The sequence below is a fragment of the Catenovulum agarivorans DS-2 genome, from assembly GCF_000568405.1.
Taxonomy (GTDB): domain Bacteria; phylum Pseudomonadota; class Gammaproteobacteria; order Enterobacterales; family Alteromonadaceae; genus Catenovulum; species Catenovulum agarivorans_A.
This window is the reverse complement of record NZ_ARZY01000006.1, coordinates 57,672-115,342: the sequence shown is the minus strand read 5'-3', so window position 1 is coordinate 115,342 and position 57,671 is coordinate 57,672. Positions and strand designations below refer to the sequence as shown.

General features: G+C 41.8%; 51 protein-coding genes (1 of these 51 only partly in view). 12 read left to right on the top strand and 39 right to left on the bottom strand.

Annotated elements, in window-relative coordinates:
- Nucleotides 1–418: the 3' end of a malate dehydrogenase gene (gene mdh, locus DS2_RS05140; protein ID WP_035013579.1), read on the top strand. Its footprint begins 521 nt before the window's first position; only the last 418 of its 939 coding nucleotides appear in the window; its start codon lies off the left edge, out of view; its stop codon occupies nt 416–418.
- Nucleotides 419–528: 110 nt separating this feature from the next.
- Complete coding sequence (locus tag DS2_RS05135) at nt 529–1,260, top strand: 16S rRNA (uracil(1498)-N(3))-methyltransferase (RefSeq protein WP_035013578.1); 732 nt, start codon at nt 529–531, stop codon at nt 1,258–1,260.
- Nucleotides 1,261–1,268: 8 nt separating this feature from the next.
- Here DS2_RS05135 and DS2_RS05130 read toward each other — a convergent pair whose 3' ends face one another.
- From DS2_RS05130 to DS2_RS05105, 6 genes are all read right to left on the bottom strand, one after another.
- A complete protein-coding gene (locus tag DS2_RS05130) occupies nt 1,269–3,032 on the bottom strand; it encodes a TIGR03545 family protein (protein WP_035013577.1) in 1,764 nt (587 codons plus the stop codon).
- Nucleotides 3,029–3,544, bottom strand: a complete 516-nt coding sequence (locus DS2_RS05125) for a TIGR03546 family protein (RefSeq protein WP_035013576.1) — start codon at nt 3,542–3,544, stop codon at nt 3,029–3,031. The genes DS2_RS05130 and DS2_RS05125 overlap by 4 nt, the downstream gene beginning before the upstream one ends.
- 33 nt (nt 3,545–3,577) lie before the next feature.
- Nucleotides 3,578–4,651, bottom strand: coding sequence for a diguanylate cyclase (locus DS2_RS05120; RefSeq protein WP_081754195.1), 1,074 nt, complete (start codon nt 4,649–4,651; stop codon nt 3,578–3,580).
- Between the two features lie 111 nt (nt 4,652–4,762).
- Nucleotides 4,763–5,170 (bottom strand): 8-oxo-dGTP diphosphatase MutT, encoded by a 408-nt coding sequence (mutT, locus tag DS2_RS05115; RefSeq protein WP_035013574.1) that lies wholly within the window; start codon nt 5,168–5,170, stop codon nt 4,763–4,765.
- Nucleotides 5,170–7,869 carry a preprotein translocase subunit SecA gene (gene secA / locus DS2_RS05110; RefSeq protein WP_035013573.1) on the bottom strand — a complete coding sequence of 900 codons (2,700 nt, stop codon included), beginning with the start codon at nt 7,867–7,869 and terminating at the stop codon, nt 5,170–5,172. Before secA ends, mutT begins: the two co-directional genes overlap by 1 nt.
- 76 nt (nt 7,870–7,945) lie before the next feature.
- Nucleotides 7,946–8,875 (bottom strand): M23 family metallopeptidase, encoded by a 930-nt coding sequence (locus DS2_RS05105; RefSeq protein WP_035013572.1) that lies wholly within the window; start codon nt 8,873–8,875, stop codon nt 7,946–7,948.
- Nucleotides 8,876–8,888: 13 nt separating this feature from the next.
- On the opposite strand from DS2_RS05105, the gene DS2_RS05100 reads away from it, so the two are divergent.
- Nucleotides 8,889–9,356 carry a DciA family protein gene (locus tag DS2_RS05100; protein ID WP_035013570.1) on the top strand — a complete coding sequence of 156 codons (468 nt, stop codon included), beginning with the start codon at nt 8,889–8,891 and terminating at the stop codon, nt 9,354–9,356.
- A 141-nt stretch (nt 9,357–9,497) separates the two neighbouring features.
- On the opposite strand, the gene arfB is transcribed toward DS2_RS05100, so the two are convergent.
- From arfB to gmhB, 17 genes are all read right to left on the bottom strand, one after another.
- Complete coding sequence (gene arfB / locus DS2_RS05095; protein ID WP_035013569.1) at nt 9,498–9,911, bottom strand: alternative ribosome rescue aminoacyl-tRNA hydrolase ArfB; 414 nt, start codon at nt 9,909–9,911, stop codon at nt 9,498–9,500.
- 72 nt (nt 9,912–9,983) lie between these two features.
- Nucleotides 9,984–10,895 carry a UDP-3-O-acyl-N-acetylglucosamine deacetylase gene (lpxC, locus tag DS2_RS05090; RefSeq protein ID WP_035013568.1) on the bottom strand — a complete coding sequence of 304 codons (912 nt, stop codon included), beginning with the start codon at nt 10,893–10,895 and terminating at the stop codon, nt 9,984–9,986.
- A gap of 200 nt (nt 10,896–11,095) precedes the next feature.
- Nucleotides 11,096–12,268 (bottom strand): cell division protein FtsZ, encoded by a 1,173-nt coding sequence (gene ftsZ / locus DS2_RS05085; RefSeq protein ID WP_035013567.1) that lies wholly within the window; start codon nt 12,266–12,268, stop codon nt 11,096–11,098.
- Nucleotides 12,269–12,301: 33 nt separating this feature from the next.
- Nucleotides 12,302–13,537 (bottom strand): cell division protein FtsA, encoded by a 1,236-nt coding sequence (gene ftsA / locus DS2_RS05080; protein WP_035013566.1) that lies wholly within the window; start codon nt 13,535–13,537, stop codon nt 12,302–12,304.
- A 14-nt stretch (nt 13,538–13,551) separates the two neighbouring features.
- On the bottom strand, nt 13,552–14,301 hold the full coding sequence (locus DS2_RS05075; protein WP_035013565.1) for a cell division protein FtsQ/DivIB: 750 nt from the start codon (nt 14,299–14,301) through the stop codon (nt 13,552–13,554).
- Nucleotides 14,301–15,221, bottom strand: coding sequence for a D-alanine--D-alanine ligase (locus tag DS2_RS05070; RefSeq protein WP_035013564.1), 921 nt, complete (start codon nt 15,219–15,221; stop codon nt 14,301–14,303). The genes DS2_RS05075 and DS2_RS05070 overlap by 1 nt, the downstream gene beginning before the upstream one ends.
- On the bottom strand, nt 15,218–16,699 hold the full coding sequence (murC, locus tag DS2_RS05065) for a UDP-N-acetylmuramate--L-alanine ligase (RefSeq protein ID WP_035013563.1): 1,482 nt from the start codon (nt 16,697–16,699) through the stop codon (nt 15,218–15,220). The genes DS2_RS05070 and murC overlap by 4 nt, the downstream gene beginning before the upstream one ends.
- On the bottom strand, nt 16,696–17,799 hold the full coding sequence (gene murG, locus DS2_RS05060) for an undecaprenyldiphospho-muramoylpentapeptide beta-N-acetylglucosaminyltransferase (RefSeq protein WP_035013562.1): 1,104 nt from the start codon (nt 17,797–17,799) through the stop codon (nt 16,696–16,698). The genes murC and murG overlap by 4 nt, the downstream gene beginning before the upstream one ends.
- A complete protein-coding gene (ftsW, locus tag DS2_RS05055; RefSeq protein WP_235188545.1) occupies nt 17,792–19,060 on the bottom strand; it encodes a cell division protein FtsW in 1,269 nt (422 codons plus the stop codon). Before ftsW ends, murG begins: the two co-directional genes overlap by 8 nt.
- 1 nt (nt 19,061) lies before the next feature.
- Nucleotides 19,062–20,147, bottom strand: a complete 1,086-nt coding sequence (gene mraY, locus DS2_RS05050) for a phospho-N-acetylmuramoyl-pentapeptide-transferase (protein WP_035013561.1) — start codon at nt 20,145–20,147, stop codon at nt 19,062–19,064.
- The gene (locus tag DS2_RS05045; protein WP_035013560.1) at nt 20,141–21,565 is read right to left on the bottom strand and encodes a UDP-N-acetylmuramoyl-tripeptide--D-alanyl-D-alanine ligase; all 1,425 of its coding nucleotides are present in this window, start codon (nt 21,563–21,565) and stop codon (nt 20,141–20,143) included. Before DS2_RS05045 ends, mraY begins: the two co-directional genes overlap by 7 nt.
- A complete protein-coding gene (locus DS2_RS05040) occupies nt 21,562–23,115 on the bottom strand; it encodes a UDP-N-acetylmuramoyl-L-alanyl-D-glutamate--2,6-diaminopimelate ligase (RefSeq protein ID WP_051479637.1) in 1,554 nt (517 codons plus the stop codon). The genes DS2_RS05045 and DS2_RS05040 overlap by 4 nt, the downstream gene beginning before the upstream one ends.
- Entirely contained in the window at nt 23,108–24,841 is a 1,734-nt protein-coding gene (locus tag DS2_RS05035) for a penicillin-binding transpeptidase domain-containing protein (RefSeq protein ID WP_035013559.1), read from the bottom strand. The genes DS2_RS05040 and DS2_RS05035 overlap by 8 nt, the downstream gene beginning before the upstream one ends.
- Nucleotides 24,838–25,161, bottom strand: a complete 324-nt coding sequence (gene ftsL / locus DS2_RS05030) for a cell division protein FtsL (protein ID WP_035013558.1) — start codon at nt 25,159–25,161, stop codon at nt 24,838–24,840. The genes DS2_RS05035 and ftsL overlap by 4 nt, the downstream gene beginning before the upstream one ends.
- Nucleotides 25,148–26,089, bottom strand: coding sequence for a 16S rRNA (cytosine(1402)-N(4))-methyltransferase RsmH (gene rsmH, locus DS2_RS05025; RefSeq protein ID WP_035013557.1), 942 nt, complete (start codon nt 26,087–26,089; stop codon nt 25,148–25,150). Before rsmH ends, ftsL begins: the two co-directional genes overlap by 14 nt.
- A gap of 14 nt (nt 26,090–26,103) precedes the next feature.
- The gene (gene mraZ, locus DS2_RS05020; protein ID WP_035013556.1) at nt 26,104–26,562 is read right to left on the bottom strand and encodes a division/cell wall cluster transcriptional repressor MraZ; all 459 of its coding nucleotides are present in this window, start codon (nt 26,560–26,562) and stop codon (nt 26,104–26,106) included.
- Nucleotides 26,563–27,013: 451 nt separating this feature from the next.
- On the bottom strand, nt 27,014–27,550 hold the full coding sequence (gene gmhB, locus DS2_RS05015) for a D-glycero-beta-D-manno-heptose 1,7-bisphosphate 7-phosphatase (RefSeq protein WP_035013555.1): 537 nt from the start codon (nt 27,548–27,550) through the stop codon (nt 27,014–27,016).
- Between the two features lie 88 nt (nt 27,551–27,638).
- Here gmhB and DS2_RS05010 point away from each other — a divergent pair, with 88 nt between their 5' ends.
- On the top strand, nt 27,639–28,382 hold the full coding sequence (locus DS2_RS05010; RefSeq protein ID WP_035013554.1) for a 3-deoxy-D-manno-octulosonic acid kinase: 744 nt from the start codon (nt 27,639–27,641) through the stop codon (nt 28,380–28,382).
- An 18-nt stretch (nt 28,383–28,400) separates the two neighbouring features.
- Here the strand turns inward: DS2_RS05010 and DS2_RS05005 are convergent, their stop codons facing one another.
- From DS2_RS05005 to DS2_RS04995, 3 genes are all read right to left on the bottom strand, one after another.
- Nucleotides 28,401–29,669 carry a 3-deoxy-D-manno-octulosonic acid transferase gene (locus DS2_RS05005; protein ID WP_035013553.1) on the bottom strand — a complete coding sequence of 423 codons (1,269 nt, stop codon included), beginning with the start codon at nt 29,667–29,669 and terminating at the stop codon, nt 28,401–28,403.
- Nucleotides 29,670–29,696: 27 nt separating this feature from the next.
- Nucleotides 29,697–30,605 carry a glycosyltransferase family 2 protein gene (locus DS2_RS05000; protein ID WP_035013552.1) on the bottom strand — a complete coding sequence of 303 codons (909 nt, stop codon included), beginning with the start codon at nt 30,603–30,605 and terminating at the stop codon, nt 29,697–29,699.
- 82 nt (nt 30,606–30,687) lie between these two features.
- Nucleotides 30,688–31,794, bottom strand: coding sequence for a glycosyltransferase family 4 protein (locus DS2_RS04995; protein ID WP_200870120.1), 1,107 nt, complete (start codon nt 31,792–31,794; stop codon nt 30,688–30,690).
- 191 nt (nt 31,795–31,985) lie between these two features.
- Between DS2_RS04995 and DS2_RS04990 the strand changes: the two genes are divergently transcribed.
- A complete protein-coding gene (locus tag DS2_RS04990; RefSeq protein ID WP_035013550.1) occupies nt 31,986–33,041 on the top strand; it encodes a glycosyltransferase in 1,056 nt (351 codons plus the stop codon).
- 37 nt (nt 33,042–33,078) lie between these two features.
- Here the strand turns inward: DS2_RS04990 and DS2_RS04985 are convergent, their stop codons facing one another.
- The gene (locus DS2_RS04985) at nt 33,079–33,930 is read right to left on the bottom strand and encodes an ATP-grasp fold amidoligase family protein (RefSeq protein ID WP_235188544.1); all 852 of its coding nucleotides are present in this window, start codon (nt 33,928–33,930) and stop codon (nt 33,079–33,081) included.
- A gap of 295 nt (nt 33,931–34,225) precedes the next feature.
- Between DS2_RS04985 and waaA the strand changes: the two genes are divergently transcribed.
- From waaA to DS2_RS04955, 6 genes are all read left to right on the top strand, one after another.
- Nucleotides 34,226–35,569, top strand: coding sequence for a lipid IV(A) 3-deoxy-D-manno-octulosonic acid transferase (gene waaA / locus DS2_RS04980; RefSeq protein ID WP_235188543.1), 1,344 nt, complete (start codon nt 34,226–34,228; stop codon nt 35,567–35,569).
- Between the two features lie 81 nt (nt 35,570–35,650).
- Nucleotides 35,651–37,414: a thiamine pyrophosphate-binding protein gene (locus DS2_RS04975; RefSeq protein ID WP_035013548.1), complete on the top strand. Its 1,764-nt coding sequence runs from the start codon at nt 35,651–35,653 to the stop codon at nt 37,412–37,414.
- Nucleotides 37,415–37,471: 57 nt separating this feature from the next.
- Nucleotides 37,472–38,662, top strand: a complete 1,191-nt coding sequence (locus DS2_RS19670; RefSeq protein WP_051479636.1) for an MFS transporter — start codon at nt 37,472–37,474, stop codon at nt 38,660–38,662.
- Entirely contained in the window at nt 38,640–39,416 is a 777-nt protein-coding gene (locus DS2_RS04965) for an SDR family oxidoreductase (protein WP_051479635.1), read from the top strand. Before DS2_RS19670 ends, DS2_RS04965 begins: the two co-directional genes overlap by 23 nt.
- A 10-nt stretch (nt 39,417–39,426) precedes the next feature.
- The gene (locus DS2_RS04960) at nt 39,427–40,212 is read left to right on the top strand and encodes a hypothetical protein (protein WP_035013547.1); all 786 of its coding nucleotides are present in this window, start codon (nt 39,427–39,429) and stop codon (nt 40,210–40,212) included.
- A gap of 2 nt (nt 40,213–40,214) precedes the next feature.
- Nucleotides 40,215–41,024, top strand: coding sequence for a hypothetical protein (locus DS2_RS04955; protein WP_035013546.1), 810 nt, complete (start codon nt 40,215–40,217; stop codon nt 41,022–41,024).
- Between the two features lie 33 nt (nt 41,025–41,057).
- Here the strand turns inward: DS2_RS04955 and DS2_RS04950 are convergent, their stop codons facing one another.
- The 3 genes from DS2_RS04950 to DS2_RS19665 all read right to left on the bottom strand — a co-directional run bounded on the left by DS2_RS04950 (nt 41,058) and on the right by DS2_RS19665 (nt 45,748).
- Nucleotides 41,058–43,148, bottom strand: a complete 2,091-nt coding sequence (locus DS2_RS04950) for a TonB-dependent receptor plug domain-containing protein (protein ID WP_035013545.1) — start codon at nt 43,146–43,148, stop codon at nt 41,058–41,060.
- Nucleotides 43,149–43,286: 138 nt separating this feature from the next.
- Nucleotides 43,287–44,837: a sensor histidine kinase gene (locus tag DS2_RS04945; protein WP_035013544.1), complete on the bottom strand. Its 1,551-nt coding sequence runs from the start codon at nt 44,835–44,837 to the stop codon at nt 43,287–43,289.
- Entirely contained in the window at nt 44,834–45,748 is a 915-nt protein-coding gene (locus DS2_RS19665; protein WP_051479634.1) for an ABC transporter substrate binding protein, read from the bottom strand. Before DS2_RS19665 ends, DS2_RS04945 begins: the two co-directional genes overlap by 4 nt.
- Nucleotides 45,749–45,894: 146 nt before the next feature.
- Between DS2_RS19665 and rep the strand changes: the two genes are divergently transcribed.
- The gene (gene rep / locus DS2_RS04935) at nt 45,895–47,904 is read left to right on the top strand and encodes a DNA helicase Rep (RefSeq protein ID WP_035013637.1); all 2,010 of its coding nucleotides are present in this window, start codon (nt 45,895–45,897) and stop codon (nt 47,902–47,904) included.
- On the opposite strand, the gene DS2_RS04930 is transcribed toward rep, so the two are convergent.
- The 9 genes from DS2_RS04930 to tatA all read right to left on the bottom strand — a co-directional run bounded on the left by DS2_RS04930 (nt 47,879) and on the right by tatA (nt 57,599).
- Nucleotides 47,879–50,494, bottom strand: a complete 2,616-nt coding sequence (locus DS2_RS04930) for an EAL domain-containing protein (RefSeq protein WP_035013543.1) — start codon at nt 50,492–50,494, stop codon at nt 47,879–47,881. The two genes, rep and DS2_RS04930, sit on opposite strands and share 26 nt — an antisense overlap.
- A 347-nt stretch (nt 50,495–50,841) precedes the next feature.
- The gene (locus DS2_RS04925) at nt 50,842–51,240 is read right to left on the bottom strand and encodes a c-type cytochrome (RefSeq protein ID WP_035013542.1); all 399 of its coding nucleotides are present in this window, start codon (nt 51,238–51,240) and stop codon (nt 50,842–50,844) included.
- 188 nt (nt 51,241–51,428) lie between these two features.
- The gene (locus DS2_RS04920) at nt 51,429–52,820 is read right to left on the bottom strand and encodes a hypothetical protein (protein ID WP_035013541.1); all 1,392 of its coding nucleotides are present in this window, start codon (nt 52,818–52,820) and stop codon (nt 51,429–51,431) included.
- A 245-nt stretch (nt 52,821–53,065) separates the two neighbouring features.
- A complete protein-coding gene (hemB, locus tag DS2_RS04915; protein ID WP_035013540.1) occupies nt 53,066–54,064 on the bottom strand; it encodes a porphobilinogen synthase in 999 nt (332 codons plus the stop codon).
- Nucleotides 54,065–54,079: 15 nt separating this feature from the next.
- The gene (locus tag DS2_RS19660) at nt 54,080–55,411 is read right to left on the bottom strand and encodes a GGDEF domain-containing protein (RefSeq protein WP_051479633.1); all 1,332 of its coding nucleotides are present in this window, start codon (nt 55,409–55,411) and stop codon (nt 54,080–54,082) included.
- Nucleotides 55,411–56,235, bottom strand: coding sequence for a TatD family hydrolase (locus DS2_RS04905; RefSeq protein WP_035013539.1), 825 nt, complete (start codon nt 56,233–56,235; stop codon nt 55,411–55,413). Before DS2_RS04905 ends, DS2_RS19660 begins: the two co-directional genes overlap by 1 nt.
- Nucleotides 56,236–56,237: 2 nt before the next feature.
- The gene (tatC, locus tag DS2_RS04900) at nt 56,238–56,984 is read right to left on the bottom strand and encodes a twin-arginine translocase subunit TatC (protein ID WP_035013538.1); all 747 of its coding nucleotides are present in this window, start codon (nt 56,982–56,984) and stop codon (nt 56,238–56,240) included.
- Nucleotides 56,981–57,334 carry a Sec-independent protein translocase protein TatB gene (gene tatB, locus DS2_RS04895; protein WP_035013537.1) on the bottom strand — a complete coding sequence of 118 codons (354 nt, stop codon included), beginning with the start codon at nt 57,332–57,334 and terminating at the stop codon, nt 56,981–56,983. Before tatB ends, tatC begins: the two co-directional genes overlap by 4 nt.
- A 1-nt stretch (nt 57,335) precedes the next feature.
- Complete coding sequence (gene tatA, locus DS2_RS04890; protein WP_035013536.1) at nt 57,336–57,599, bottom strand: Sec-independent protein translocase subunit TatA; 264 nt, start codon at nt 57,597–57,599, stop codon at nt 57,336–57,338.
- Nucleotides 57,600–57,671 lie beyond the last annotated feature (72 nt).

Sequence of the window (57,671 nt, the reverse complement as noted above, 5' to 3'; positions counted from 1 at the left end):
TGGTGGCCACTCAGGTGTAACTATTTTACCTTTATTGTCTCAAGTTGAAGGTGTTTCTTTCACTGATGAAGAAATCGCAAGCTTAACAACACGTATCCAAAACGCTGGTACTGAAGTTGTTGAAGCTAAAGCTGGCGGTGGCTCTGCAACCTTGTCTATGGGTCAAGCAGCGGCACGTTTTGGTTTATCTTTAATTAAAGGTTTACAAGGCGAAGATGTGATTGAATGTGCATACGTTCAAGGTAGTGGTGACAATGCACCTTTCTTCGCTCAACCAGTTAAACTAGGTAAAGACGGCGTTGAAGCTATTTTAGACTATGGTTCAATCAGTGCTTTTGAACAAAAAGCATTAGATGACATGTTACCAACATTACAAGGTGACATTGAAAAAGGCGTAGAATTCGGCCAAGCTGAATAATCAGCTTTCCAATATATACCCTATCTAGCCGAAACAGAGTTAATAACTATGTTTCGGCTTTTTTGTATTATACTCCCCCATCTGAACACCACTACAAACAACGAATCCCTATGAGAATTAGCCGAATATATCATCCAACCAGTCTTAAAATTGGTGAAACTGTCCAGCTATCTGATGATGCAGCTAACCATGTTGGTAGAGTTTTGCGTCAACAGCCTGGCCACCCTCTGGTGTTGTTTAATGGCGATGGTTATGATTATTCCGCCGTGATCAGTGAAAGTACTCGTAAACGTGTCACTGTTGATATCCATTCAGCTGAGAAAAACCTAACTGAATCACCGCTAAAAATCGAGCTTCTACAAGTGATCTCGCGTGGAGATAAGATGGATCTAACTATTCAAAAGGCGGTCGAACTTGGTGTTAGTAGCATTACACCTATTATTAGCGAACGTTGCGGGGTAAAACTCAACGCTGAACGGTTTGCTAAAAAAATAGAGCAATGGCAAAAAATTGTTTATTCCGCCTGCGAGCAATGTGGTCGTGCTGTGGTACCAAAAGTTAAAGAGATTCAAGACATCAAACCTGCATTAGCAAGCACCTTTTCTGGCCTAAGGCTAAATTTACATCCACAAGCGCCGATTGGTATTCGCCAGCTCAACCACAGCGAAACCAATATTCAGTTGCTTATAGGCCCTGAGGGTGGATTAAGTGACGAAGAGATAGAGTTAGCGCGCGAGCATGGTTTTACCGACATTTTGATGGGACCTAGGGTACTTAGAACTGAAACCGCCGGCTTAGCTGCAATCAGTATGCTGCAATGTACCCTAGGTGATATGGGATAACTTATCCGTTAAAAGAATTTGCTAAGTTTGTCTTTAACCTTATCTTTGAGTTTGTCTTTCTGTTTTTCTTTAAACGAGTCAATCTTAGCATCCAACAACTTTTGTAAACTACCTTCGGTATCATCTATCCAATCCGATAAGTCACCAATTTGCGCTAGCTGCTGCTCTGACATATCCAATTTGTCAGCCATTTTCGCATTGAGCTGACTTTGGTACTCTGCTTTTAACTTATCTAGCTCGGCATTTGCCGACGCTTTGACGCTATCTTTAACTATATTGTCTAGCGCTGAATTAATGTTAAAGCTTGGTGAACTGACAGGGCCGGTTAAATTAATCTCAGCTGGAATCGCCTCTTGTTGATTTAAAGCAGCAATTACCTGCTTCATCCAACGAGAAGAGGAGCTAGTGGAAAACTCAGGCTGAATTAAATCAAGTACCGTATTAGCGTCAAGCGAGCCTGCCTGATATGCCATCTCACCTTTACCCGTTAAGACAGTTTGTTGTAGGCTAAATTTAGCATTTGAACTTGTGTCTTTAGCAACCTTTAGCTGGTCAAATTGCCAATCAGCTTCACTGGTTATACTCGAATCTTCTGCTACCCAATAGTCAACTTTGCCTTGCAGGCTGCCTTGCGCAAATGAGTCGGAATAAGCGGTCAATCGGCTTGCACCTGTTTTTTTCCAATGTTGTACATGAATATCTTCAAGGGTTAACCAAATGGTTCCTTTGGCATTAAGCAGTTCTATTTTACCTTGTTCAATTATCCAATCTGGTATTGGATTTTCTTCGTCAAAATGAATAAACTGGCCAACACTTTCTACGGTCGACTCTGCACTGTCTTGACCTTTGTTAATAAAAGGTTTTAGCACCTGATAAGCTTTTTCTGCATACTGATAATAACTTCTAGCTGACTCACCAAACAAAATGTGTGCTAAGTCTTCCGCTTCAAATGTTTCTAACTGGTAAGTTTCTTTTACTTGCTGCCAATCTTGCGCTGGCGCATCTTTCAACGCTTTGCTTGCATGCTTGAGTTTTGCATTGCTATCACTCAGCTGGTCTTTAGCGGCTTTTAATATCGCTTTATCTTGTTTGATCTCAGCTTTAAGTTCATCTAGCTGCTGCTTTAACTGGGCTAAATCTTCAATATTGCTAACTTCTGCGTCCGTCAATCGTTTAATTTTAGCTTCGTATTGTTTTAATTTAGTTTTATCTGGTAGTTGAGCTTGAATCGCTTTAATTTTCGATTTTTCTTCGTCTACTGCGAGCTGCAGCGCCTTGGCTTTTTCAACTGTAATCAGCTCACTATTATTCAGCAGTGTTTTTACATCAGGAATAGATGCTTTGACCTCATCGATTTTGCTCGGCTGATCATCTTGTACTTGTTCACTCGCTTGCTCATCCGCTAGATAAATCTCGCCCACTTGTGCACGTTGGCTATCAAACTGTAACTGGGTAACTTGCAGGTCAGTAATTAAGGTTTTCCCTAACAAATATTGCCACAGGTCAATCGCTGCAATTGCGTTAGCAAATTCCACCACATTATTATTTGGGTTTTGCTTGTCGGTTACTTGAAGACCAACAATTTCCATGCTCACAGGAGACCAATTTATATTCACCTCGGCAACATTGATTTCTGCGCCATAATAATGTTTACCTGCCTGCTCAATTGCAAACTTAATCAGCGTACCCGCGAATACATAAACACAGGCAGCTAACAGGGCAATAACCGCAATAAAACCAACAAAACCTTGCCATCTTAGATACTTTTTCATGCACCACCGCCCTGAACTTTTAGGTAAAACTGATAGAATCTTGAACCTTTAAGCATTTGCACTATTTTTAATTTCATCACGAATGCCATAACATGCTCTCGGTATTTAACCACCAGCACTTGAGTCAACATTGCAATCGGCACAAACAAGATACCAGCAATAATAAAAGCGCCTAAAGTTAAAGTATGATGAAAATGAGCCAGTTTAAATAAAGTGATTTGGTATGCGCTATGCCACAAGCCATGCAAGGCGTTTTCTGTGAGTAACGCTTGTCCTAATGCAGCAAACAGTGGCGCAGTTAAAGCTCCAATTAAAGCAAAAACACCCCAGCTGACAAAAAAACTACCTAAATGCACTCGAATTAAAAATGCCAGCAATAAAACAATAAGATTATGTAAACTGAATAAAGGCGTTAAACCTATTACCATCCCTAATGCAATCGCATAAGCGATTTGCCTCGGGGAGCTTTCTGAGTTGAGTGCAATAAACACTTTGATGATTTGAGTGAGCATAATGCGTTTTTCCCTACGTATTAAATAGCCATATTAAATCGTTAGTTTTGGAACATACTGTTGCTGCGCTAAACAGACTTGGTTACGTCCATTTGCTTTAGCATCGTACAAAGCCTGGTCGGCAATATCAATCCACTGCGAAAAATCTTTAATGTCACTGGTTAACACTGCAATACCTGCGCTAACCGTCAAACTGATATTTAATTGTTTGCAGGTTTGCAAACTCTCTTTTTGTAAAAAAATCCTAAATGCATTTGCGATATCTTCGCTTGAGTGTGGATCGGCATTTGGTATTAAAACACCAAATTCTTCACCACCATACCGTCCTAATATGGCATTTGTACCGTTAAAAAACGATTTTAAAGCATCAGAAAAAGCAATTAGTACTTTATCACCGACCAAATGGCCATGGTTGTCGTTTATCGCTTTAAAATGGTCGATATCAATCATAACTAACGCTGGGGTTTCAGCATAAGTTTTCCCATGTTCGAATGTTTCTCGAACTTTAGCTTCCCAAAATCCGCGATTCGGCAGCTGCGACAATGAATCGGTTTGACTCATCAACAGCGCCATCTTTCGCTCTTCTGAGAGTTTTTTTGACAGCCGATAGGTCACGAACCCAACCAACAATGGATAAAACAGCGCCAACGGTGCACAAATCATCATGGTCAGTTCCGTCGAAGTTAAATTCAGATAAGGAGGGGCAATAAGAAAATGAGCAGCAATTCCAAGTGCAACGGCCCCCCAACCAATACAATAAAACTTCACGCCACCAGCTGACATATTGTTTAAACCACTGGCTGATAACAACAAAATGCTCGGGACTATGTTAAATCCCATTGCGGCCGCCCAAAAACCTACGATTACGGAATCAAAAAATAGGCTGTTAAATTCAGATTTGAAGTGATGTTTGGCACGCATGCCTAACCAAAAGGCCAACTGGGGCCAAATAAACGCAGAAAAAATTACGCCTATCCAGTACAAATTGGATAAGTCTTGCTGGTATATCACGGCGCCAACAGGTAACGCGCCTAAACCGAAACCAATCACTCTAGGAAAGTAGACTCGTTTTACAAAACTCTTTCCACGACCAGGTTGTTGCGTCAAGGTATCTATCCCTATTTGTGTGTGATGATGCTCCCACAGTCCAAACTTTAGTGTGTTGGGGGTGTGCTACAAGTATTTGTGACTGCAACAAGTTTAGTTGAGAGTATAACTTTAGGCAAAGTAGCTATTTATGGCATCGATAATCGGCTGATTTGCCTCAGGGAAGGTATAGTCGGCTAATTGAGAGACATCTAACCATAAAATTTGTTGCCCTTCGTTGCCGCGAGCTTGGCCAGAATATTGGGTAACGATAAAAGTATCTAAAACAACTTTTTTGTCACCATAATCATGTTCAATTTTGATTAATGGCTCAGCAGCCTCTACTACTAAACCACACTCTTCGGCGATTTCACGGCGCAAAGCGTCGTCAACTTGTTCGTTTTTCTCTACTTTACCACCTGGGAATTCCCATTTACCTCCCTGGTGTTGGTGTTGAGCCCGTTTAGCGATCAACACCTGAGTTTGTTGTGCGTTTTGCTGCACAATCACAGCAACCGCAACATGAACCTCTTTGCTCATCAGCTTAACTTACCATGACAGTTTTTGTATTTTTCACCTGATCCGCACGGGCATGGATCATTACGGCCAACTTTTACCCCTTCACGAATAAAAGCTTTTGGCTTTTTGTTTTCAGCAAGTGCTTCGTCGTTTTCATGCTGGTATTGTTTTGGTGCTGATTCAGCTTGACGGCGTTTCGCTTCAACGGCTTCAACATCGGATTCTTCTCTGACTTTTACTTTTGAAAGTACACCGACCACTTCAACTTTTAGCGCTTCCAACATTTGCGAGAACAACTCAAAAGATTCACGCTTATACTCTTGCTTTGGATTCTTTTGCGCATAACCACGCAAGTGAATACCTTGGCGCAAGTGATCCATAGCGGCTAAATGCTCTTTCCAATGCGAATCGAGTGTTTGCAGCATAATGGCTTTTTCGAAGTGGCGTAAAACAGGAGCACCCACTTGCTTTTCTTTTTCAGCATAAGCTTCGTCTAAAGCAGCAGCAATGCGTTCACGCAACTTCTCTTCATCTAATTTATTGTCTTCGTCCAACCATTTCTGCAACGGTAGCTCTAGGGTAAAATCTGCTCTTAAACGTTCAGTTAACCCAGCAATATCCCACATTTCTTCCACAGATTGAGGTGGAATATATGCGTCTATAGTCGAACTTAAGACATCAGCCCGAATCACATTAATAGTGTCGCTAATGTCATTTTCATTCATTAATTCGTTTCGTTGCTGATAGACAACTTTACGCTGATCATTGGCAACATCATCGTATTCAAGCAATTGTTTACGAATATCAAAGTTACGCGCTTCAACTTTACGTTGGGCATTTTCAATTGCTTTTGTAACCCATGGATGTTCAATAGCTTCACCACGCTCCATGCCAAGTTTTTTCATTAGCCCTGACACACGGTCGCTGGCAAAAATTCGCATCAACGCATCTTCCATAGATAAGTAGAAACGTGACGAACCAGGGTCACCTTGTCGACCGGCTCGACCGCGTAACTGGTTATCGATTCGGCGAGATTCGTGGCGCTCGGTCCCTATAATGTGCAAACCACCAGCCGCAACAACTGCATCATGGCGAGATTTCCAATCTTGTTTGATTTTATCAACTTGTTCTTCGCTTGGACTATTGAGTTTTTCAATTTCAATATCAGGGTTGCCACCCAATACAATATCAGTACCACGACCCGCCATGTTGGTTGCAATAGTTACCGCACCAGGACGACCAGCAAGCGCAACAATTTCAGCTTCTTTAGCATGATATTTAGCATTTAACACTTGGTGCTTAATCTTGGCTTTTTTCAGAACACGAGATAATAATTCTGAGTTTTCGATAGAAATAGTACCCACCAACACTGGACGGCCTTCATCGACACATTGTTTGATATCTTCAACAATCGCTTCGTATTTTTCTTCTGCTGTCAGATAAACCAAATCAGGATAATCTTTACGGATCATCGGGCGATTGGTTGGCAAAATAATGGTTTCTAAACCGTATATATAGTTGAATTCAAACGCTTCAGTGTCCGCCGTACCCGTCATCCCCGATAACTTGCTGTACAAACGGAAGTAATTCTGGAAGGTAATAGATGCCAAAGTTTGGTTTTCGTTTTGAATTTGCACACCTTCTTTTGCTTCAATCGCTTGGTGTAATCCTTCTGACCAACGACGACCTTCCATTGTACGACCAGTATGCTCATCAACAATGACTATTTGTTGATCTTTCACTAAATAATCAACGTCTTTGTGGTAGAGCTTGTGCGCACGCAATGCAGCATTAACATGGGCTAATAAACCAATGTTAGCCGCGTTGTATAATGAATCACCTTCATCTAATACTTTGTTGGCAATTAATATTTCTTCAACGGCGATTTGGCCTTTTTCCGTTAGATGAACCTGCTTAGACTTTTCGTCGATAGTGAAATGCCCTTCACTTTCTTCTTCTTCAGAATCTTCTTTATCCGCTTCAATTAATTGTGGAACAATTTGATTAATTTGTTGATATAAAACTGAACTATCTTCTGCAGGGCCAGAAATGACTAATGGCGTTCGAGCTTCATCAATTAAAATTGAGTCGACTTCATCGACCACTGCAAATTTCAATTCGCTTTGAACACGCTCTTCGGCACTAAATGCCATATTGTCACGTAAATAATCAAAGCCAAATTCGTTATTGGTCCCATAGGTTACATCAGCTTCATATGCCTGACGCTTTTCAACAGGCCCCATACCCGGGATATTGCAGCCAACGGTTAATCCTAGAAATTCGAATAATGGACGGCTCCAGTTAGAATCACGGTAAGCTAAGTAATCATTTACCGTTACCACATGTACGTGGCCTGACAAACCATTTAGATATGTCGGTAAAGTCGCAGTTAAAGTTTTACCTTCACCTGTACGCATTTCAGCGATTTTACCTTGGTGCAGCACCATGCCACCTAATAACTGAACATCAAAATGACGCATGCCTAGCACACGCTTTGAAGCTTCTCGACAAACAGCAAAAGCCTCTGGCAGTAAACTATCTAAAGTTTCACCCTCAGCTAAACGCTTACGAAATTCTTCCGTTTTAGCTTTTAATTCATCATCGCTTAGTGCTTCTAAGCTTGCTTCCAACCCATTAATTTGGGTGACAACTTTATTTAATTTTTTAATAAAACGATCGTTTCTGCTACCAAATATCGATGTCAGTATTTTTGTAATCATTAATCTATCCTGACCTGCTGCTTCCAGCTAAGTGCTCTCTATTTATTAAAAGGTAAATCCCCGAATGGGAAGAATGCTATTTTGCACGACGATAAACGTATTTTAAAGGGTCTATCTGTTTGCCGTTTTTTAAAATTTCATAATGAACATGTGGTCCGGTCGAGCGACCGGTAGAGCCCATAACCGCTATTTGAGCGCCCTTGCTCACTACATCTCCAACTGAAACTAATAATTCTTTATTATGGCCATAGCGAGTTTTTAAACCTTGACCATGGTCAACTTCTACTAATTTTCCATATCCATATCTTTCATCTGCCCAAGTAACAACACCAGCACCGGTTGCAATCACAGTGTTGCCTTCTTTACCAGCAAAGTCGATTCCTTTGTGCATAGCGGGCAGACCACTAAATGGGTCTTTTCGCATGCCGTAGTAAGAGGACAACCAACCTGCTTTTATCGGTCGCCCTGAAACATAAACTTGATCACTTATATGGTGATTCATGATAACAGATTCAAGTAAACTCAATTGCTGTTCTTGTTTATTGTAAAAATCCAATAGTTTTGACATTTCGGTCAACAACTCATGTTCAACCACAACATTTTCAAGTATATTTGGCTGCTCATCTAATGGCCCGCCAGTAGCTGGCTCATCGGCAAAGTTAAATTCGTCCATGTGCAAACTAGCGTTTTCCGCTAAACGTGCACCCAAGGCATTCATTCGTAATGCGTAACTTTGTAATTCGGACAATTTGAGTTTGACAGCGGCTAGTTCAACTTCGGTTCGTGCCTTTAGTGCATGCAGCGCTTCTTTTTGTTCGGCCAACTCGATACGAGATTGATTCACCGGCGCAATTGGTTGCTCGGTTTGTGATGTGTTTCGGTATATACTACTGACGATTAGCACGGCTAAACAAACTATCAATACGCAAAAAGCAATTGCGTGAGCAAAGCTCAATTGCCATTCTAATTGGCGACCGTTTTTTGTGTATTGTATTGAAAGCGACATAGTGATTTAAATAATGCGACCTAGACCGAAAAACTTATCGCAGATTCTGGCTGAAAAATGGCCAGAACAGCATAAAAAAAATATTAAGCCTGAGTATACCAGCGAGATTTCAAAGGAGCTAGCGCTTAATTTGCCCAATACCCTGCGAAAATGCATAAAAGTAGTGCAATTTGAACGTGGTATTTTGACTGTGAGTCTACCAAACGCCAGTTACCAGATGCAATATAATGCTTGTCGTAGTCAGTTAATCAGTCAACTTAGGGTTAAATATCCCAATTTAATTAGCATTAAGTGCCAAGTTGACCCAAATATGTCGACATCTTCCAACTTAGTTAAAGAAAATTCTGCTTCTTATTCTACGTCAGCTAACAAAGCGGCAAAAACCTTGTCTGATAAAGCTAAGCAAGACTTAACCGCGACCATGCAGGACTTACCGGAGAATATTCAAGCTGCGTTGTCGCGACTGATAAATTTGAAGTAAAGCTTTTGTATTGGTGCAAGGTCGTATAGATGCCTTTTGCGTGCGGCCAAGGACTGGCGAACAGCGTTTTTAGAAAATTATGCTGCGAATGGCCTCTAATGCCACAGATCAAGTAGCGATCTGCGCAAAAGCTAAAACAAACTAAAAACTAACCTTCCCCCGTAAGTTTTTCACCGAACCTTTTTTCTTCTTCGCATCAATACGCTTTCGTTGTGAACTTTTAGTCGGCTTAGTCGCTTTACGTACCTTATGCACAACAGTCGCAGCTTTAATCAACTGCAACAAACGCTCTAATGCATCTTGTTTATTTTGCTCTTGAGTCCTAAACGACTGCGCTTTAATAATAATTACACCATCTTTATTAATGCGACTATCGGAAAACGACAACAAACGTTGCTTATAAAAATCTGGTAAAGAAGATTGCTGAATATCAAAACGTAAATGAATGGCACTCGAGACCTTGTTTACATTTTGCCCACCCGCTCCCATAGCGCGAATTGCAGAAAACTCGATTTCAGACTCAGCGATAGTAACTGAATTGGAAATTTTTAACATAGGTGATAAGACCAATCGTTACAAAGTTACTAAAAGAAAAAGCTGCCTCGCGAGGCAGCTTTACGGGTTAATTTATGCGGGTGATGGCGCCATAAAATTAAGTGGCGATGTGTGGGTTTGCTCAAACTCCACTAGTGTCCAACTATCTGTTTGTTTTAAGATTTCACGTAACAAAATATTATTTAACGCATGCCCAGTTTTAAACGAACGGAAATGACCAAGCAAAGGCATGCCTGCCATATATAGATCACCAATCGCGTCGAGAATTTTATGCATAACAAATTCGTCGTCGTAGCGCAAACCGTTAGCATTTAACACCTGAAACTCGTCCAATACCACAGCATTGTCGAAATTAGCTCCAAGCGCCAAGTTGTTTGCACGTAAGTATTCAAAGTCCTTCATAAACCCAAAGGTGCGAGCACGGGAAACCTCAGTAATAAAGGTTTGACTAGAAAAGTCCATCGACACATGTTGTTTAGTTGACGAGATCGCCGGATGTGGAAATTCAATGGCAAAGTCTAGCTTAAAGCCATCGTGTGGCAAAATTTCCGCCCATTTATCATCCACTTCAACTCGAATCGGTTTATCGATACGAATAAACTTTTTCGGTGCTTTCAATTCTTCAATGCCAGCTTCTTCTATCAACATAATAAAAGGGCTGGCACTACCGTCGACAATCGGCACTTCGTTGGCATCTAACTCTATAATTACATTGTCAATGCCAAGGCCAGCCAAAGCTGACATTAAGTGCTCAACTGTTGATACAGTTACGCCGTCTGCATTGGTCATACAGGTACACATAGTTGTGTCTGTTACAGCTTCGGGTGAAATTGGCATATCTACCACAGGCTCTAAGTCAACACGGCGAAATACTATCCCTGTATTAGCAGGTGCAGGGCGCAGTGTTATTCTGACTTTTTCTCCTCGGTGCAAACCAACCCCAAGCGTAGTCACACTCGTTTTTAGTGTACGTTGTTTTACCATATGGCTCTTTTGTCTCCAAATGTCTATGTTACCCGCAACATGATTTGATTAAGTTGCGGCACATGTCAGTTTGCAACAGCACAATTAATACGCTGTTACTCACTTGTAAACTATCCATGCATTATAACACATTAGACCAGTGCAAACGATAAAGCGATTCAGACAAACTGAGTATTTGTTAAACAATACTCAAATTTATATTAATCTGCCTGTTTACGTAAAAACGCTGGAATATCCAAATAATCTAAGTTTTGTGCTGTATTTGAGTCACTTGCTGGCACATGAGCTGGAGCAGCAGTGCGCTCTTCGATCGCAACAGCAGCAGAGCCAGCCGCAGTTTCTGAACTCCGGAAGTTACCTGCAGGACGCTCATTTAAACTCACTTTATTATTTGGTACTAACGAGATATCTGGTCGTGTATCACCAATCCCTGTTGCAACAACAGTTACACGCAGCTCTTCAGTCATTTCAGCGTCGATAACCGCACCTACAACCACTGTTGCGTTTTCTGATGCAAAACCTTTAACCGCATTACCCACTGTTTCAAATTCATCAATACTGATATCCATACCAGCGGTAATGTTTACTAAAATACCGCGTGCACCTGCTAAGTCTACATCTTCCAATAATGGGCTAGAAATGGCTGCTTCAGCCGCTTCTTCAGCTCTGTCTTCGCCAGTAGCAACCCCAGTACCCATCATAGCGGTACCCATTTCAGACATCACAGTTTTAACGTCTGCAAAGTCAACGTTAATCAAACCAGGGCGCGTGATCAATTCAGCAATACCTTGGACCGCGCCTTGCAATACATTATTTGCAGCTTTAAATGCATCCAACAAACTGGTGCCTTTGCCAAGAACTTTTAACAGTTTGTCATTTGGAATTGTAATTAATGAATCAACATGTTTTGCTAATTCTTCAATACCAATGTCCGCGTACTGCATACGCTTTTTACCTTCAAATGGGAATGGTTTAGTTACAACTGCAACTGTTAATATACCCATTTCGCGTGCAATTTCAGCAACAACTGGCGCAGCACCTGTACCCGTACCACCACCCATACCAGCAGCGATAAATACCATATCCGCACCACGAATGGCTTCTTGGATAACTTGGCGATCTTCTTCTGCTGATTTACGGCCAATTTCTGGGTTTGCACCAGCACCTAAACCTTTAGTTACATCTCGTCCCAATTGAATGGTTGTTTCCGCTGAAGAATTGCGTAGCGCTTGCGCATCCGTATTTGCGGTAATAAATTCAACACCCTCAATTGTGTGTTTTACCATGTGCTCGACAGCGTTGCCGCCGCCACCACCAACACCAATTACTTTAATGATAGCTTCATCATTATGTTCACTCATCAAATCAAACATAGTTATTTTCTCCTAACACACCTGCTTTTAAAATTAAAACTCACCCTTAAACCAGCTCTGAATACGCTGCCACCAATTACTAACCCCTTGGCTTTCTTCATTACTGGCGTACTTCTCTTGTAAGTCTTCTTTACCGTAATGTAATAAACCAATAGCGGTGGCATAGACGGGATCGTCTACATACTCAGTTAAACCTTTCAATTTGACTGGGTATCCCAGTCGGACAGGCATTTGAAACACTTCTTCAGCGAGTTCAACTGCCCCTTCCATTTTGCCTGTACCACCAGTTAACACGATACCGGCAGCCATTTGTTCCTCCCAACCACTTTTACTAATGTCTTCCATAACTAAGTCGTACAGTTCTTGATATCTAGGCTCTACAACCTCAGCTAAAGTGTGGCGAGACATAGAGCGCGCGGGTCTACCCCCAACACTAGGCACCTCTATGCTTTCTTCCAAACTCACCATATGCCGTTGTGCACATGCATACTGAATTTTAATTTGTTCCGCATGGCTCAATGGCGTTCTAAAAATTTGAGCAATATCTTTGGTTACTTGGTTGCCTGCAACCGCGATAACCGAAGTATGACGAATGGCACTATTGGCATAGACCACTAAGTCCATAGTACCTGCGCCAACGTCAACCACACCGACACCTAGCTCTTTTTCATCATCGGTTAACACCGCATAACTCGACGCTAGCGAAGACGCGACTAAAGCTTCAACCTTCAGACCACATCGCTCGACACATTTGACTATGTTTTTTGCCATGTCATTTGCGCAAGTTATTAAATGCACTTGAGCTTCAAGTCGAACACCTGACATACCAACAGGGCTTTTTATCCCTTCTTGCACGTCAACACTAAATTCCTGCGGTAAAACATGCAAAACCATACGTTCTGAAGGAAGAGGCACAGACTTAGCTGTGTGAATAACATTATCAACATCGTCATTCGTGACTTCTTTTTCATGTATGGTCACCATACCGTTTTCGTTCTGGCATTTAATGTGACGACCCGATATCGCCAAATACACTGACGAAATTTGGCAGTCAGACATCATCTCTGCTTCGTGCACCGCACGTTTAATTGACTTAATAACCAGTTCGATATTGTTAACACCACCTTTGTCCATACCTTCAGACGCATGCGAGCCAACACCAACAACACTGACTGTATTGTCTGGCAATATCTCACCAACAACGGCAACTACTTTTGCAGTGCCTATATCTAAGCCAACGATTAAATTTCTTTCTAATGTTTTTGACATATCAACTCTGCCAATTAACCAGCCTCTTCAGGCTGCTTTATTTGTTCCCCAACTGCAAAACCCGTGTCGTAGCGCAAATCAACATATTCAACTTGATGTTGCTCTACCAACGCAGGATAAAACTCTAAAAACCGCTTTATCCGTGCAACGCCGTTTTCTCGTCCCAAATTCAACTTAATACCATTGCCTAATGCCATATCAACCGCATAACGCTCAGACATAGTCATTTCAACAGCATTCAAACCATGTAAAGCGAGTAGCTCAGCATAACCGCTAAACAACTCAAGTGCTTTTAGCTCCTCACCTTCAGGCCCAAATAAATTTGGTAATTCTATTTGTATTCTATCTTGCCTTGCTTGATAGACTTCACCTTTGTGGTTTAGCAAAAAGTCGCTATTCCATACAACAATAGGCTTTTGTTCTACCAAGTTTACTTTCAAGGTATCGGGCCACTCTTTTCGAATAGCGGCCCAATAAACCCAATCAATATTTTCAACCACTTGCTGCGCTTCATTTACATCCAAAGCATAAAAGCTTTGCTGTAATAGTGGCTTTAATGCCAAATACACATCCTGTTTGCTGACATACTGGTGATTTCCTTCCACCACTAAACGTTTAACGGGTAGCTGACTACCATCCTCCAACCATTGTTGGGCTTTAAACGCAAGTCGTGCACAACTTGCCAACACGACAATAAAAAAAACAACACCTATCCAAAATGGCCATTCTGCGCGTTTAAAAAACTCAACCACAGCCACTTTCATTATTTAGCCAGTGATAATATTTTTAATACCAATGACTCAAAGTCCAACCCGGTCGCTCGCGCTGCCATTGGCACCAAACTTTTTTCTGTCATACCTGGTACAGTGTTTACCTCCAACAGGTAAAACTGGCCATCTGCATCGCGCATTAAATCAACACGCCCCCAGCCATCAGCCTGCACGGCTGCAAAAGCCTGTTGCGCCAGCTGTTGTGCATACGCTTCATCTTGCGCATTTAAACCACACGGGCAATGATATTGTGTGGTGTCTGACAAATATTTCGCTTCGTAGTCATAAAAACCGCGATCTGTCTGTGTTCGAATTGCTGGCAATGCTTGCCCATCAACAACCGCTATTGTGTATTCAGGGCCATCGATAAATTGTTCGATTAATACATCCGCATCAAATTCAAATGCATTACGCACAGCGTCCGCTAACTCAGCTGCGCTTTGTGCTCTACTCATTCCTATACTGCTACCTTCACGAGCTGGCTTAACAAATACACAACCACCTAAAGTATCCAATATTTGTGCAAAATCTAATTGCATCCCTGGATTAACCCTAAGGTATTTAGCCGTCGGTAACCCACAACTTTGCCACACTTGCTTGGTGCGCACTTTGTCCATAGCGAGCGCAGAGCCTAATACTCGACTGCCAGTGTAAGGTAAAGCTAAATACTCCAGTACACCTTGAATTACACCATCTTCACCACCACGGCCATGTAACGCGATAAACACATGGGAAAATCCCATTTGCTTGAGTAACAAAGGTGAAGTCTCTTTAGTGTCAATTAATTCGGCATTAACGTCTTTATTGCACAAAGCCTGGTAAACAGCTTTGCCAGATTTGAGCGATATTTCGCGCTCAGCCGATGTTCCACCATACAAAACTGCTACTTTGTTAAATTCTGCTGGCTGCGTCATTGTGTCGCCTCCAGTTTAGCCGCGCTATATGCCTGCATTTTTTCTCGATCAAAAGCCAAACTCTCCAACAACTTCGCGACCGCACCTATGTTGCCTGCCCCTTGAGTGATAACTATATCTCCAGCTTGTAAAACATTCGCCAATTCAGCTGGCAAATGATCGGGGGTGGCGACATACAGCGGGTCTATCACTCCGCGTTGACGAATTGAACGCGACAAACTGCGACTGTCCGCTCCAACTATGTTGGTTTCACCTGCGCTATAGACTTCTAGCAATAACAACAAGTCGACTTGCGACAATACTTGAACAAAATCATCGTACAAATCACGCGTTCGTGTATATCTATGTGGTTGGTAAGCCATTACTAAGCGACGGTCTGGATAAGCCGCCCGAATCGACTTTATCGTAGCCAATACTTCGGTCGGATGGTGTCCATAATCATCGATAAATTCAATTTCACCACCATCAACCGCATACTGGCCCAGTTGCTCAAAGCGTCGCCCAATACCTGCAAAAGCTTCTAACGCCTGTAAAATTTGTCCATCAGCAATGCCTTCATCTGTTGCAACCGCGATCGCTGCCGTTGCATTGAGGGCATTGTGATAACCTGGCAGATTCAACTTAACCTGCAAATCAGGCAGATTTTTATCCAAATGACGCTTTACCACAAACTGCGTTTGTTTACCTATTTGTTCAAACTCAGTAATTTGAAAATCTGCTTGTTGACTAAAGCCATAAGTCAGGTAATTTCGGCCAATTTGCTCTGCCAGCCTAACCACATTTTCATCATCAATACACAACACAGCCAACCCATAAAAAGGCAAGTTATGTAAAAATTCTTTGTATGTCGCCAACATCTTGTCAAAGTCGCCATCATACGTATCCATATGGTCCGCTTCAATGTTAGTCACCACAGAAACCATAGGTTGCAGATGTAAGAATGACGCATCACTCTCGTCAGCTTCTGCAACTAGATATCGACTGCGACCTAGCCGCGCATTCGTTTGAGCACTGTTTAAACGACCACCAATTATAAAAGTTGGATCTAACTCTGCTTGACCAAACACACTGGCGATTAAGCTCGTTGTGGTCGTTTTACCATGAGTGCCAGCAACGGCAATGCCGTGACGATAGCGCATAATCTCAGCCAGCATTTCTGCTCGGCGGATCACTGGAATTCGCGCTTTTGCCGCCGCAACCACTTCAGGATTATCTGACTTAACCGCACTAGAAATCACCACAACGTCTGCACCAGCGACATTTTCACTACGATGACCAATCATAATCTCAGCGCCGAGCTCGGTTAATCTTTGAGTATTTGCACTGTTGGCAATGTCAGAGCCAGATACTCGATAACCATCTGTCAACAATACTTCAGCGATACCACACATACCTGCACCACCAATACCAACCATGTGAATCAAGTTGACTCGGCGCATTTCAGGAATTTTAAAATCGCTATTGCTGGTTAGTTTCATTTTGTTCCTACTGCTAATAATTCAATTTCTTGTGCCAATATTTTCGGCGCATCTAATTTGGCAACTTGAGCGCAAGCTTGTGCCATCTGCGATAATTTTGTCTGTCCGTCAGCTAGCAGCTCTTGCAATAGTGGTTGTAATAAACCATGCGTTAGCTGCGACTGAGTTAATATCTGTGCTGCCCCAACATTTTGTAAAGTTTGCGCATTTTTAGTTTGATGGTCGTCCACTGCATGCGGCAAGGGCACAAAAATACTCGCAACCCCAACTGCGGCTATCTCTGAAACGGTTAATGCGCCAGCTCGGCAGATAACCAAATCAGCTTCCGCATACGCGCTAGCCATATCACTTATAAATTCATCCACCTGTACTGTTACTTGTGGGTTGCCTTCAGCCTGTTGATACGCTTGTTGAGTCGCTAATAAGTTGCCTTTACCACATTGATGCTTTACTACAACGGGTATCGGCGAATTTAACTGAGCTATAGCTTGTGGTACATAGGTATTTAGTGCCTGCGCACCTAAACTTCCGCCGACCACCAACAAGTTAACTTTTGTAGCTTGTTCCGCCTTCGCTGCACGTGCATTTTGTTGCCGTTGAGCCAAAATATCAGCCCGTATCGGATTACCAACCACTGTGTAATTGCTTAAACCACCAACACTTTCAAATGCACAAAATATCTTGTTTGCCCACTTGGCCAGAATTTTATTGGTCATACCCGCCAATGCATTTTGCTCATGTATTACTAACGGCGTGCCTGTAAGCTTAGCTGCAATTCCACCAGGCAAAGCGACGTAACCACCAAAACCGGCGATCACATCGGGCTTAAATGTTTTGATGACTTTACGCGCCGCCAATACTGCACCAAATAATTTTAATGGTGTCAGCAACTTAGCAATTATACCTTTACCACGCACACCTTTTATTTTGATAAATTCAATATCATAGCCAGCTTGTGGTACGAGGTCTGCTTCCATTCGGTCAGCTGTACCCAACCACAAAATTTGCCAGCCGCTTGCTGCCAGCTCATCTGCAACCGCCAACCCAGGGAATATATGCCCACCAGTACCACCAGCCATAACCAACAGACGTTTATTCATTTATCAACGCCTCCTGACCAACCCGTGCCGACGCTGGTCGTTTGGTTTTAGCACTTGGTTTAGTTGCCTTACGTGTTGCCTGCGTTTTCATTAGTCTAAGCTCATGATCAATTCGCACAACCAAGGCGATTGCAATACTCATAACAATCAAGCTACTGCCACCATAGCTGACCAAAGGCAGGGTTAATCCTTTTGTTGGTAATAAACCCGCACTTGCACCTATATTTACTGCCGATTGAAAACTCATCCAAATCGCAATACCGTACGCGATATAACCCGCATATGGTCGTTCAGCAGCCATTGCCCTGTGACCTAAACTTAGGGTTTTCCCGACCAAACAAAATAAAGCGATTACCACAACGGCAACACCAAAATATCCAAACTCTTCAGCTAAAATTGCAAATACAAAGTCAGTATGTGCCTCAGGTAAATAGTCAAGCTTTTGAATACTATTTCCTAACCCCATACCAAACCAATCACCACGTCCATAAGCCATTAAGCTTTGGGTTAATTGATAGCCATTGCCAAATGGGTCTGCCCATGGGTCCATAAAGGACAAAATTCTACGCATACGATAAGGCTCAACCACAATCAGCGAAACAATTGCGAATATGCCAGTTAAAAACAGTGAAAAGAACTGAATTAACTTAGAGCCAGCTAAAAACAATAAACCGACAGTTGTCGCAAACATGACAATTACAGTGCCAAGGTCGGGTTGCATCAATAACAACAAAGCCAACACAAAAAATACTGCCAAGGGTTTTAAGAAACCTTTTAAATTCTGTTTAATTTCCTGCTCACGTCTAACCAAATAACCAGCCAAATATGCAAAGAAAAATAACTTTGCAGGCTCTGCCGCTTGAATGTTAATTGGCCCAATTGCCAACCAACGTGTTGCACCATTTACCGTGCGGCCAACAATTAGTACAGCAACCAATAACAACAACGCAGCCATTAATAAATACGGATTATATTTCTCCCACCAAGTCAACGGGAGCTGCACAACAAACAACGCAATAGCTGCAGCCAACAGCAAATAGATGCTATGTCGTACAACAAAATGCATTGGGTTATTAAATTCGCGCATTGCATAGGGCAATGAAGCTGATGCAACCATAATTAACCCGAGCATAGCTAAACCGAGCGCAATCAATACGATACTGCGATCGTATAAATCGTGCGCGTCAGAAACACCAAAAGCGCTTTGCCAAAAGCGCTTCAAATGCTGATTAAATGTCGGTTTTGCTTGCTCTATTTGCATTTTATCTTAACTTGAGTGTTGCTAATCCAATCAAAACTAATACCAAACTAATAATCCAAAAACGGACGATTACCCTAGGCTCCGGCCAGCCTTTTAATTCGTAATGGTGATGTATCGGTGCCATCCTGAATATCCGCTGGCCACGCAATTTGTAACTGCCAACTTGCAAAATGACCGAAACAGTTTCCATCACAAATACCCCGCCCATAATCACCAAAACAATCTCTTGTCGGACCAACACCGCAATAACACCTAAGGTTGCACCCAGTGCTAATGAACCAACATCGCCCATAAATACTTGTGCTGGATAAGTGTTAAACCATAAAAAGCCTAATCCAGCACCAAAAATAGCAGTGCAAACAATCACTAACTCACTGGTTTCCGGTATGTAAGGAATATTCAAATAAGATGAGAAATTAACGTTGCCAGTCACATAAGCAATAATCGCAAACGCGCATGCAACCATAATTGTTGGCACTATGGCCAAGCCATCTAACCCATCGGTCAAGTTAACTGCGTTACTGGTGCCAACAATCACAAAATAAGTTGTGACAATAAAAAACAATCCAAGCTGTGGCATAACTTCTTTAAAAAACGGGATCAACAGCTGAGTTTCTGCTGCTTGTTGTTGCGTCATAAATAGTACAACCGCAACAATGGTGGCAGTGACTGATTGCCAAAAATACTTCCAACGGGCAATTAACCCTTTACTATCTTTGCGAATCACTTTGCGGTAATCATCGACAAAACCAATGGCGCCAAATGCTAAAACAACAAATAAAGTAACCAAAACATAACGATTGGTTAAATCAGCCCATAACAAGACAGACGTAGCAATTGAACCCAAAATTAACAAGCCCCCCATAGTCGGTGTACCAGACTTAGATAAATGTGATTCTGGGCCGTCATCACGCACGGTCTGACCGATTTGCATGCGCTGCAAATAGCGAATTAGCTTTGGTCCCAAGTACAGCGATAAACCTAAAGCGGTTAATATGCTTAATATCGACCGAAACGTAAGGTATGAAAAGACATTAAAACCTGGATCAACATTCTCAGTTAACCATTGAGCCAACCAAACTAACATGCGCTATCCTCCACTGAATTTGTGGACTGATAGTGAGCAACTAACATATCTACTAGCTTGTCCATGCCGGTACTACGAGACCCTTTAATCAAAACAACGACCTTCTGATTGTGTTGTGGATCAGCGATAAACTGATCGATTTGTTGTATCAGTGTTTGATTTAATGCATCAAATGAATCGAATTGGTAACGATTGTCAGGTTGTGCATACTTGACCCAGTCACCTTTTACATAAAAACCATCTAATTGCGCATTTAGCGCGTATTCACCAACTTGCTTATGAATATCTTCGGCGTAATCACCCATCTCGCCCATGTCACCCATTACAAACAAGCGTTTTGCATTGGCGTGTTTGAGTAAATCAATTGCCGCTTGCATCGAACCTTGATTCGCATTGTAGCTATCATCAATCACGGTTAATTGGCCAAGTCGAATCGGCTTAACTCGGCCAGCAACGGTTTGCGCTTGAGTTAAACCATCACTGATATCCTGGGGCTCAATGCCAATCGCCAACGCGCAGCTGATCGCAGCAAGCGCATTGTTGGCGTTATGAATACCAGGAATGTTCAAGCTAACCGGATACTCAACCCCACGATATACCCAACTAAATTCCGCACATAAATTTTCATTGAGCTGCAAATCGACTAAATACACATCGGCAAAAGGTTCTGTTGAAAAACGCAACTGCGGGCGCGAGCCAATTACAGGTAACCAATCGTCGGCACAGTCTAAATCTGCATTTACGATTGCTCGACCATGCTCTGATAAACCAGAATAGATTTCGCCTTTTGCTTGCACAACCCCAGCAATTGAACCAAAACCTTCTAAATGTGCTGCACTGACATTATTGACCAAAGCAACATCTGGTTTGACCAAATTAACTGTGTAGGCAATTTCACCAATATGATTTGCCCCAAGCTCAATCACGGCATACTCGTCTGTTTCAGTCAACTCCAACAAAGTTAAAGGCGCACCAATATCGTTATTAAAATTACCTTTGGTCGCGAGTGTTTGACCTGATTGACGACATATTGCAGCAAGCATTTCTTTTACAGTGGTTTTACCTGCGCTACCAGTTACCGCAATTGTTTTTACCTGTGCTAGCTGCTTATTGTGCGCACCTAACTGCCCTAGTGCGATTCGAGTGTCGGCCACAACCAATTGTGGAATATCAATATCTTGCTGCTGGCTGACGATTAACAACGCAGCTCCCGCGTCGATAGCTTGCTGACAAAAGTCATGGCCATCAAAACGTTGACCTTTTAAAGCTAAATAACAATCACCTTGTTTGATTTTACGCGTATCAGTGCAAATGCTGTCTATGGATAATGCTTGTGCTTGTTCAAGCGAATATTCGCGGTTGGTGACAATCTCAGCCTGGGTAACTTGTTGTAAAACGGCTAATGTTTGACTGATCATACATTCGCCTCCATTACTTGTTTTACGTATGCACGTTCGTCATAATCAATTGCCCCATCGGCCAAAACTTGACGAGTTTCGTGCCCTTTGCCAGCCACTAAAATTAGATCATTTTCAGCCGCTTGTGCCAAAGTATCAGCAATGGCTAATTTCCTATCGAGTTGTATTTGCACTTTTTGTTGTTGCTGAATGCCGCTGAGAATATCCTCAACTATTTTTTCTGGTGATTCAGAACGCGGGTTATCGTTACTTAATACGATATGGTCTGCAAGCTGGGCTGCGATCTTACCCATTTCAGGGCGTTTTTGCGCATCTCTATCACCACCACAACCAAACACCACCCATAATTGGCCTTGGCAGTGTTGACGGCTCGCTTTTAATGCTTGGGCAAGCGCATCTGGAGTGTGAGCAAAATCAACCACAATATTAGCTTTGCCTTTGCGGCTAAAGACTTCCATCCTACCAGCACAGGCGCGTAATTGAGCTAAAGGCTGGCTTTGCTCATGGATGCAGCGCGGCAAAATTTGTTTATCAACATGTTGCAACAAGGCCAACGCGGTTAATGCGTTATTAATATTAAACTCACCTATCAAAGGTAATTGCCATTGCACGCTATGTTTAAGATTATTTTCATCAGTCAACTCAACTTCAACGCTAAAACCACCAGCTTGTGCAATGACTGATTGAACTTGCCATGACTGTTGATGTAAAGCAGCTGCATTTCGGCCTATCGCCAATACACTCTGCTTAGCAGCTTCTCCACGTTGTTTTAACACTGAGTTTAATAAAACTTCGCCGTACTCATTGTCGGTACAAATCACCGCAAAACTATTGGGGTTTTGTAAAAACAAACTCTGTTTGCAAGCAAAGTAAGATTGCATGCTGTTGTGGTAATCAAGATGGTCGTGAGTCAAATTAGTAAAAGCAACCGCGGAAAATTGGCTGCCTGACACCCTATTTTGAGCCAAAGCATGCGATGATACCTCGATTGCAACTTGAGCAACCTGGCAATCAACCATTTTGGCCAACAATTGCTGTAAGGTAAAAGCATCAGGAGTGGTTAAATCTTGTTTTGCAGAATGTTTATCTAGATTATTATCCCACCAGTAACATCCCAATGTCCCGATATAACCCGCACTTTTGCCAAAGTGTAAACTTAATTGGGTAAACATATCAGACACTGTCGTTTTGCCATTGGTGCCCGTAACACCAACTAATGCCAGTTTGTGACTAGGGTGATCGAGCTGAATCGATGCTAATACGCCTGTTAAGCGAGATAGTCGATAAACAGACAAACAAGGCTTTCCCGCAACTATCGACAATTTGCCATGTTGCTTGTCATCTAAAGTTTCAGCCAATATAAAGTTGGCACCGCGCCCACTTGCCTGTTCAGCATAGACCAAACCATGCTGCTGATGCCCCTGCAAAGCAACAAAACAATAGTCAGCTTTAATCTGCCGACTGTCCATTGCCAAACCCGTAATTAAATCCACAGGAATGTTTAGTTGAATAATTTGCTCAATTAAGTGCTTCAACTCAAGTTTAGGCATCGTTTTGCGCCCCCTTAACTTGAGCAAGTTGGATATCGTCAGCTTTGTCTGTGGGCACATTTAAAATTTGTAGCGCGCCCCCCATGACCTTACTAAACACAGGCGCAGCAACTTCACCACCGTGGTATTTATCCCCTTTAGGATTGTTTATCACAACCACCAGTGCTAATTTAGGGTTTGAAATTGGCGCAAGGCCTGCAAATAAACCAACGTAGTCGTTACCATATCCACCAGCGACGGCTTTTCGGCTAGTGCCAGTTTTTCCCGCTACTCTATATCCCTCAACAGCAGCTCTACGGCCAGAACCATCTTCGTCTAATACAGCTTCCATCATCTTCAATAATTGGCGGCTCGAGCTATGCGAAAAAACCCGTTCGCCGGGCAAAGGTTGCTCTAACTTTAAAATACTCAATGGCCGGCGGATGCCACCATTCCCTAAAGTTGCATACATTTGCGCTAGTTGGGTAGCAGTTACAGATAATCCATATCCGAATGATAATGTGGCTAACTCGAAATCTGACCAGCGCCTGCGGTCATAAAATATCCCTGAACTTTCGCCTAATAATCCAGTGCCAGTATCTGAACCAAAACCCGCATTATAAAACGCATCTAAAAATTGTTCAGTTGGCAATTCAAGCGCTAATTTAGTTGTACCCACATTACTCGACTTTTTCAGTATGCCTTCTAATGTCAATTTACCATTGTTCTTAGCATCACGAACGCGTCGACCGCCAATTTGCATCCAGCCGGGTGACGTGTTTATAACTGTATTGGCGTTTACACTGCCAAACTCCAAAGCGGCTAAAACAGCCAAAGGTTTTACCGACGAGCCTGGCTCGAAGGTATCGGTAATTGCTCGGTTACGCATGGCTGCGGCGGTAATGGTTTTACGATTATTTGGGTTATACGAAGGGCTATTAACCATAGCCAGTAGCTCGCCGCTTTCAATATCTACCGCAACAATTGAACCCGAATCAGCTTCAAAATATTGCACAGCTTTTTTCAATTCTTGGTAGGCTAAAGTTTGAATGCGTTGGTCAATAGACAAAACCACATCTTTTGCTTGCTGTGATTCTTCTTCAGCTAACACTTCAATCGTGCGGCCTTTAGCATCCCGTAAAATACTCTTTTTACCTTCCTCTCCTGTCAAAGCATCGTTGTATAACTTTTCAATGCCATCAATACCAATATCATCAATATTGGTAATACCAACTAAGTGCGCATTAACCTCAGCTGCAGGATAATAACGTTTAGATTCGGGCCGCAAGTGAACACCAGGGAGTTTCAAATGACGAACATAATCCGCCATCGCAGGAGACACTTGCCGCGCTAAATAAACAAAACGACCTTCTGGATTGCGGGTAACCCGGTTAGTTAACTCATCTAAATCAACTCGTAAAATATCGGCAAGTGCTCGCCACTCACGTGTTTTTTGCAATGACTGCTTATCAGCAATTTGTTTTGGATCCGCCCACACAGTATTCACTGGTACACTAATGGCTAGTTCTAGGCCATTTCTGTCGGTGATCATGCCGCGCAAAACCGTATCAGACAAGGTGCGATGCGTTCGCATATCACCTTGTTCACGCAACATATCTGGAGAGATCACTTGAATATATGCGGCACGCACCAACAAAGCACAAAATACAAGCGAGATCACGCCGAAAACGGTATAAAACCGCCAGCGTGCTGTACCTGTCTGTAATTGAGCTTTGCGTTTATTCATGGTTGTTTAATTACTTTTTCTTGTTGGCCTTGTGGCCTGACCATATCCAATTTTTCTCTAGCTATTTGTTCTATACGGCTGTGCTCAGACAATGCGTTATGTTCTAGCAACATATGCCGCCAATCTATATCCAATTTGTCTTTATCTTCGAGTAATTGCTGAACCTCTGCATTCAGTTGCCGATTGCCCCACGCGTAATAAATAACCGCGTACGCAGACATCAACACAGCAATAACTAAAATAACCACCCATATATGTGATAACCAATCGGTTAATAACACTTGAGCCAAATTGGGTTGGCGAGCCTTAACGTCCGACACGCTCTGCAATCCTCAAAACCGAGCTGCGAGCTCTCGGGTTGAGTTCCAACTCAGCTTCTGTTGGTTTAATCGCTTTACCTAATGGTTTTAAGCGAATATCTTTATTCAACTCATCATCAGTAACAGGTAAACCTCTTGGGACTGGTTTAGCCTTACTTTGTTGATTAATAAAACGTTTTACAATTCTGTCTTCAAGCGAATGAAAACTTATTACTGACAAACGACCACCGACTGACAAAATATTGGTCGCTGCATTCAATACAAGTTTAATTGCGTCTAATTCGCCGTTTACCTGGATCCTCAATGCTTGAAACGTTCGTGTTGCAGGATGTTTACCTGGCTCACGTTTTTTAATAATTCGTTCCAATAAACCAGACAAATCACTGGTTCGGGTAAAAGGTTTAACCGTGCGGTCGTGAACAATGGCACGGGCAATTTTGCGCGCAAACCTTTCTTCGCCATATTCTTTTAGTACAAAAACAATGTCATCTTCATCTGCGTGTTGTAACCAGTCGGCCGCACTTACCCCAACCGTTGGGTTCATTCGCATATCTAGCGGCCCATCACGCATAAAACTAAATCCGCGTTCAGCTTGATCTAGTTGCGGAGAGCTAACACCTAAGTCAGCCAACACACCATCTACTTTGCCAGCTAAACCTCGCTGGCTCATCTCATGCTCTAATTGGTTAAAATTGGCATGAATAATTTCAAATCTTGGGTCGTCAAAATGTTCATTTGCCCAAGCAATCGCAGTTGGGTCTTGATCAAACGCATATAACCGACCGTTTTCACCTAACAGGTCTAATACAGCCCGACTATGACCACCTCGACCAAATGTACAATCAACATAAATGCCGTCTGGCTTTATGGCTAATCCATCAACAGATTCGGTTAGTAGCACACTAATATGTCCAGACACTTGCATCATATTTCTTATAAGTTTTATAAATTAAAGTCTTGTAAATTATCGGTTAACTCAAAGTCACCTGATTCTATTATTGCCATATCTTCTGCTTGGCGAGCTTCCCATGCGGCTAAATCCCAAACTTCAAATTTATTTAATTGCCCCACTAACATCAGCTGCTTCTCTAAGCCTGCGTGCTCACGCAAATTAGGGCTTATAATAAAACGGCCATTTTTGTCTATTTCACTATCTACCGCGTTGCCTAACATCAAGCGTTTGTATCTACGCTCACTCGGATTGTTGTCACGTAGCCCGCGTAAACGCCTCTCTACTTGCTCCCATTCCACCATTGGGTATAGCAGCAAACAAGGTGAATAAATATCAATTGTGCATACGATTTGGCCGCCGCTATCTTCTAGCAGCTCATCACGATAACGAGCAGGAATTGCTATCCGCCCTTTGTTATCCATTGTGATGGGATTGGCCCCTCTAAACACTTGAACTCACCTATTAATAAATATTGTCGTTTTGAATTAGGGCCAAATACATGTGGATGACTCAATTTTGATCCACTTTACCCCACTTTACACCACGTTGGCACAGTTTGAGATTGAGACAAAGTTTTGTCAAGGCAAAATTTGGGACAGAGATCTGATAAAACAGTCTGTATTTTAAGGTAAAAAGGACAAGTGGCTGAAAAGTGGTGAAAAATGGATCAAGGTGGTGTAGCTGTGGGCGATTTGAATTTTTAGAACAAAAAATTACAGACTAATTACCTTTTATTCTAACCCAACCAGATATTGATAATCATTTTCATTTGCATTTATAAAAATAAAGGTTACTATGTATTCAGAGTTAATGATTAACCCACAGTTATTAACTCTTCTCCGTGGCTTGAAAGCGGTAAACGGTTTGTTAGCTCATTGCACACCGTCTACCGCTTCTTTTTTATAATTGAATATGCGCTGGTGCGCTCACCACATCTGTAGCAGGATAAGCCTGTGGCAATGACTTATCTGCTGAAACTAATATTCTCATGGGAACACCTGCACTCTCTGCCGCTTGCATATCAGAAATTTTATCTCCGACCATAACTGATTGAGTTAAATCGAGCTGCAATTCGCGGGCGGCGCGTTTTAGCATACCTGGTTGTGGTTTACGGCATAAACAATTATGTTGATACTGAGTACCACCGTAATCTGGATGATGCGGACAATAATAGAAGTGCTCTAACTTGATGCCGCGTTGGCTAAACGCTTGCTGCATCCAATGATGTAATATTTTAACGTCTTCTTCTGTATATAACCCTCGGGCAATGCCTGATTGATTGGTAACAACTACAATCTTGTAAGCTAAATCTTGTGCCTGCTGACATAGAGAGAAAATACCTGAACAAAATTTCACGTCAGATATTTTATGCGTATACCCTGTATCTAGGTTAATCACACCGTCTCTATCTAAAAATAGTGCGGGTTTGAGCGACAATTCAAAGATTCCTATATGTTTTTTACAATTTTATTATCGCTTTTTATCCGTGTATACTGACAAAAAACAATAATAAGAGCAGTGAATTTTGCCACAATTATCAACTATCTCAAATTTAACCAAACATTCAGGGTATTTGATTACTCCGGCTAACTCTGAACTACCCATAACCGATGATTGGTTTGATATACAACACTGGTACCAGCAAGATGCAGTGATTGGCCAATCGACCGGGCGCAATACCACTTATTTTTTTCAAGCTCAGCAGCACAAGTATGTTTTACGCCATTACTACCGTGGTGGCATGATCGGCAAAATTGCTAAAGATGGCTATTTTTATGTTGGTTTAAAAAAATCGCGGGTTTATTTAGAGTTTGAAATGCTGCTACAGATGCAAGCGCTTGGTTTACCAGTCCCCACACCAATTGCTGCTCGCTTATCTCGTAGCCTGTTGCACTATAGAGCTGATATTATTATGCGGCTTATCGATAACGCCGACGACTTAATCAGCATCTTGCTCAAACGCCCCCTGACGGCTGATGAATGGCAGAAAATCGGCCAAACGATTGCGAAATTCCACCAACATGGGGTCTATCACGCAGATTTAAACATCCACAATATTATGTTGGATGGCAATGGTGCAGTATGGTTAATTGATTTTGACCGTGGTGAATTTAAGCCCCAGCACAAGAAATGGCAACATGCCAACTTAAAGCGACTATTGCGCTCGTTTGAAAAAGAAAAAGGCAAATATCCGCACCTAAGTTGGCATCAACATAACTGGCACACCTTGCGGCATGCCTATCAATCACAAATGGGTAGAGAAAAATAGTAAAACCGTCTTGTGCATTTACAGCGAATATTTACCATCTATCACATGCATCGTTTTTTGCACCGCACCTTGATTGCACATCACCACGTCAGTTGCCGCTAATGCAGCCCGATGCAACTCACTATCTGATGCAAACCAAGCTAACACTTGCTGGACAATATCTGCAGAATTATTGACCACGTGCAGCGCACCTCTTTCAATCAGTTGCTGACAAATATCAGCGCAATTGGTTTGATTTGGTCCCATCAAAATTGCTTTAGCCAAAGCGGCTGGTTCAAGTGGGTTGTGACCACCCACATTAACTAAACTGCCACCAACATAAGCAATTTTTGCCAGCGCATAAAATGCAATCAACTCACCCATAGAGTCAACCAGCCAAACGGACGTTTTGTCTGTCACCGGCTCTTGTGTACTGCGGCAAACAAATTTCATATCTGTGTACTGTGTTAAATATTGAGCCACTTCGCTAAAACGTTCTGGGTGTCGTGGCACGAGTATCAACAAAGTATTTGGGTATTGTTGCAATATTTGGCTATGAGCTTGCAACACCTGTTGGTATTCGTCAGGATGAACACTTGCAGCAACCCACACCTGCCGGTTTAAAGCATGCTGCTGATAGAACTCTGCGGTTTTTTCTGGCAAATACTCAGGCAACTTAATATCGAACTTTAAGTTGCCGCTGGTCATCACTTTAGGGGTAAATCTTTGGTAACGCTTTTCAATGGTTTTGTTTTGCGCACAAATTTTGTCGAAACAGGCAAATACAGGCAAAAATAACCCACGAAATTGCCAATACCGAGTACAAGATGATTTAGACAAGCGCGCATTAACCAAATACAATTTTGTATGCTGCTGCTTGAGTGCCATTATCCAATTCGGCCACAACTCAACTTCAGTAAAGATTGAGGTTTGAGGTTTAAAATATCGCGCAAATCGCCAGCTTGCTAAAAAGCCATCAAGCGGCGCAAGAACATGAATGACTTCGTCAGCAAATAGGCGATAAACCTGCTCCGCACCTGTGGGGGTTGTGGTTGTGACCACTAAAATGCGATGTGGGTGCGCTTGTTTAAGCGCTCGAATAAGTGGCGCGGCGGCATTCACTTCGCCCATAGATGCACAATGTATATGTGTACATCCTTGAACTTTATCTTTTAACGCCTGCGGATAAAATGAAAAACGTTGCATCAAACCACTGCGGTAGCGACTGTCGCCAACCGCTCGCCAGGCAAAATACACCAGAATCACAGGCAGCAAGCACCACCAAATTAAGCTATAAATGATCCGCATTGGTTATTGCTTTTATATCCTTTCCACTTACTCTTTAACAACTTTCTTTTGCACTTTCCGAGTGGCAATCCGAATATCCGACATTGCGCTGTTTTCCGCATAACGACCTTTTTTGATATGGCGAATTTGGAAAACGCCATCAATGTCTATGGCGATACCGTCCGTGCCAACTAACCAACGAAACGCCGTGTCTTCATATGTTTTACGCCAACGGTCTGATTCTGTTTGGAAAATTCGAATATTGTCACAATAACCAATCTTGCGTGCAACGTCACCATGAACGATTTGATATGGGCCTATCGCTTTACTCCGAGCGTGCGATCTAAATGAACTGGTATCAATTTCAACCACTTGTGGTTCTGCGTTAGCCTGCAACATAGGATCATTTTCTTCAAGCATGTCCGTTACCTGAATAGACTTCGGAAAATATAATGTCTCTGTTTTACCTTGTAGTTGCTTGGCCAGTGAGTCTAAACAATTTTCATGAAAAATAATGTCGCAATCAGTAAACCAGATCCAATCAGCTTGAGTTGATAAGGCAGCTTTATTACGCCCAATACCGCGACGGAAAAGTTGATGTTTATCGCTTGCCACCCAGTTCCAAGTCACATTCGGAACATCAATGGTTGAGAATAAGTCTAAGGTCTTTTTGGTTGCCGTGTCTTCTTTTGAATAAAACACAGTCACAGTCAACTCAAGCTCCTTAGGCGGATGGTTAACAAACGAGCTTAGTTGATAAATCAACATATTTGAATATTGCCAACAATGGCTAACCATTTCTAAGGTTAATTTGCCAGTTTTAGCCTGACGTTCAGATTTTTTAGGTAGTGGCTTGCGAAAGAATGATACCGGCACAATATGTTTGATGACCAAACGAAACAATTGCGTAAAAAATTTATTATATTTGGAATGCGGATAAGTTTTGGTGTCAATCATGTGAATCAATATACTGGCTGAAAGTATCTGGATTCTAACACAGAATATCGCTGAATCTGCTAATTGATTAAGCTTGAGTTCATCACGCTTGTTTTAATAAGTTTTGATAGAGCTCGCATAACGCCAATGCTTCAGACTCAATTCGATAATGATTCAACACAGTTTGCCGGGCACTCACCGAAAAAGCCATCCGCAATTTGGCTTGTGAGGCCAAAGTCTGCAAAGCATTAGTTATTTCAGCCTGCGCATTAACATTCACCAGCACGCCATTTTGACCGTTGCGAATAATATCGGGCCAAGCCCCAGCTCGAGTTGCAATAACGGCCGCACCACAACTCATCGCTTCCAATACAGTTAAACCAAACCCTTCGTTCTCACTCAAGGCGCAAACAATATCACATGCCTGCATCCATTTTACCACTTGTGAGAATGGCTGCTCACCTAAAAACTTAATTCGGTGAGATAATTTAGCTTGAGCAATTTGTTGTTTTAGTTGCTCGACGTATTCTTGGTCGTCATATGCACCACAAATTACAGCTTGAAAATCTGCTTGCTGCTGGCAAGTTTCAATACAGGCTTGCACAAACAAATGGATACCTTTTTGCCTGCGCACCCGGCCAAATATACCTGCCATGTGCAACCTTGGTCGCCCCAATTGTTCGCGCAGTTCTGTTCGGTCGATTACAGGACTAAATTTTTTATGGTCAACACCATGAGGGATCAGCGCATCGGGTGCAAACGCCAAATAACTGGCCGCAGCTGAATTGGTTGAGATAACGGCATCCATTTTATCCATCAGCCACCGAGTAAATTTTGAGTGTTGGCGTTGCGCGGTTGAGGTAAAAACAATTTTAAGTGCGATACCGAACACATACTTAAGCAATAATGCTTGGATCATCTCATCATTGCGGCGCGCATGAAACACGCGAACTTGCGAGTCAGTCTTTGATTGTTGCAACCATCTAGCCGCTTGCCAAAAATTAACCGCTAACAACGACTTTGGCACATGATGTTTGCCTAAGACACACAAAGCAATTTGCTCGTGTTGCACTTGTGCTGTGGCTAGCATAGTAGAGGTTACGCCAGAAAAGCGCTTGTTTGAATTACCCAAGATAACCTGACATTCGCTGATTTGCTGTTTTATCTGCGAATGAGAATTCATTGATTGAGTTTGGCTAGGTAGCGACATAACAAATTAACATTAATGACTTTTGTCCACTTTACGCAAGCAAAATGACACTTTTATGTAAAAGGCAGCAAACTCTAAACAACTCAACGTGTGGCCGTTAAAACCATACGCTGGACAATTTAATTAATTGTTCATGTATTTATGCAAAACTCAATCGTCTAAACCTGATTATTGTATGAGCCAAAAGAAAAATGAACGCGCCAACCCAATTAACCATTATGCACGTCTTATTTTCACGCGGATTTGCCGGTTCTGAACGTTCAACATTAGAATCTTGCAATCAACAATGTAAACATCATCAAGTCATACTGGTTGTACGTAAAGGGCATAGAAAAAACGCAGCCAGCATTGTTGATTCGCTCGATAAACGAGTCAAACTTATTGAAGTCAGTCATATTTGGTTTACTCGCTGGCAGGTAAAAAAATTAATACAGCACTACCAACCAAATGTTGTCCACTGCCATTTACGCAAAGCGACTCGTGTTGTCGGTAAAATTCGTCCGAATGCAGCAACAGTCTCGACCCTGCATATCAGTGCAAATGGAAAATGCTTTAATAAAATGGATGGCCTTATTTGCAATGCGCGTTGGCAAGTTGAAGCATTAACCGGCCACTATGCAGGGCTCATCCATAAAGCACACAACTCGTTAACCCCCCACCGTAAACTAACCAAGGCACAAATTCGTTCGCTAAGACACGAGTTAAACCTTGATGATAATACTTACCTAATAGGCGCAGTGGGTCGATTTCATCCAAGTAAAGCTTGGGATACGTTAATACAAGCTTTTATGCAACTACCGCAATCGTATAAACAACAATGCAGACTGGTATTTTTTGGTAACGGAAAATTGGAACAAGAATTAAAAAACCTCGCCAAAGGTGAAGCGCATATTCAGTTTGCAGGATTTAAAAACAACATAAAAGATTACTACCAATGTTTCGATCTGTTAGTTTGCCCCAGTCGGTTTGAACCATTACCACGAGTAATGCTAGAAGCAATGGACGCTGGAACGCCTGTGATTGCATCTGACGAAGGCGGCTGTAAAGAACTGATTGAAGAATATGGCGGCTTTATGTTTCCAGTAGATAATATCGAAGCCCTTGCTAGCCAGTTGCAATATTGTATCGACACCAAACCTGCCAAAAATAACCTAGATTTATCGGCTCATTATATTGAAAATGCCAACCAAGCAATCATAAATTTTTACCAGCTTGCGATACAGCACAATACCAAGCAATCAGACTAGGGCCTGTTTAACCCATTCAAAATATACTTTTGCTAAATTAAAGCATTGGATTTGCAGTTAGTTGCCATAAATTGCCCCACAATTTGTCATATTTCTGAGGGGTAAATTTTCGAAACCCAGAACCATGTGCAAAGGTCAGCTCACCAAAATAAATTTGTCCATCAAGGTTGTACAAATCCACCCGCACATAATCGAATGGTTTTGCCAATTTAAGCGCAATTTCAACCATTTCCGAGAAGTTTTCTATCTTAGGTAGCGGCTTGTTATTGCTTGGTTTGTGCAAGCTAATATCGGTTACTTGACCATTTTCATCATAGATACAACGGCCATGTTGAGTATGACGGTCAAAATCAACTTGGAGAAAAAATGTCTGTCCACTCGGTCGATTAAACACATGAAATTTATAGTCTTCAGGTAACTGCTGAGCACTAGATAATAAAAGTTGTTCAACCAAAATTTTTGGCTGAATATTTGAGTACCAAGGTTCGTTACGTTTTCTGCCGCTATTGATGGCTAATTTTTTCGCCAGCTTTTTTGCAATTTTGTGCGCATCATATTGCCCTTGCTGACACAAAAATACGCTGCCAGAGTCGTGGTTGGCTTTAACGACAAAATTGTCACCATAATCAGCAAAAGAAAGCTGTTCGACTTGGTCGACAACATCGAGCAAAGGCACTAAAAAGGTTTCCCCAACCATGGTGGCAACATATTCTCTGACGGCTAATTTATCCGCACATTGCTCAAACAGTGGGTGGCGTTGAAAAAATTTCCGGTATTGAATTTTTTCACTGAATGTTTTCGGCTGACGTATATTTGGCCAATAATGATGTTTTTTGTAAAAACGAATAGACGTCGTAAAAAGTTGCCATTCAAGCTGACTAAATAACATGCTTTCACCTTCAACTGAAACAGCATTCAAAAATACGTAATCATTATTTCACTGGAATGACACCCACAAGCTTTAGTTTAAGCTTAAATTAAATAACCTGAACTCTGGATAATAACTTGCTTTCTAGAGGCTATTTATCCTTATAACTGCGTTGAATTCGCTAGTAATAGCCAGCTATTACGTACGCAAATTCGCCTTGCTCTAAGAATAACTATCTCTCTAGAATGACTAAAAATTAACTTAACCTTTAATAACAATGAGTTACCTAACTTATTATCCAGAGTTCAGGTTAAATATGGGTGATTTGAGTATGCTGCACTTTATCTACAACCAACTTATGCGCGTTTTGTTGCCTTTAATGCTCATACGTTTAAAAAGCAAATCCCGTAAACAACCTGAATACGGCATTCGTTGGGATGAAAGACTGGGTAAAAAACAAATATTGGTCCCCGCTGGCGGGATATTGTTTCATGTAGCATCGTTAGGGGAAGCTATATCAGCGACACCGATTATTCAGCAGATAATGCAACATAACCCGACAACACCAATAACCGTCACCAGCACGACTCCAACCGGCTCAGAGCAAATAAAAAAAGTGTTTGCAGAACAGGTCACGCATTGTTATTTACCGTTTGACCTTCCGATCATTCAACGGCGTTTTATTAATCAAATTCAACCGAACGTGTTGGTTTTGATGGAAACTGAACTCTGGCCAAACTTGATATTTCACGCTAAACGCATCGGCTGCAAAGTCATGGTGATCAACGCGAGAATGTCTAAAAAGTCCGCTAGTGGTTACAAAAAACTGGCCAAATTAACCCAACAAATGATGCAACGTATCGATCTGGTTGCGGCTCAGTTTGACAGCGATGCCGCACGATTTATCCAACTCGGCTGCAAAGCTGAACATGTAAAAGTGGTTGGAAATGTAAAATTTGATACGCGTTTAACCGACCAAATGTTGCACCAAATCAACGAGTTTAAACAGACGTGGAACCAAGCACGCCCAGTTTGGTTAGCTGCCAGTACTCACAAAAACGAAGAAGAATTAGTTTTATCCGCACATAAGAAATTGCTGTCGCATCACGCAAACCTATTATTAATTTTGTTGCCTAGACACCCAGATAGATTTGACCAAGTCTTTGAACTTTCATCAGAGCAATTTATCACCGAGCTAAAAACGGACAGTCAAGGCAAAATAAGCGAACAAACTCAGGTATTGGTTGGCGATACCCTAGGAGAAATGGCCGTGTATATTTCACTGGCCGATATTGTGTTTATGGGCGGCAGTTTGGTTAATAGTGGTGGCCATAATCCATTTGAAGCAGCTTGCCAACAAAAAGCCATTTTATCTGGCCCACATACATTTAATTTCGAAAAAAGCTATCAAGTGCTTGAAGATCATCAAGCTTGCACTAGAGTTAACAATGCTGTGGAGCTTTCAACACGAATAGACGAGTTATTAAACCAGCGCAACAAAATGTCATCCATGTCGATAAACGCGCTCGAATGCCAACATAAATATCAAGGTGCGACAGCTCAAACAGTCAAACTGATTAATAATCAGCTAGAAATTGCAATAAAAACAACAAAGCGTGGTCAAGTATTTACAAATCATAAAGCTAACGCTTACAATTGACCGGCAATTATTTGCCCATTCCTGGCAATTAGTTGCCAAAAGGTTTAGGAAATAACTTTCCAAAAGGGCAAGAGGTTAGCCATGTCAACAGACGAGCCGAAAAAAGACTCACAGAGTTTTGCCGATGTAATTTTATGCTATTTAGAAGCTTTAGGGGTCGAATACATTTTTGGCGTTCCCGGCGGTGCTATTGAACCCTTATATAACTCGCTGGCCAAAACTGGTCGCAAGGGCGGCATAAAAGCCATTGTTGCAAGGCATGAATGCGGTGCCGCGTTTATGGCTGATGGCTATGCTAGAGAAACCGGCAAACTGGGTGTGGTCTGCTCAACAACAGGACCTGGTGCAACAAATTTAATTACCGGTGTTGCCTCTGCCCATTCAGATCGTGTTCCAATGTTGGTTATTACCGCACAAACACCACTCCCCAAATTTGGCCGCAAATCATTGCAAGATTCCTCGTGTGCGGCAATAGATGTGGTTTCAATGTTCCGTCACTGCACATCTTTTAATACGTTAGTGAGCCACCCTCAGCAGGTTGAAAATAAACTGATATCGGCACTGATGACTGCGTTAAGAACCCCCAAAGGTACCGCGCATATTAGTATTCCGTCTGATATTTTGCGTGCTGAAGTTTTTCAACCAAGAGATATTAAAGCGAATCGGTTGCAGCAAGACCTTTCTCTTTCTGACCAAGATTCGTTAGAACAAATGTTGATTGAGATACACAATTCTAAGCGAATAGCACTATTTTTGGGCGATGGCTGTCGAGGGGCTGGAAACCAGATACAAGAAATCGCCGAAAAACTTAATGCACCTTTTGTTACCGGACCTATGGGTAAACGTTGGATTGACGAAACTCATCCAATGTATCGAGGTGTTTACGGTTTTGCAGGACACGAAAGTGCCAAAGCCACTATTCATAATACAGATTTAGACCTCGTCATCGCTATCGGTGCCCAATTGGGTGAGCTTGGAACAAGTGGGTGGTTAGAGTCACCGCTGTTATCTGAAAAATTAATCCATGTCGACTCAACACCAGAGCACTTTACCCGCTCCCCCATGGCAAGATTGCATGTGTGCGGCAAAATACCAGAGATTGCTCAGCGTGTTATCCAAAGTTTAAACAAAGCCGAGCACTGGGCCCATCATCGTGAAAAAAATATTCACTTTATGTCGCCAGCCACCAACATAAACAACAGTCCAACAAGTTTATTAGAGCCTGAAAAATGTTTTGCCAATTCAGTACCTTTAAAACCACAAAAACTATTTTACCAGTTGGCAAAAATGTTACCGCAAGAGACAAGAGTTCACGTAGATGCAGGCAATGCATGGTCTTGGGCGACACATTATTATCAGCGTAAAGATAGCAAGGGGTTATACCGAATTGCTATGGGGTTTGGTTCTATGGGATGGGCAATTTCTTCAGCCATTGGCGCTCGATTTGCTAAAGATTCTGGCCCTACCCTATGTATCACTGGGGATGGTAGTTATTTAATGAGCGCCCAAGAAATTACCGTAGCTGCTCAGCATAATTTGCCAGTGGTCATTTTAGTTTTGAACGACGCCGCATTGGGCATGGTGAAACACGGGCAAAAGTTGGGTAATGCTGAGCCGATTGGCTATGAACTAAACCACGTCAGCTACGCCGATTTAGCGGAAAGTATGGGCATACGTGGCATAACAGTTAAAACCCCCGGCGAGCTAGCTGATATAGATTGGTCAGGTTTGTTTAAGGCTGATGGACCAACACTAATAGATGCAATCATTGATCCGGATGAGATCCCTCCAATGGGTGAACGGGTAAAAGGTTTAGCACAAGCTTCGGCAACACCTGGTGGGTAACCTATTGCTCAAGGTAACCACGTATACCAAGCCGTTAATTTCCGGAGCATGCCGAGTATGCAATTAGTTTCTAGGCTGTTCATCAATAAAGATTTGCTGTTAATTGCATTCGCACAAATTGCATTTTTAACAAACAGTTTGATGTTTTTTACCTTCGCGCCCATCCTAGGTGCAACTTTAGTCAGTACAACCGCTTATGCGAATGCACCTTTGGCAGTTTCTCTCATCGTCATGTTACTGGTATCTTATCCGTTTGGCGCATACAGTCAGCGTCACGGTAGAAAGCTGGTATTTGCTATCGGCGGGGTTGCCTCAATTCTTACGCCAATCTTGGCATTTTTAGCTGTAACTAAAGATTATTCGCCTGCTTTTTTTGCTGCAGCTGTCACTCATGGGGTTAGCGCTTGTGCCATGACGTTTTACCGATTTGCTGCGATGGAGGTCGTTAGTGAGTCTAAGATTGCAAAAGCCATCTCAATTATCATGTTTGTCAGTATTATCTCCGCGATATTTGGCCCTAAACTGACCTCTTTGACTAAAGATATCGGTAGCATTCAGTTTTCAGTGACGTTTTTGGTTATGCTGCCTATAGCTACATTTGGGACTGTATGTATTTTATTGGTTCGTTGGGGTAGCTATCGACTACCAGCAAAAACCGAAAACGCTAGCCGAATTAGCTTTAAGTCGACTTGGCAACCAATAGCCTTAGCAACCTCTAGCTATTTTATCATGACGCTAATCATGACCTCCACCCCATTGCATATGCACGTCAATCATGCACATTTTTCAGACATAGCTCATGTCATTCAGTGGCATATGTTCGCGATGTTTTTCCCCTCAATTATGACGGCACAGCTTATCAAATACTTGGGTATCAACAACTTAATCCGGTTCGGGTTTCTGCTACTTGCTGTTGCGGCACTAGTGTGCAATCAATCGAATTTGCTGACATTAGGGCTGGTTTTGTTAGGCGTTGGATGGAATTTTTCGTTTATCGGCGCTAGCCAGTTGCTTGCAGTCAACTCACCTGAAGAATCGCGGATAAAAATGCAAGGCATTAACGACTTAATTGTATTTGGATTTAGTGCATTAGCCAGCTTTCTTTCCAGTTGGCTACTGCATCACTTAAATTGGTCAATCATGTTATGGGCTATCTTACCCATACCAATGATATCAATAGCATTAACCCTTAACTTGAAAGCTACCAATAATCAGAGACTTCTACATGACAATTGTGACGCCAAATAATAACCCTGACGAGTTCAAAGATCACCTGGTATTGATAACAGGGGGGACCAGTGGAATCGGCCTAACCTGCGCCAGAGACTTTATATCGCATGGTGCTCATGTGATGGTTTGTGGGCGTAGGCAAGACCGCCTTGATTCTGCTCAGAAAGCCCTAGGGGACCAAGCAATAGCGGTACAATGTGATGTCTCAAATCTACAGTCGATCAGTGATATGTATCAAGTCGTGAAAACTCAGGGGAAATGCATAAAAACCTTGGTGGTAAATGCAGCAGTCGCTAAAGCAGCATCCTTTGCAAATATCGATGAAGAAATGTTCGATTTAACTTTTGACATTAACCTCAAAGGCGCTTTTTTTACCATTCAAAAGGCATTACCTTTTTTGCAGGAAGGTTCAACAATAGTTGTTATTACATCAATTTCTAACCAACATGCTGCCCCTAATTTTTCGGCTTATTCTGCGGCCAAATCCGCATTAAGGTCTTTGGTTAAGTCTATCTCGCTAGACTTGATAAACAAGGGAATTAGAGTTAACGCAGTCAGCCCTGGTCCTATATCTACAGATATGTATGACAAGTTTGGGTTAGCACAAAGTGAAACTGAAAAAATTAAACAAGTCATCAGCAATAAATCTCCGATAAAACGCTTTGGTACCCCTCAAGAGACGGCGAACGCAATCCGCTTTTTGGCATCGTCCGAATCCAGTTACATTGTCGGTGCTGAACTCGTGGTGGATGGTGGTATCAGTTTGTTATAGGTCAACACTTATGAGCCAATCTTTTAATTACGCTAAAAAACTTTCAACAAAAATCTGGTATGAGGTCGCAGATGAACAAAACCCATTTGTAGCTAAAGAAAATTACCTATTTGGTTATCCTTACGAACAATTGTTAGCCAAAAAAAGTTATCTTGAAATGCTGTATTTATTGTTCACTGGAAACCTACCAAACTCAGAGCAAAAGCAGCTTCTGCAAATACTTTTTAAAGGGTTAATGAATTTTGGGCCAAGAGACAGTGCAACACGAGCGTCAATGCTGGCAGGTATAGGCAAATCCAGTCCTGAACATATACTACCAACTGGGTTACTCGCCATGGGTGGCACTTACGGCGCAGCGGAAGTTGAGCATGCTTATTTGCTAATAGAAAAAATGGCGAAAGTCGAACCGAAAGAAGCGGCAGACTCCTTGCTCCACTCTATGACAGCGGATAGCCCAAGAGTTGCACCTGGGTTTGGGTCTATTTATGGAGAAATAGATGCTCGCACCCACTCGCTGCTACTCAAATTAATCGAATTATCACCAGACAGCAAGATTTTCCAATGGACTGAAATGTTGTGCCAACAACTCCACAAACACAATTTTGGCATAGTTCCAACCGGCCTTACCGCCGTTGTTTGTTTAAAGTTGGGCATTGGCGCTAGAGAGTCCATCGGTTTATATCAATTAGCTAGAGCGCCTGGGCTCTTAGCTCATGGAATGGAACAAACTCACAAGCCCTTAACAGCCATGCCACTGCTTGAAGACGAAAACTATGTTCTAAGAAAAGAGGAATAACCATGAGTAATTACGACTATTGGTTGGAACGAAGGAACAAAATTGAAACGAGTATCGGCAAATGGGTCGGCGGTGATGATGTTGTGATACGCAATTACTCGTTAAAAAATGACTTATTAGGCAATGCCACATATATGCAAGTTATTGTATTGAATGCAACAGGTAAGCTTGTTTCTAAAAACCTTGCAGACTGGCTCGAAGCAAACTTTATTGGCATGAGTTACCCTGATGCTCGGATTTGGTGCAACCAAGTTGGCGCCCTATGTGGAAGCGAAGGCTCAAGTGTATCAGCTGCAACTGTAGCTGGTGTACTTGCGGCAGATTCAAGAGCTTACGGTGGCAGCAAATCATCTTTGATTGGGGTAGATTTTATCCGGCAAGCTTTGATGAAAGTTCAAGCTGGGATGACTATTGACCAACTTGTATCTCAATCCAGCTATAAAAATGGCAAACCCAACATTATGGGGTTTGCTCGCCCTGTCGCTCGAGCCGATGAACGAATAGACATGTACGACAAGTTGAGACAACAGCTTGGCTTTAAGGTTGGCAAACACCTAAAATTAGCCTTTGAAATTTCAGCGTACTTGGAATCAAATTTTAACCTATCAATGAATAGCGGCGGTTATTCCTGCGCATTCTTAGCAGATCAAGATTTTAGCGCACAGCAGGTTTACAATATAAAATGCATGTGTGTAGCAAGCGGTGTAACCGCTTGTTTTACCGACTATAGTGGACGTGCGCAAAACTCATTTTTGCCACTAAAGTGTGAGGACATTGATTATAATGGGCCGAGCCCTCGTCCAGTGGAGTAGCTTTTAGGCTACGCCACCGGCACAACAAAGTATTTAAAAATGATAACTGACTTCTGCATAAATCTGCCGACCTGGTAATGGCAAGTCATTGGGTAAATACACAGTAGTACCAGTATTTTCTGTTGGCTCTCGAGCATCAACGTCGAAAATATTCTTGGCAATTAAAGCTGTATCAAAATTATCATTCGCCCAGCGAATGGTTAAATCTGTAATATTGTAGTCACCGATTTTATCTCTCGGATCATCTAAGGCTCGAGTACGATTTACCACATAGTTATTCTTAACATTAACATTAATATTGGAGTTCAAATGCCAATTTAACTGTAGAAACAGTTGTTGTTCTGGCGAGTATGGCGCAGTTGAGTCGGTTAAACGATTTTCAGAGCGTTGAAATGCATAATTCCCATCAATACTAATATCGCGGTTCAACTTCCACTTCAATTCAAATTCAAACCCCTTGCCCACTTGTTTGCCCGCATTTTCAGCAACAGGCAAGAACTGGACAATATTTGACCAATTATACCTAAACAAATTCAGCACCATAGATACATCTGTACTAGGGCGGTAGTCAAAGGAAGCTTCAAATGTTTCAATTTCTTCTGGGTTAAGCGCAGGGTTCCCTAACGCAACCGGATTACTTTTCACACTAGTTTCTGCGAATGCCGGTGCCCTAAACGCCTTACCATACAAAATTTTTGTAGTTAAATACAAAGAGGTAGACCAAACCAACGCAGCTCTAGGATTCGTCGTTGAGCCAAAGTCAGAATAGTCGTCATGCCTTAAACCAAGAGTAAGCTCCCAGTCATTAGCAAAGGCCCATATATTTTGTGCAAATACATAGTTATTTTGCCGCTCCACCTCAGGTAAAAAAACTGCATCGCTATCACTAACATCGACTAATGGGAAAGTCCCAGCGGGAATAGGCTCACCCTTGGCATCTAAACCAAAGTTTTTAAACTCGGTTGTCTTATAGATATCATCTTTGTTATGGCCTGCGCCAAAGGAAAATTGACTATTCGGCAATGCTTGGTAGTGTGTTAAAAAACCAAAACGCCAATGTCTTTCAAACACGTTGGGGGCGCCCTGCATACCATCAGGGTGGGTGCCAACAAACGGTCCACCAGAAAACGACACCCCTGGTGGGAATAGCATAGCAGGTACGACAAATTCTTGAGTATTACGATAAAAGCTAGCAAAAACTTTATAGTCAATCTTATCACCCATAGTATTGGAATAATCAGCACTGACGATCTGTCGTTCAGGGCGAACCCGATAATATGGGTCCAAAGCACTTGCTACACCAGCACCACTTTGAACATCTTGCCTTTGCCACGACGCATCCAAGTTAAAGTTTTTGTAACTAAAGTTGGTATACAAGGCTAAGTTTTCTGCAGCTAAATTAAGAGGTCCAGGCGCCAATGACACATCCGTATTATACAAATCGTCATGCAAAGACTGCCTGTCTTGTTCAATAATACCATCAAAACCATTTGTCTTATGGTATTGGAAATTTATAGCAGCTGAAAAATCATCACCTTGATGGATATAATTCAGCCAAGTATCTTTGGTTGAGTAGGTACCAGCTCTGGCTCCGACTGTACTGTCGTTCGAGTTCTCCGCATTTTTGGTAATGATATTGATAACCCCCGAGAAAGCATCTGCACCATATAACGCAGAGCCAGGTCCTCGAATCACTTCAATTCTTGCGATAGATTCAACCGACATGCCACCCCATACTTGCCCTCGGTTTCCTACATAAGAACTGGTATAAGGCACACCATTTACCAACATAAGCACTTGAGGATTAAAGCTGGAGTATACACCTCGAAATGTGTATATAGGTTTAAAACCACTTGAACTACGAGCAACATGTAACCCAGGTACAGTTTCGAGCACATCATCTATATCTAATGCACCTTGCTGTTTAATGTCTTTTGCCGTGATAACAGTTGCAACAGATGGTGCTTTATATATTGGTTTTTCAGTGCCTGTTGCTATGCTAACAAACTCTTCATCCCCATATAAATCTTCTAAACTTAGCCCCATTTCACTAAAGCTGTCGTCAGCATGTGCAGGTAAGCCTAAAAATGAAAAATACAAAACCAAACAATATTTATTTTTCATAACTGGTGCCCAGTTGTTATTAGAATTATTGTACTAGTATTCAAGCCTAGTGTTTTTTTCATAAAAAACAAGTTGTAACAAAAAGTAACGGTCTTGTACATACGCACCTATTTATCTTAGTTTGCTTTTTAAGCCGTGCTACAAGGGTAAAACGACAGTAAAACAGGTACCTTTACCCACGGTACTCTCTACTGAAATTTCACCACCAAGTAGGCGGGCAAATTTTTGGCTGATAGCCAAACCCAGCCCTGTACCTTCAAATTCACGCGAGCTTGAACCTTGGTCAGGGCGACTACCCTGACCTACCTGCCTGAATTCATCAAATATTTCCGCCAGTTTGTCCGCAGGAATACCCTTGCCAGTATCTGTTACCTGAATAGCGAAAGTTTCTTCTCCGCACTCAAAGTCTAAGCTTATGGTGCCGTTTTTGGTGAACTTACACGCGTTGCTCAGCAAGTTAATTAAAATTTGTTCAAGCTTTTCTTTGTCTGTTTCAACCATGAGTTCAGTTTGGTTTTGTGGGCCAACAAATAAGTTTTTGTTTTTATCTAGCAGCGGTGAAACAGTATCGATAGCCATTTCTAGCGAGGGTTTTAACAGAATTGTTTCCCTTTTAACTTCCATGCGACCTGCTTCTACCTTGGATAAGTCTAAAATACTATTGATCAGCACTAATAAACGCTCTGCATTTCTTTGTACTTTTGCCAAGTCTTGCGTGTAGTTATCCATTCCATCCATTTCCAGCTCTTCTCGAACTAAGTCGATGTAACCAATTATCGCTTGGATTGGGGTCCGTAATTCATGAGTAATATTGGCTAAAAACACAGATTTATGTCGAGAGGCAGTTAAAGCCGAGTCTCTTGCTTGCACTAGTTCTGCTGTTCTTAGTTTAACTTCGGTTTCCAACTGATCTCTGTGGTTTCTTAACTGTTCGTCTTGATCATCTAGGGTTTGCATTAATGTATTAAATGCATGAGACATTTGGCGGATTTCTTTGGCGCCTTTAACCTGAGTCTGCAAATGCTGCCCCGTTCGCTCTGCTTCTTCCATTGTGTCTGCAAGTTCATTGATAGGCCGAGTCAACCGATTAACCGTCACATCGACCACCATAACAAGCATAACTGCAACAATTGTGCTAATCAAAAAAGTGGCAATAAAAATGTCTCGAGAAGTATTGGTTAACGTCGTTTTGCTCAGTTTGACATAAACAACCCCTAAAACACTTTGTTTATGTTGGTCAAATTCACCTAATCCAATATCTCCTTGATTAATATGCACCAGCTTCCAAAACCAAAAAAAGTCATCATCTTCAATATAACCCATCTCTTGTTCATGTTTGGGGATGACTAACTGCTCTAATGCAATATTCTGATTTGCGATAATCTGTTGGTCCGCGTCAATCACCGCTGCCCCGACAACTGATTTAAACCCTAAAACTTGGTTGATTGCATCTTCGGCGTTGTCGTTACTGCCAGTTAACAAAGCAAGCATGCCTTGCTCAGCTAAACCACTGGTTGCTTGCATTGCATCTTCCACAATCAATTCTTTGATTTTAATACTACTTACCCAAGCTGTTAGGCCACTGCCCGCTAAACTTAATACAATAATGCCGCCGACAACATACGCCATTAACTGGCGACGGAAACTAGACGCTGGGGAAATATATTTGTTCAGTATTCTTTTTATCATCTCTCGGGCAACACTATATTAAACTGCTCTTTTTCTTGATTTGTGTAGCTTATGCCAAGGTGTTTGGCGGTTCGTAAATTCACTGCTAATAAAATATGCTTCATTGGCAAAACTTGGGGGTTTTCTGTCATGTTCTGTAACATATTGGCCAGTTGTTTGCCCAGTTGAAAGTGATTTGGATAAAACGAAAATAGTGCGCCTCTTTTGGCATGTGATGGGATACTAGACAAAACGATAAAACGTTTATCCCAACTAGCCTTTAATACCAAAGGCAATACAACTTTTTCATGCATCGCGACTGTATCAATTGGCAACCAAATCGCATCTCGCTGATTGAGCCGACCTTCAACTAACTTGGCGTAAGTTTGCACTGCTTGTTTGAGATCTTTAACAATCTGAATGTTAGCGGCAATCCCTGCTTGTTTTAGCGCTCGTTCGGTGAGTTTGGCAATCCACGCGTTTTGTTGGCTTACAATTAAGTGTAATTTCTGTACTGACGGTGCGACCATTCTAAGTTTTTTCACAACTGTGATTGGGTCAGTCATCATGCTCACGCCAGAATGTGCACCCGGAGTCGTTGGGTAAGCGCCAATAACAATTGAATAGTTTGCGGTAAATTTATCCGCCAACCTATAACCACGTGAGCCGAGCAATACCAACTGAGTGATTGCATCTCCCGCCAATTGTTTTTCTATGCTACTGATGTCTAAATCTTCACCAATAACATAACCTTGAATGTCAGCATTGGTTTGTTCTTTTACACCCGCTCTAATTTGTTCAAAAATGGACAGGTAAGGTTCGCGTACATCAGGATACAGCACAGCAACAGGCGCAGCGACAGCATAGCCACAAAATGTGCCAAGCAGGCTTATTAATGACAGCACATAAACTATATGCAGCCGTAACATCATCCCTTGCAACCTTATGAATATGAAGTAGTTATCTTAGAGATGATTGTAACCCATTGTGTAGAAGCACGCGAATTTTGTTGTTTATTTTGCCCAATTCATTGGAAAAGCATACAATGCCCGCCCCATATTCAAAACCAACAGCCATTATGAAATTAAACCCAGCTCAAGCTGAAGCCGTTAGTTATGTTACTGGCCCTTGCCTAGTGCTCGCGGGCGCTGGTAGTGGAAAAACACGTGTGATCACCAACAAAATAGCGCATATGGTGACAAACTGTGGTTATAAGGCAAACCAAATTGCCGCAGTAACCTTTACCAATAAAGCGGCTAAAGAGATGAAAGAGCGGGTTGCGGCAACTCTACCTAAAGGAGCGGGCAAAGGTTTAATGGTGTCGACCTTTCATACGCTAGGTTTAACCATTATAAAAAAAGAATATAAAACCTTGGGAATTAAACCCGGATTTAGTTTATTTGACGACCAAGATACCATGGCGTTATTAAAGGCGTTAACTGAAAAAGAGCTAGATGGTGACAAAGATGAATTGCGCGCCGTTCAATCAGCCATCTCTAATTGGAAAAATGACCTAATTTTGCCTCAGCGCGCAATGCAGCTCGCTAAAGACGAAAAAGCACAATATCACGCACGCTGTTACCAGAATTACCAATCGCAAATGACCGCATACAATGCTTTTGATTTTGACGATTTGATTCTGGTGCCAACACTCTTGCTCAAACAAAATGAAGAAGCACGCAATCGCTGGCAACGCAAAATACGTTACTTGTTAGTGGATGAATATCAAGATACCAATACCAGTCAATACGAACTGGTGAAACAAATTGTGGGCTCAAGAGGGTTATTTACTGTTGTAGGTGATGACGACCAGTCAATATATAGTTGGCGTGGAGCAAAACCGCAAAACTTGGTATTACTCGGCAAAGACTTTCCCAAATTACGCTTAATTAAACTGGAACAAAACTACCGCTCGGTTCAGCGTATACTGAATGCGGCTAACATACTGATAGCGAACAACCCACATGTTTACGATAAGTCGCTATTTAGTGAAATGGCCTATGGTGAGCCAATTCGAATTCTATTTGCCAAAGACGAAGAAAACGAAGCAGAACGTGTTGTTGCTGAGCTGATTGGACACAGGTACATGCGTAAAAGCAAATATAAAGACTACGCAATTTTATATCGAGGTAACTTTCAGTCGCGAGTATTTGAAAAAACCCTGATGACCAACCGTATTCCCTACAAAATCAGTGGTGGTACCTCTTTTTTCGCTCGTAGCGAAATTAAAGATATTATGGCTTATTTGCGCCTGTTGGTTAACCCTGACGACGACAACGCATTTCTACGTATTATAAATGTACCTAAACGCGAAATTGGCCCAGCAACTTTAGAAAAAGTCGGCCGACTGGCGAATCAGCTGCATATTAGTTTGTTTGCCGCCGCATTCGAAGGGCAACTAGAACAAGTATTGTCGGGCAAGCGCCTAGAGAACCTTCAGCAATTTTGTCGTTGGATGGTCGAGCTAGATGACAGAGCTCAACGTGGTGATACTTTGTCTGCAGTACGCGATTTAATTAAAGGCATACGCTACGAAGAATTTTTATACGAAACGTCACCAAGTGGCAAAGCGGCTGAAATGCGCATGAAAAACGTCAGCCAATTGTTTAGTTGGATCAGTGGTATGCTTGAGGGTGATGAAGATGAAGAACCGTTAACACTTAAAGAAGCGGTAAACAAACTAACCTTAAGAGACATGATGGAGCGTGGTGCCGAAGAGGACGAAGCAGACCAAGTTCAATTGATGACATTACATGCATCTAAAGGGCTAGAGTTTCCGTATGTATTTTTAGTTGGCGCTGAAGAAGGTTTGTTACCTCACCAATCAAGCATAGACGAAGATAACATAGAAGAAGAGCGGCGTTTAGCTTACGTAGGGGTGACCCGGGCACAGAGGGAGTTGATTTTTACCATAGCCAAAGAAAGGCGACAGTTTGGTGAGGTGATAAAAACAGAGCCGAGCCGATTTTTATATGAAATGCCGCAGGATGATTTGGTGTGGGAGTATCAAAAACCTAAAGCAAGCCAGCAAGAACGCCAACAAAAAGCACAAGCGCATATTGCTAACTTGCGCGATTTGTTAAAGTAACATCTTCAGCTGACAACTCAGCTAACAACTGGCGGTAAAACTCATCGGAACTTACCGCCTCTGCTAACAGCTGCCCTTGAGCGAATAAACACCCCATAGTTTCAGCCGTTTCTTTCATTAATTCAGTTTCAATACCTTCCGCTATTACAATAAAACCTTGCTCATGGCCAATATTGACGATTGAAGTTGCAAAGCGTCTTTGTGCAAGATCTTGCTCTGCTCGGTGAATGAGTTTGGCATCCACTTTTACAAAATCAAGCTCGCCACTATATAACAAAGCTAAACTCGCAATACCCGCGCCAAAATCGTCAAGCGCAATACGTACACCCAGTGCACGTAAAGTGGCAAAACAGCCAACAACTTGTTCAATGTTATCAATCCCTTTTTCGGTAAACTCTAAAATCAACCCTTGAACTGTATCACCTATACTCGACAGTGTTTCAAGTAGTTGAGCGAATGCGGTTTCGTCGCATAATATTCGGCTGCTAAGATTAACCGATATTAATGCTTTGTCTTTGCTTAAATCTCGGTGTTGCAAATATTCGCACGCGTGAGCCACGGCCTGCTTATCTATTTGTAAAATAAGTCCGGTATCATGTGCCATTTCCAAAAAGTCAGCTGGTTTTAACAAACCTAAATTTGGATGCTGCCAACGCACTAACGCTTCAACTGCTGCGACTTCATTCGAGCTCAAATTCACAACAGGCTGAAAAACAAATTCCAGCGACCCTTCTTTTAGCGCTTTGCGCAACTCGCTTTCTTGATTTAATTGATCAATTAACTTGGTATGTAAACTTTGATCAAATAATACATAACGGCCACGCCCTTTATTCTTTGCTTGGTACATGGCCGTATCGGCATCCCTGAGCACGTCTGCTGGTTTATTATAGCCCTGCTCTGAACCGGTAATACCAATACTGCAACCGGCATATATCTCATTGCCATCTATGGTAAAGCTGTTATTAAGTGCTTCTATAATGTGGTGCGCAATGACTTGCGCTGCTTGCATAGATGCGGGCTGCTGCATTAACACGACAAACTCATCACCACCTAATCGCGCCAGCACTTGCCCTTGTTGTAAACAATTTGATATTCGATTTGCCACTTCCACTAAAAAGCGATCGCCAGTCAAATGGCCAAATGTATCATTAATTAACTTAAATCTATCCAAGTCAATAAATAACACTGTGTATTCATGCGTTGGATCCATAGTCGCACAAGCCACAGCATGCATCAGTTTACGGTTAAATAATTGCCGGTTGGGTAAGCCCGTCAGTAAGTCGTGATTGGCATCATGGTATAACTTTTCTTGAACTTTAATTCTTTCTTCAATTTGTTGCTGGAGATCATGGTTCGCTTCATGCAGCGCCTTAGTTCGCTGCTGCACTGTATCTTCTAGTTGATCTTGCGCATGCAACAGCATCTGCTGAGACTGCCACCTATGCATTATCAAGTTAAAATGCATAGTGATAAAATTCATAAGTTCGGTATCTTTATCGCTAAACTCCCCTTGAGATTCAGGCTTAAACACCACCAACAACAAACAATTTTCACCACTTGATTGCAATGGAGATACCAGCCAAACATTTTTGATTAACGATAACTTTTGTTTTTCATCAGCCATTATCGCGCCAAAAGCAGCCAAATGCTTAATCTCTTTTTGGCCTAACACCATAGGTTGAGCATCCAGCGCAATATATTCGTTTAAACATTGGTAAGTTTGTAAATCGTCAATACTATCAATCGCAGAAGCCCCCAAATAACACCACTTTTTATCCATGGCATTGTATTCAGCCAAATAGTTTGCCAGCTCAAATACTTGATTAACAACTGCGCTAAACCTTTGAAATAAAGTTTCTTTCGAATTAGAAAAATCAAATTTCTCTGATAAATCCAACAAAAGTTTTTGGGCGACTTGAAACCTTTGTTGTTGTGCAATTTCTTGTTTTAGTTTTTGATTAACTTGATGCAACGCACGGGTGCGGCTATTTATTTCTCGTTCCATTTGGGTTTGGCGCTGCATATGTTCAATGGAATGGGTAATGTGTTCAGATAAAAGCTCTAGAATCGATTTATCAGATGCATCGAACTGAATATCTTGGCTATAACTCACAACAACCAAAGCACCAAGATCACCATTGGTCATACGCAAAGGCACGCCCAACCAACTCACAGCAGGTTCACCTAATTCAATCACCTCGCCCTCATCAACCAACCGGTTGTAGTCGTCGTGGTTACATAACAATGAATGACCACTGCGTAACATATAACCTGTAAGGCCAACGTCAATCACATCATCAGGTAAATCGGGTTTTACATTCTGGCCGTCTTGGGTCGCATAATAATGAATATCGTATTTTTTACTGATGGCACTTTTAAATAAGATAAATAAATTGGGTGATTTAACCACTGAACCTATTACCTCATGCAATTGTAGGTAAAAGTGTTCAGTATCAAAACAATGGCTCGCAAGCTCAGAAATTTCCAACAAAGCAGATTGCACTTTTTTGGCTTGTTTTTTTAAGCCAAGCAGTTTTTTTAGCTGTTTTGCTTTGTAAGTTTGATTGGTTTGTTTACGGTTATTAGTCACGCTTATATCCAATTATTGCACTCTAGCCACTGCTACTGTTAAGCAGACTTCTGATTAACTATAGCAGAGGGTTCAGGAAATATACCGAACATGGCGAGTTTTTTAATTATTATTTTGACCTAATGACCAGCAGTTAGCTGATTGCAATAAATAGTTGACCAACTAAAGTATTGAATAACATATAGCTTAAAAATCAACCAAGGGGGCGCAGTTTAGCAGGAATATAAACTATTTCCATAACATTATTGGTTAAAATAGAAACAATTTTTTGATTTTTATGAAACAGGTGACGGGAAGTCATCAGGTGAAGCGCTCTGGCTTCACCGAAAATGTATAACTGAGTTGGATTAAAGGTCTTTAATCATATACTCGATTGCAGCCTTAATTTCATCATCGCTACAATCCATACAAGTACCTTTTGGCGGCATCGCATTAAAGCCATTAATCGCATGTGCAACTAATGTGTCCATACCTTGTTCAAGTCGAGCATCCCAATCACCCGCAACATTTGGTTTAGGTGCGCCCATTACACCTGCACTATGGCAAGCAGTACAACTGGCATTAAAAACATCTGCACCAGAGCGCGCTGCTGAACTAGCACTTTGCGCTACAGCACCTGCAATATGTACTGAACCGATAGGCTTGATACGTTCTTTAATTGCGGCATCGCTCATATCCGCGGCAAAAGCACTCGGTACAGCTACTAATGCACTCAAAAGTGCGAAACTGCGTAAATTAAATTTCATAGTTGAACCCACTGAATTGTCTCCGCTAATTGAATTTCTACTTTCCAATTAACCACTGAAAATTTTTTTACGATTATAACGGATAAAATGATTACTTGAAGTGAGAATTGTATCTAAATAGCCTGAAGGCTAGATAAAAAGGTGCTGTGATAACGGAATCACTCACAACACCTACTTATCATGCGTTACTACATTTCGAATAAACGAATCGTGCTAACGCCACCTTGATCTGGTGTATCTGTATCTTGAGCTGGCTCAGCAATAAGTACCCAGTCACCTGTTTTGTCACCGGCAGATTCATCAGAACTAAATTTTACGCCCAATTGCTGCGCAACAACTTTTGGTGCGCCGTCACCATCATCAACCGCAACATAGATGTCATAAGTGTTCGATGGCACTGCCATACGAGCAACATTACCCAATTCGCGTTGAGTTAATCGGTATGCCGTTGTTGCAAAATTCGCGTTTGGTGCAACAAAATATAAATCGACTTCATCATCACCTTGGTTGTTTAACAAGTTTACAAAAGTAATCTGATGATTTGTCGTATCTGGGCGGCTTGTATTAGTGAAAGATACATCGTCTAAATTACCTTCGTCATCACGATAAAATACAACCGTACGGTCTACACCACTAGCGAATGAATATAGCGCTTTTACTATGTTAGAACCTTCTAGACTTAAGCTATACGAGCCTTGCTCTAGTTCAAATGAGCTATCAGCTAAATCGTCTGCTTTAATATTAGGGTATTCAACCTTTTGATTTTCTAACGCACCACCTTCTAAGGTTAACGTGTTGCCGTCAAAAGCTTCTGCACTATTGTAAACTCTGAAGTAAGACTTAAGATCAGGGTCTTTATACTCTGTAACAGAAGAGGTTGAATCAGGTAAAAACACCATAGTTAATTTGTCTTCACCATTTAACTGGGTGTCCACTAATGCAAAATAGAATTGCGAACTACCAAAAGTGATACCTGAAGAGGTATACAAAAGGTTTTCAGAGCTGTCTTCAACGGTAAAATAATATCTGTCTGTATCCAGTTGTTTAGTAACGCTTTTGCCATATTCTGCTGTTAATGTATCAACTAATTCGCCACTATCTTTATCAATGACATCTACAGTTAATGTTGCTGCAGATTTTAAGGCTAAGTGCATCAAGTTAAACTCGAATTTGTCATCGTCTAGGTCATTCGAATTAATGATGTTGTAGGTAAACAATAATGGCGCATCACCATTGTCACCGTCTAAATCACCAACAGAGATTAAATAATTACGCTTGTCCTGCGCTAAATTCAAATCTTCATCATATAAAGTTGTAGTGACGTCGTCTGATTCATCTACTCTAAGCTGCACATTCTTAGTGCCAGCTTCAACACTTTGTCTAGTCGATTTGCCTTGATATGCAACCGACGCACGAAGCGTGTCTTCGTGATATAACTTAGTTACAGCAGTGTTAGCTGATAAGTTGTAATAAGTTAGATAACTGGTACTGTTGCTTTCATTTGAACCGCTACCACCACACCCTGTCAGCAATACGGCACTGCTAAATAATGCAGACCATCCAACATTTCTAATATTCATGAGTACCCCTTTAGTCACTCTTTTAATCTTTTTTGATCCTGTCTGAAAAATCAAACTAAAGCACAACAAATACAACAGGCCGTTGCAATAAGCCCGCTATAATAGACGTATTCAGCACAACTTTAAATAACATTCTATGTAAAGGCGCCATAAAGACGATCATATTGGCTTTTAACGGCTATATAAGCCGTAAATGTGTTCTGCTCTGACCGCTCGAAAAAACTTTAGTTCAGCATACAGCTAGTTTATTTACTAAGCCACTGCGCAACATCTTTTGCAAAGTAGGTCAATATACCATCAGCACCCGCGCGCTTAAAAGCGAGTAAAGATTCAAGTACGCACTTTTCTTCATCTAACCAACCTTGAGCAAATGCAGCTTTATGCATGGCATATTCACCAGATACTTGGTAAGCAAAAGTTGGTACTTTAAATTCATCTTTAACACGACGCACTATATCTAAATATGGCATACCTGGTTTTACCATAACCATATCTGCGCCTTCCTCTAGATCTAATGCAACTTCATGCAATGCTTCGTCACTGTTGGCAGGGTCCATTTGATAATTCTTTTTATCCGCACCTTTTAAATTACCAGCTGAGCCAACCGCATCTCTAAATGGACCATAATAAGCAGACGCATATTTGGCTGCATATGACATAATCCGCGTATTGACATGGCCTTGCGCTTCCAGTGCTTGCCGAATGGCAACAATACGGCCATCCATCATATCGGATGGAGCAACCACGTCTGCACCCGCTTCAGCATGAGACAATGCTTGTTTAACTAAAATATCTGTAGTGATATCGTTTTGCACATAGCCAGTGTCATCAATAATGCCGTCTTGGCCATGCACGGTGAATGGGTCTAAAGCAACATCGGTAATCACACCGAGTTGCGGAAATTCACTTTTAATTGCTCGTACCGTTTTTTGCGCTAACCCATCATGTGCGTACGCTTCTTCTGCCATTAATGATTTTTTTTCAACTGGCGTTACTGGAAATAATGCAACTGCAGGTAGTCCGTAGCCAACTAAAGGCTCTAATTCTCTGAGCAGTAGGTCGATAGACTTACGCTCTATACCAGGCATAGACGCAACCGTTTCGGTTCTATCTTTACCTTCAACAACAAATACTGGGTAAATTAGATCATTGACAGTTAGCTGGTTTTCAGCCATTAAACGACGGCTAAAGTCATCTGCACGCATGCGACGTTTTCGATTTAATGGAAATTTTCCAGTTAACATTTTGCTCTCCGCTTTCTAGTTTAATAAAGGTTTATCATTGGGCTTAGAAGCCGTTGTTTGCGACAACTCTGCCGAGTGGCAAACTCTATTACGCCCGGTTTGTTTTGCTTGATACAAAGCTTTATCGGCTAATGCGATTAAATCAGACGCTTGGTTATTTTGCGCAACCAATTGAACGTGAACGCCAAAACTAGCCGTGACTGAAATTTGATGCCCGTCGGCATGACAAACTGACTGTTCAATTTGCTGGCATAAATTGTCTGCTACCTGCAAGCCACCTTGCAATGGGGTGTTGGGTAATATTACCGCAAACTCTTCCCCACCATAACGACAAAGTGCATCTGTTGACCTTGGCAATAGCTTCTTACACAGTGACGCAATATGTTGAATGACCAGATCTCCAACTAGATGTCCGTACTCATCATTAATCGATTTAAAATGATCGATATCCAGCATGATCAAGCCGAGTTCAGTTTGTTCACGTCTTGCGCGGCGTAATTCTGCGGTAATTCGCTGATCGAAATAACGACGGTTGCGCACGCCCGTTAGCGCATCAAGGGTATTTAATCGCTCTAACTCTTGGTTCTTTTCTTGTAATTCTCTTAAGGTTACTTCCAATTCAAAGTTACGTTCTCGCACATCTGACTCTAGCGTTTCGTATGCATCTTGCTGTTCTTGCAACTCAGACTTCAATTGAAAAGTTTTATCTCTATAAGTATCTGTAAGTTCTTGCAACTGGGCCAAACAGTTTTTTTGTGTGTTAACGTATCTAGACAGCACTAGAAACAACCCAGCCACAATCGTTGCACTGACCATAAGTAGAGCAATAAATACACTATAAAAACCCACTGCAATAGCACAAATCCACACGCAAGGTACGATACAAACAACAAGCTTTTCTAAATTTTTACAGCTTGATTTAACACTCCACCAAACACTATAACCGAGCAGCGCTAGGGTAAGCATTCCTAATGGCACTAAGGTCCATTCTATCGTCAAGTAAACAATGCAAGCGACCGCTGCAATACACAATAACAACATGCCAACTAAAATGGCTAATAGATTAGCTATTGCATTGAGTAACCATTTATTCAGCCAAACTTGCACACTCACAAAACCATACAGGCCAACCAACAGGGCAACCCAGCCAGCAAGCTTTAAAGACAGGTTCCCACTTGAGTCCATCACACCAATCAATGCAAACATAACAAGTGTAGCAGCCACGCCTTGTGCCATAGGTAAAGCAGACAATCGACTATTGATCACAGAGTGCTGAATGCTTGCCATTAACGCAATCGTGATACTAATACTAGCTAACCATAGTATTTGCGAATCTGAAATGACCATTATTCTGCCAATTTATATTTATTATTAATTTGGAAGAAGCGTAAGCTATTTTTGTAAGTTTGAGAAGCCAATTGTTCAAAACTTATACCCGTTTGTTCAGCTATAAACTGAGCAATGTCCACTAGATAGCCTGGCTGGTTACGGCGACTTTTTGTTTGTTTTTGAATATGTCTTGGGATTAAATACGGCGCGTCGGTTTCAATTAACAACCTGTCGGCCGGAATATGTTGTAATAATGGCAATAAATGGTGGCCTCGCCTTTCATCACATACCCAGCCAGTGATACCGATATAACAACCAAGCTCTACATAGCTTAAAAGCTCAGCTTCATTGCCTGTAAAACAGTGAACAACCACTTTACTAAAATCGCTAATATGCGCAGTTAAAATGTTTAAAAAGTCTTGGTGTGCATCACGTTGATGTAAAAAAACAGGAGCATTTAAACTCTGCGCAACCTTTAATTGTTGGCGAAATACATCGCGTTGGCAGTCGCGTGGGGAAAAATCTCTATTATAGTCAAGACCACACTCACCTATCGCAACAACACGCTGATTTAACAGGTAACTGTCGTGGATAAAAGCAAGGTCATCAGCAGTAAAGTCTTTTGCATCATGCGGGTGACAACCTGCAGTAGCGTATAAATTTGGATATTGCTCTAGAAGTTTCAGCGCTTGCTTTGTCTCACTAGCGCTGGTTGAAGTAATCACAAAACTGCCAACTCCGAGCGATGCAGCGTGCTCGACAATTTCGGTTCTATCTTTATCAAATTGGCTGCTGGTTAGGTTAACCCCAATATCGAAGAGCTCTGCCGACGGAGTCTGCAATGTTAGTTACCTTCCTCTTGTTCTTTTTGCTCAGTATCTGGCTTGTAATACAATTTGGAACATATCAAACCAAATTCAAATAAAAACCACATGGGAATAGCAAGCAAAGTTTGTGATATCACGTCTGGAGGTGTTAATAACATGCCAACAACAAATACACCCACAACAACAAAACGACGCTTTTCCGCTATCGCTGCAGGCGTAGATATCCCAGCCCACACCATTAAAATAATTGCTATCGGAATTTCAAATGCGATACCAAAAGCGAAAAATAATTTTAAAACAAAATCTAAATAGCTATTTATATCGGTCGAAACGGTTACCCCATCGGGGGCTGAGCCAACAAAAAATGGAAACGCCAAAGGAAAGACTACAAAATACGCAAAGGCCATTCCACCGTAAAACAATAAAGATGAACTAAATAACAAAGGTGCGATTAAGCGCTTTTCGTGTTGATATAAAGCAGGGGCAATAAACGCCCAAACATGATACAACGCAAATGGCATAGCCGCGAAAATTGATAACACCATGGTTAATTTAAACGGTGTTAAAAATGGCGTTGCAACTCCTGTTGCTATCATATTGGTGTTTTCAGGCAGTGCATTGAGCAAGGGTTGCGCTATCCACGAATATATATCATTAGCAAAACCAACCATAGCAACAAATACAATAAGCACTGCTAGGACAATTTTCAGCAGACGATTTCTTAATTCGACTAAGTGTGCAATCAGAGGTTGAGATTCGCTCATGGCTGTTCGTTTTTCGGTTTGGTTTGGGCTGATTGCTCAGATGTTGGCTGAGTGATGTCTTTATGAATTGAGTTCACTTCACGCGCTGCGGCTTCTAATTCAGCAATCGCGCTGCGTTCACCTTCATTTAAGTTTGTCATGCCTTTTTGCTCGGCTTCCTTTAGTTGCTGATGCAACTCGTTGACCCGCAGCTCATGGTTTAGCTCAGCTTTTAGATTATTGGCGGTTTGGCGAACATTACGCATAATGGACGCAACACTTCTTACGGCACCTGGAAGCTTATCGGGCCCCAGTACAACCAAAGCAACAATACCTATGAGTATTAATTCCCAAAAACCAATATCTAGCATACTATTCTACTTTTTGCTTATCCGCGGTTGTGCTAGAAGATTGACGCTCAGATGATTGTGTCTCTTCAATTTTCGTTTGTTCTTTGTTTTCTGTGATGTCGGTTTCTGTTTTTGAGTTCTGCTCATCACCTTTGTACTCATCTTTGAATCCTTTAATGGCTGCACCTAAATCACTGCCTAGATTCTTCAATTTTTTTGTACCAAACAATAAAACGACTATGATTAATACTATGAGTAACTGCCAAATACTAATACCACCTAACATTGTAGACTCCTGGGGTTTGTTGTTTGTAAGCGAGGAAAAACACTAGATGTTGTCTGTTGGTCGCTTGACACT

What these genes read in the sequence shown, in the direction of transcription:
- DS2_RS05135 (WP_035013578.1), top strand. Translation starts at nt 529, where the DNA reads ATGAGAATTAGCCGAATATATCATCCAACCAGTCTTAAAATTGGTGAA.
- DS2_RS05130 (WP_035013577.1), bottom strand. Translation starts at nt 3,032, where the DNA reads ATGAAAAAGTATCTAAGATGGCAAGGTTTTGTTGGTTTTATTGCGGTT.
- DS2_RS05125 (WP_035013576.1), bottom strand. Translation starts at nt 3,544, where the DNA reads ATGCTCACTCAAATCATCAAAGTGTTTATTGCACTCAACTCAGAAAGC.
- mutT (WP_035013574.1), bottom strand. Translation starts at nt 5,170, where the DNA reads ATGAGCAAAGAGGTTCATGTTGCGGTTGCTGTGATTGTGCAGCAAAAC.
- secA (WP_035013573.1), bottom strand. Translation starts at nt 7,869, where the DNA reads ATGATTACAAAAATACTGACATCGATATTTGGTAGCAGAAACGATCGT.
- DS2_RS05105 (WP_035013572.1), bottom strand. Translation starts at nt 8,875, where the DNA reads ATGTCGCTTTCAATACAATACACAAAAAACGGTCGCCAATTAGAATGG.
- DS2_RS05100 (WP_035013570.1), top strand. Translation starts at nt 8,889, where the DNA reads ATGCGACCTAGACCGAAAAACTTATCGCAGATTCTGGCTGAAAAATGG.
- arfB (WP_035013569.1), bottom strand. Translation starts at nt 9,911, where the DNA reads ATGTTAAAAATTTCCAATTCAGTTACTATCGCTGAGTCTGAAATCGAG.
- lpxC (WP_035013568.1), bottom strand. Translation starts at nt 10,895, where the DNA reads ATGGTAAAACAACGTACACTAAAAACGAGTGTGACTACGCTTGGGGTT.
- ftsZ (WP_035013567.1), bottom strand. Translation starts at nt 12,268, where the DNA reads ATGTTTGATTTGATGAGTGAACATAATGATGAAGCTATCATTAAAGTA.
- ftsA (WP_035013566.1), bottom strand. Translation starts at nt 13,537, where the DNA reads ATGTCAAAAACATTAGAAAGAAATTTAATCGTTGGCTTAGATATAGGC.
- DS2_RS05075 (WP_035013565.1), bottom strand. Translation starts at nt 14,301, where the DNA reads ATGAAAGTGGCTGTGGTTGAGTTTTTTAAACGCGCAGAATGGCCATTT.
- DS2_RS05070 (WP_035013564.1), bottom strand. Translation starts at nt 15,221, where the DNA reads ATGACGCAGCCAGCAGAATTTAACAAAGTAGCAGTTTTGTATGGTGGA.
- murC (WP_035013563.1), bottom strand. Translation starts at nt 16,699, where the DNA reads ATGAAACTAACCAGCAATAGCGATTTTAAAATTCCTGAAATGCGCCGA.
- murG (WP_035013562.1), bottom strand. Translation starts at nt 17,799, where the DNA reads ATGAATAAACGTCTGTTGGTTATGGCTGGTGGTACTGGTGGGCATATA.
- ftsW (WP_235188545.1), bottom strand. Translation starts at nt 19,060, where the DNA reads ATGCAAATAGAGCAAGCAAAACCGACATTTAATCAGCATTTGAAGCGC.
- mraY (WP_035013561.1), bottom strand. Translation starts at nt 20,147, where the DNA reads ATGTTAGTTTGGTTGGCTCAATGGTTAACTGAGAATGTTGATCCAGGT.
- DS2_RS05045 (WP_035013560.1), bottom strand. Translation starts at nt 21,565, where the DNA reads ATGATCAGTCAAACATTAGCCGTTTTACAACAAGTTACCCAGGCTGAG.
- DS2_RS05040 (WP_051479637.1), bottom strand. Translation starts at nt 23,115, where the DNA reads ATGCCTAAACTTGAGTTGAAGCACTTAATTGAGCAAATTATTCAACTA.
- DS2_RS05035 (WP_035013559.1), bottom strand. Translation starts at nt 24,841, where the DNA reads ATGAATAAACGCAAAGCTCAATTACAGACAGGTACAGCACGCTGGCGG.
- rsmH (WP_035013557.1), bottom strand. Translation starts at nt 26,089, where the DNA reads ATGATGCAAGTGTCTGGACATATTAGTGTGCTACTAACCGAATCTGTT.
- DS2_RS05005 (WP_035013553.1), bottom strand. Translation starts at nt 29,669, where the DNA reads ATGCGGATCATTTATAGCTTAATTTGGTGGTGCTTGCTGCCTGTGATT.
- DS2_RS05000 (WP_035013552.1), bottom strand. Translation starts at nt 30,605, where the DNA reads ATGATTGACACCAAAACTTATCCGCATTCCAAATATAATAAATTTTTT.
- DS2_RS04995 (WP_200870120.1), bottom strand. Translation starts at nt 31,794, where the DNA reads ATGTCGCTACCTAGCCAAACTCAATCAATGAATTCTCATTCGCAGATA.
- DS2_RS04990 (WP_035013550.1), top strand. Translation starts at nt 31,986, where the DNA reads ATGAACGCGCCAACCCAATTAACCATTATGCACGTCTTATTTTCACGC.
- DS2_RS04985 (WP_235188544.1), bottom strand. Translation starts at nt 33,930, where the DNA reads ATGTTATTTAGTCAGCTTGAATGGCAACTTTTTACGACGTCTATTCGT.
- waaA (WP_235188543.1), top strand. Translation starts at nt 34,226, where the DNA reads ATGGGTGATTTGAGTATGCTGCACTTTATCTACAACCAACTTATGCGC.
- DS2_RS04975 (WP_035013548.1), top strand. Translation starts at nt 35,651, where the DNA reads ATGTCAACAGACGAGCCGAAAAAAGACTCACAGAGTTTTGCCGATGTA.
- DS2_RS19670 (WP_051479636.1), top strand. Translation starts at nt 37,472, where the DNA reads ATGCAATTAGTTTCTAGGCTGTTCATCAATAAAGATTTGCTGTTAATT.
- DS2_RS04965 (WP_051479635.1), top strand. Translation starts at nt 38,640, where the DNA reads ATGACAATTGTGACGCCAAATAATAACCCTGACGAGTTCAAAGATCAC.
- DS2_RS04960 (WP_035013547.1), top strand. Translation starts at nt 39,427, where the DNA reads ATGAGCCAATCTTTTAATTACGCTAAAAAACTTTCAACAAAAATCTGG.
- DS2_RS04955 (WP_035013546.1), top strand. Translation starts at nt 40,215, where the DNA reads ATGAGTAATTACGACTATTGGTTGGAACGAAGGAACAAAATTGAAACG.
- DS2_RS04950 (WP_035013545.1), bottom strand. Translation starts at nt 43,148, where the DNA reads ATGAAAAATAAATATTGTTTGGTTTTGTATTTTTCATTTTTAGGCTTA.
- DS2_RS04945 (WP_035013544.1), bottom strand. Translation starts at nt 44,837, where the DNA reads ATGATAAAAAGAATACTGAACAAATATATTTCCCCAGCGTCTAGTTTC.
- DS2_RS19665 (WP_051479634.1), bottom strand. Translation starts at nt 45,748, where the DNA reads ATGATGTTACGGCTGCATATAGTTTATGTGCTGTCATTAATAAGCCTG.
- rep (WP_035013637.1), top strand. Translation starts at nt 45,895, where the DNA reads ATGAAATTAAACCCAGCTCAAGCTGAAGCCGTTAGTTATGTTACTGGC.
- DS2_RS04925 (WP_035013542.1), bottom strand. Translation starts at nt 51,240, where the DNA reads ATGAAATTTAATTTACGCAGTTTCGCACTTTTGAGTGCATTAGTAGCT.
- DS2_RS04920 (WP_035013541.1), bottom strand. Translation starts at nt 52,820, where the DNA reads ATGAATATTAGAAATGTTGGATGGTCTGCATTATTTAGCAGTGCCGTA.
- hemB (WP_035013540.1), bottom strand. Translation starts at nt 54,064, where the DNA reads ATGTTAACTGGAAAATTTCCATTAAATCGAAAACGTCGCATGCGTGCA.
- DS2_RS19660 (WP_051479633.1), bottom strand. Translation starts at nt 55,411, where the DNA reads ATGGTCATTTCAGATTCGCAAATACTATGGTTAGCTAGTATTAGTATC.
- tatC (WP_035013538.1), bottom strand. Translation starts at nt 56,984, where the DNA reads ATGAGCGAATCTCAACCTCTGATTGCACACTTAGTCGAATTAAGAAAT.
- tatB (WP_035013537.1), bottom strand. Translation starts at nt 57,334, where the DNA reads ATGCTAGATATTGGTTTTTGGGAATTAATACTCATAGGTATTGTTGCT.
- tatA (WP_035013536.1), bottom strand. Translation starts at nt 57,599, where the DNA reads ATGTTAGGTGGTATTAGTATTTGGCAGTTACTCATAGTATTAATCATA.